Source organism: Streptomyces rishiriensis, assembly GCF_003112535.1.
Taxonomy (GTDB): Bacteria; Actinomycetota; Actinomycetes; order Streptomycetales; family Streptomycetaceae; genus Streptomyces; species Streptomyces rishiriensis.
Genome location: NZ_BEWA01000027.1, coordinates 1 through 57495, shown reverse-complemented (window position 1 = coordinate 57495; position 57495 = coordinate 1). Strand labels below are relative to the sequence as shown.

General features: G+C 67.8%; 44 protein-coding genes and 6 pseudogenes. 16 read left to right on the top strand and 34 right to left on the bottom strand.

The genetic code is table 11. From position 1 onward, the window contains the following. Positions 1-934 precede the first annotated feature (934 nt). Complete coding sequence (locus tag Sri02f_RS36115) at positions 935-1804, top strand: helix-turn-helix domain-containing protein (protein WP_109005535.1); 870 nt, start codon at positions 935-937, stop codon at positions 1802-1804. 53 nt (positions 1805-1857) lie between these two features. Here Sri02f_RS36115 and Sri02f_RS36110 read toward each other — a convergent pair whose 3' ends face one another. The 22 genes and pseudogenes from Sri02f_RS36110 to Sri02f_RS35990 form a co-directional block, all read right to left on the bottom strand. Beyond that, entirely contained in the window at positions 1858-3006 is a 1149-nt protein-coding gene (locus Sri02f_RS36110) for an XdhC family protein (protein ID WP_109005534.1), read from the bottom strand. 191 nt (positions 3007-3197) lie between these two features. Beyond that, positions 3198-5393 carry a xanthine dehydrogenase family protein molybdopterin-binding subunit gene (locus Sri02f_RS36105; protein ID WP_109005533.1) on the bottom strand — a complete coding sequence of 732 codons (2196 nt, stop codon included), beginning with the start codon at positions 5391-5393 and terminating at the stop codon, positions 3198-3200. Further along, the gene (locus Sri02f_RS36100; protein ID WP_109005532.1) at positions 5390-6370 is read right to left on the bottom strand and encodes an FAD binding domain-containing protein; all 981 of its coding nucleotides are present in this window, start codon (positions 6368-6370) and stop codon (positions 5390-5392) included. The genes Sri02f_RS36105 and Sri02f_RS36100 overlap by 4 nt, the downstream gene beginning before the upstream one ends. A gap of 12 nt (positions 6371-6382) precedes the next feature. Further along, positions 6383-7021, bottom strand: a complete 639-nt coding sequence (locus Sri02f_RS36095; protein WP_109005531.1) for a (2Fe-2S)-binding protein — start codon at positions 7019-7021, stop codon at positions 6383-6385. 753 nt (positions 7022-7774) lie between these two features. Then, positions 7775-9730, bottom strand: a complete 1956-nt coding sequence (locus Sri02f_RS36085) for a DUF3732 domain-containing protein (RefSeq protein ID WP_109005530.1) — start codon at positions 9728-9730, stop codon at positions 7775-7777. Next, positions 9727-10218: a three component ABC system middle component gene (locus Sri02f_RS36080; RefSeq protein ID WP_109005529.1), complete on the bottom strand. Its 492-nt coding sequence runs from the start codon at positions 10216-10218 to the stop codon at positions 9727-9729. Before Sri02f_RS36080 ends, Sri02f_RS36085 begins: the two co-directional genes overlap by 4 nt. After that, a complete protein-coding gene (locus Sri02f_RS36075) occupies positions 10215-11426 on the bottom strand; it encodes an ABC-three component system protein (protein WP_109005528.1) in 1212 nt (403 codons plus the stop codon). Before Sri02f_RS36075 ends, Sri02f_RS36080 begins: the two co-directional genes overlap by 4 nt. Positions 11427-12215: 789 nt before the next feature. Further along, on the bottom strand, positions 12216-13850 hold the full coding sequence (locus tag Sri02f_RS36065; protein WP_109005527.1) for a UvrD-helicase domain-containing protein: 1635 nt from the start codon (positions 13848-13850) through the stop codon (positions 12216-12218). Further along, on the bottom strand, positions 13838-15841 hold the full coding sequence (locus Sri02f_RS36060) for an ATP-dependent nuclease (protein ID WP_109005526.1): 2004 nt from the start codon (positions 15839-15841) through the stop codon (positions 13838-13840). The genes Sri02f_RS36065 and Sri02f_RS36060 overlap by 13 nt, the downstream gene beginning before the upstream one ends. Before the next feature lie 1485 nt (positions 15842-17326). Then, positions 17327-18060 (bottom strand): annotated as a pseudogene (locus Sri02f_RS44370) (IS701 family transposase); the annotation flags it as partial. A gap of 581 nt (positions 18061-18641) precedes the next feature. Further along, positions 18642-19682: a LacI family DNA-binding transcriptional regulator gene (locus Sri02f_RS36045; protein ID WP_109005525.1), complete on the bottom strand. Its 1041-nt coding sequence runs from the start codon at positions 19680-19682 to the stop codon at positions 18642-18644. 172 nt (positions 19683-19854) lie between these two features. Beyond that, positions 19855-20898 (bottom strand): Gfo/Idh/MocA family oxidoreductase, encoded by a 1044-nt coding sequence (locus Sri02f_RS36040; RefSeq protein ID WP_109005524.1) that lies wholly within the window; start codon positions 20896-20898, stop codon positions 19855-19857. A 96-nt stretch (positions 20899-20994) separates the two neighbouring features. Then, complete coding sequence (locus Sri02f_RS36035; RefSeq protein WP_109005523.1) at positions 20995-21777, bottom strand: TIM barrel protein; 783 nt, start codon at positions 21775-21777, stop codon at positions 20995-20997. 225 nt (positions 21778-22002) lie between these two features. Then, on the bottom strand, positions 22003-22986 hold the full coding sequence (locus Sri02f_RS36030; RefSeq protein WP_109005522.1) for a TIM barrel protein: 984 nt from the start codon (positions 22984-22986) through the stop codon (positions 22003-22005). Between the two features lie 31 nt (positions 22987-23017). After that, complete coding sequence (locus tag Sri02f_RS36025; RefSeq protein ID WP_109005521.1) at positions 23018-24520, bottom strand: CoA-acylating methylmalonate-semialdehyde dehydrogenase; 1503 nt, start codon at positions 24518-24520, stop codon at positions 23018-23020. A gap of 29 nt (positions 24521-24549) precedes the next feature. Continuing rightward, positions 24550-26433: a 3D-(3,5/4)-trihydroxycyclohexane-1,2-dione acylhydrolase (decyclizing) gene (iolD, locus tag Sri02f_RS36020; RefSeq protein WP_109005520.1), complete on the bottom strand. Its 1884-nt coding sequence runs from the start codon at positions 26431-26433 to the stop codon at positions 24550-24552. Then, a pseudogene (iolB, locus tag Sri02f_RS36015) lies at positions 26433-27306 on the bottom strand (5-deoxy-glucuronate isomerase). The gene iolD and the pseudogene iolB overlap by 1 nt, the downstream one beginning before the upstream one ends. Beyond that, positions 27303-28175 (bottom strand): Cgl0159 family (beta/alpha)8-fold protein, encoded by an 873-nt coding sequence (locus Sri02f_RS36010; RefSeq protein ID WP_109005519.1) that lies wholly within the window; start codon positions 28173-28175, stop codon positions 27303-27305. The pseudogene iolB and the gene Sri02f_RS36010 overlap by 4 nt, the downstream one beginning before the upstream one ends. Before the next feature lie 4 nt (positions 28176-28179). Further along, positions 28180-29157 (bottom strand): annotated as a pseudogene (gene iolC, locus Sri02f_RS36005) (5-dehydro-2-deoxygluconokinase). A gap of 116 nt (positions 29158-29273) precedes the next feature. After that, on the bottom strand, positions 29274-30185 hold the full coding sequence (locus tag Sri02f_RS36000) for an ATP-binding cassette domain-containing protein (protein WP_109005518.1): 912 nt from the start codon (positions 30183-30185) through the stop codon (positions 29274-29276). A gap of 5 nt (positions 30186-30190) precedes the next feature. Further along, positions 30191-31261: an ABC transporter permease gene (locus tag Sri02f_RS35995; protein WP_167467689.1), complete on the bottom strand. Its 1071-nt coding sequence runs from the start codon at positions 31259-31261 to the stop codon at positions 30191-30193. Between the two features lie 5 nt (positions 31262-31266). Then, the gene (locus Sri02f_RS35990; protein WP_055705497.1) at positions 31267-32271 is read right to left on the bottom strand and encodes a substrate-binding domain-containing protein; all 1005 of its coding nucleotides are present in this window, start codon (positions 32269-32271) and stop codon (positions 31267-31269) included. A gap of 1769 nt (positions 32272-34040) precedes the next feature. Here Sri02f_RS35990 and Sri02f_RS35980 point away from each other — a divergent pair. The 3 genes and pseudogenes from Sri02f_RS35980 (at position 34041) to Sri02f_RS43915 (ending at position 35341) form a co-directional block, all read left to right on the top strand. Beyond that, positions 34041-34310: a helix-turn-helix transcriptional regulator gene (locus Sri02f_RS35980; protein ID WP_067259018.1), complete on the top strand. Its 270-nt coding sequence runs from the start codon at positions 34041-34043 to the stop codon at positions 34308-34310. A gap of 152 nt (positions 34311-34462) precedes the next feature. Further along, a pseudogene (locus tag Sri02f_RS43920) lies at positions 34463-34843 on the top strand (DUF6083 domain-containing protein); the annotation flags it as partial. Positions 34844-35116: 273 nt separating this feature from the next. Then, a complete protein-coding gene (locus Sri02f_RS43915; RefSeq protein WP_307721066.1) occupies positions 35117-35341 on the top strand; it encodes a hypothetical protein in 225 nt (74 codons plus the stop codon). A gap of 155 nt (positions 35342-35496) precedes the next feature. Here the strand turns inward: Sri02f_RS43915 and Sri02f_RS41500 are convergent, their stop codons facing one another. Continuing rightward, positions 35497-35955, bottom strand: coding sequence for a hypothetical protein (locus tag Sri02f_RS41500; protein WP_167467688.1), 459 nt, complete (start codon positions 35953-35955; stop codon positions 35497-35499). On the opposite strand from Sri02f_RS41500, the gene Sri02f_RS35965 reads away from it, so the two are divergent. Together Sri02f_RS35965 and Sri02f_RS44245 are read left to right on the top strand one after the other, a co-directional pair. Further along, positions 35899-37374, top strand: a complete 1476-nt coding sequence (locus tag Sri02f_RS35965) for a UvrD-helicase domain-containing protein (RefSeq protein WP_109005516.1) — start codon at positions 35899-35901, stop codon at positions 37372-37374. The genes Sri02f_RS41500 and Sri02f_RS35965 overlap by 57 nt on opposite strands. Before the next feature lie 134 nt (positions 37375-37508). Next, positions 37509-38117: pseudogene (locus tag Sri02f_RS44245) on the top strand (amidohydrolase family protein); the annotation flags it as partial. A gap of 69 nt (positions 38118-38186) precedes the next feature. Here the strand turns inward: Sri02f_RS44245 and Sri02f_RS35955 are convergent. Then, a complete protein-coding gene (locus tag Sri02f_RS35955) occupies positions 38187-39059 on the bottom strand; it encodes an alpha/beta fold hydrolase (protein WP_055705495.1) in 873 nt (290 codons plus the stop codon). Positions 39060-39485: 426 nt separating this feature from the next. Here Sri02f_RS35955 and Sri02f_RS35950 point away from each other — a divergent pair, with 426 nt between their 5' ends. Continuing rightward, positions 39486-40091: a TetR family transcriptional regulator gene (locus tag Sri02f_RS35950; protein ID WP_109005514.1), complete on the top strand. Its 606-nt coding sequence runs from the start codon at positions 39486-39488 to the stop codon at positions 40089-40091. A gap of 273 nt (positions 40092-40364) precedes the next feature. Here the strand turns inward: Sri02f_RS35950 and Sri02f_RS35940 are convergent, their stop codons facing one another. Beyond that, positions 40365-40937: a TetR/AcrR family transcriptional regulator gene (locus Sri02f_RS35940; protein ID WP_109005513.1), complete on the bottom strand. Its 573-nt coding sequence runs from the start codon at positions 40935-40937 to the stop codon at positions 40365-40367. Positions 40938-41039: 102 nt separating this feature from the next. Continuing rightward, entirely contained in the window at positions 41040-41507 is a 468-nt protein-coding gene (locus Sri02f_RS35935) for a winged helix-turn-helix transcriptional regulator (protein WP_109005512.1), read from the bottom strand. A 92-nt stretch (positions 41508-41599) separates the two neighbouring features. Here Sri02f_RS35935 and Sri02f_RS35930 point away from each other — a divergent pair, with 92 nt between their 5' ends. Further along, complete coding sequence (locus Sri02f_RS35930) at positions 41600-42100, top strand: PaaI family thioesterase (protein ID WP_109005511.1); 501 nt, start codon at positions 41600-41602, stop codon at positions 42098-42100. Between the two features lie 201 nt (positions 42101-42301). On the opposite strand, the gene Sri02f_RS35925 is transcribed toward Sri02f_RS35930, so the two are convergent. Next, a complete protein-coding gene (locus Sri02f_RS35925) occupies positions 42302-43369 on the bottom strand; it encodes an alkene reductase (RefSeq protein ID WP_109005510.1) in 1068 nt (355 codons plus the stop codon). Positions 43370-44017: 648 nt separating this feature from the next. After that, positions 44018-44287 carry a hypothetical protein gene (locus tag Sri02f_RS35920; RefSeq protein ID WP_174855780.1) on the bottom strand — a complete coding sequence of 90 codons (270 nt, stop codon included), beginning with the start codon at positions 44285-44287 and terminating at the stop codon, positions 44018-44020. A gap of 364 nt (positions 44288-44651) precedes the next feature. On the opposite strand from Sri02f_RS35920, the gene Sri02f_RS35915 reads away from it, so the two are divergent. Beyond that, positions 44652-45080 (top strand): ester cyclase, encoded by a 429-nt coding sequence (locus Sri02f_RS35915; protein ID WP_159106840.1) that lies wholly within the window; start codon positions 44652-44654, stop codon positions 45078-45080. A gap of 73 nt (positions 45081-45153) precedes the next feature. On the opposite strand, the gene Sri02f_RS35910 is transcribed toward Sri02f_RS35915, so the two are convergent. The 4 genes and pseudogenes from Sri02f_RS35910 to Sri02f_RS35895 form a co-directional block, all read right to left on the bottom strand. Beyond that, positions 45154-45573, bottom strand: coding sequence for a hypothetical protein (locus Sri02f_RS35910; RefSeq protein WP_109005557.1), 420 nt, complete (start codon positions 45571-45573; stop codon positions 45154-45156). Further along, positions 45570-45905, bottom strand: a pseudogene (locus Sri02f_RS44240) (transposase); the annotation flags it as partial. The pseudogene Sri02f_RS44240 and the gene Sri02f_RS35910, both read right to left, overlap by 4 nt. 36 nt (positions 45906-45941) lie before the next feature. Beyond that, entirely contained in the window at positions 45942-47831 is a 1890-nt protein-coding gene (locus tag Sri02f_RS35900) for a propionyl-CoA synthetase (RefSeq protein ID WP_109005508.1), read from the bottom strand. Between the two features lie 185 nt (positions 47832-48016). Continuing rightward, on the bottom strand, positions 48017-48928 hold the full coding sequence (locus tag Sri02f_RS35895; RefSeq protein WP_055705486.1) for an alpha/beta hydrolase: 912 nt from the start codon (positions 48926-48928) through the stop codon (positions 48017-48019). Between the two features lie 618 nt (positions 48929-49546). Here Sri02f_RS35895 and Sri02f_RS42325 point away from each other — a divergent pair. Then, a complete protein-coding gene (locus Sri02f_RS42325; protein WP_218029924.1) occupies positions 49547-49771 on the top strand; it encodes an iron-containing alcohol dehydrogenase in 225 nt (74 codons plus the stop codon). Positions 49772-49926: 155 nt separating this feature from the next. Continuing rightward, positions 49927-50946, top strand: a complete 1020-nt coding sequence (locus tag Sri02f_RS35885; protein ID WP_245970949.1) for an enoyl-CoA hydratase/isomerase family protein — start codon at positions 49927-49929, stop codon at positions 50944-50946. Between the two features lie 191 nt (positions 50947-51137). On the opposite strand, the gene Sri02f_RS35880 is transcribed toward Sri02f_RS35885, so the two are convergent. Continuing rightward, positions 51138-51761 carry a TetR/AcrR family transcriptional regulator gene (locus Sri02f_RS35880; RefSeq protein WP_109005506.1) on the bottom strand — a complete coding sequence of 208 codons (624 nt, stop codon included), beginning with the start codon at positions 51759-51761 and terminating at the stop codon, positions 51138-51140. A 158-nt stretch (positions 51762-51919) separates the two neighbouring features. Between Sri02f_RS35880 and Sri02f_RS35875 the strand changes: the two genes are divergently transcribed. The 4 genes from Sri02f_RS35875 (at position 51920) to Sri02f_RS35860 (ending at position 55639) form a co-directional block, all read left to right on the top strand. Beyond that, positions 51920-52915 carry an NADP-dependent oxidoreductase gene (locus tag Sri02f_RS35875; protein ID WP_109005505.1) on the top strand — a complete coding sequence of 332 codons (996 nt, stop codon included), beginning with the start codon at positions 51920-51922 and terminating at the stop codon, positions 52913-52915. A gap of 66 nt (positions 52916-52981) precedes the next feature. After that, entirely contained in the window at positions 52982-53848 is an 867-nt protein-coding gene (locus tag Sri02f_RS35870) for an alpha/beta fold hydrolase (RefSeq protein WP_109005504.1), read from the top strand. Between the two features lie 31 nt (positions 53849-53879). Beyond that, complete coding sequence (locus Sri02f_RS35865) at positions 53880-54686, top strand: strictosidine synthase (RefSeq protein ID WP_109005503.1); 807 nt, start codon at positions 53880-53882, stop codon at positions 54684-54686. 119 nt (positions 54687-54805) lie between these two features. After that, positions 54806-55639, top strand: coding sequence for an enoyl-CoA hydratase/isomerase family protein (locus tag Sri02f_RS35860; RefSeq protein ID WP_109005502.1), 834 nt, complete (start codon positions 54806-54808; stop codon positions 55637-55639). A 251-nt stretch (positions 55640-55890) separates the two neighbouring features. On the opposite strand, the gene Sri02f_RS35855 is transcribed toward Sri02f_RS35860, so the two are convergent. After that, on the bottom strand, positions 55891-56604 hold the full coding sequence (locus tag Sri02f_RS35855; protein WP_109005501.1) for an SDR family oxidoreductase: 714 nt from the start codon (positions 56602-56604) through the stop codon (positions 55891-55893). Between the two features lie 165 nt (positions 56605-56769). Here Sri02f_RS35855 and Sri02f_RS35850 point away from each other — a divergent pair, with 165 nt between their 5' ends. Beyond that, entirely contained in the window at positions 56770-57357 is a 588-nt protein-coding gene (locus Sri02f_RS35850; protein ID WP_109005500.1) for a TetR/AcrR family transcriptional regulator, read from the top strand. Positions 57358-57495 lie beyond the last annotated feature (138 nt).

The window sequence follows — 57495 nt, the reverse complement described above, 5'->3', positions numbered from 1 at the left end:
TGTTTGCGTCGAGCGTGCTCATTCGTCGACCGTCTGCCCGATCTGTCGATGGCACGGTTACGACCGTGCCATCGATTCCCCGACGCGACCATGGGAGGAATCGTTCCGGGTATAAAACTCTGCCCCCCAACGAGTTGCTGGAGGAGGAACGCCTGGCCGTCGTGAGCGCGGCTGCGAATCTCGATTGAGCGGCTGTGATTTTCCGCACCTGCTGGCTGGTGCACAAACTGTAGTCGACTTCACATGAATCAGCATCGGCTCAGGGGGTAGGGGATAGATTTTCTGCCCGTACGCCCGCCGCCCTACTGCGGGAATGCGGAATGTGCGGATGTGAGAACGAGTGGCCATATGTGATTGGTCGTGTCGGGAATTTCGTCGCGGCCCGCATGAAGGTCACAGGGGAATGCGTAAGTTCACACCTCAGAAGAACGAAAGGGAATTCATGAAGAACGTTGTGCTGGGGTATCTGGAGGTCTCCCGTATTGGCCCTCAGCGCAGGTCTATGGGCCTGCCTCAATGAGGAGTTGGTCGGGCGGGCCCTCATGGACCGGCATGACCGGGCCGTGGTCGCGACGAAGTTCGGTTTCGTCGCGCACACGGGAGCGCGAGGGCGTGCCGCGACAGCAGCCTGGCGACCGCCCGGGCGGCGTTTGAGGGCTCCCTCCATCGGCGCGGCACCGGCCACGTCGATCTGCTTTACCGGCACCGGGTCGACCCGGAGGTGCCCTCCCCTCAGAAGTGGGCCACGGAACCGTTGGCGCCCTGGCCGAGCTGGTCAAAGGAGGTTCTCGGTTTATCGCTGTGAGAAAACTGGGCGCCGATTGTGGAGATGAAGTGGACGATCTGCTTCTTACCGGGAATGCATGTTCCGGGTACAGATCTCTACCCCCCAGCTGAGCTGTGCCGGAGCGGCTTCCGCAGTAGCGTGTCCAGTATGAGCAGGGACGCACACCTCAGTGAGCTGGGTGGATTCCTCAAGGCCCGGCGCGCCGAGCTGAGCCCGCGTGCCATGGGTCTGCCCGAGAGCGGGGCCATGCGGCGGGTCCCGGGCCTGCGCCGGGAGGAGGTGGCGCAGCTGGCTGCGATCAGTACGGTGTACTACACCCGCCTGGAGCAGGGGCGCATCGAAGCCTCGAGTCCGGTCCTGAGCGTCCTCGCACGGGTATTGCGTTTGGACGACGACCAGTGTGACTACATGTTCGAACTGGCAGGGAAGGAAAACGCGCGGCGGTCACATCGGCACCCGGCGCAGATGGTCCGGCCGCCGACGCGGCGGCTCCTCGACAATCTCGCCGACACCCCGGCTTTCGTCCTCGGCCGCTGCATGGACATCCTCGCCTGGAATCACCTTGCCGCCGCCTTGTTCGCGGATTTCTCTCAGATTCCGGAAGAGCAGAGAAATTCTGTGCGGCTAGTCTTCACTGATCCCGCAATGAGGGAATTGTATGTGGACTGGGAAACCGTAGCACGTACCGCCGTGGCATTCTTGAGGATGGAAGCAGCGGTTAACCCGGACGATCCCAGCATGACTGCACTCGTCGAGGAGCTGTCCGAAAAGGATCCTCAGTTCCGGGAGTGGTGGGCCGCCCACCACGTGGCCCACCACTCCATGGGGACGAAGTCGTTGCGCCATCCCGTCGTGGGCGACCTCACCCTCGACTGGCAGACTCTCGTCTGCCCCACCGATCCCGACCAGCATCTCGTCACCTGGACCGCGGAGCCCGGCAGTCCCTCCGAGGAGAGGCTGCGTTTCCTCGCCGGCTGGACTGCCGGCCGTCAGCCGAGGGCTGACGCCGCCGGCTGACCTCCTTCTGTGCGGTACGCATTTCCTGTGCCGTGCCGCGGGCAGGTCGCTCGTCATGCGGCTGTGCGTGTGGCCGATGAAAGAGCGTCAGGCACGGTCCGGTGAATAGGGCCGGTGCCGCGGGTCAGGGGCAGGCCGGTGCCGTGGTGGATGTGGGCGATGATCTCGGCTGTGATGGAGATGGCTGTTTCCTCGGGGGTGTGGGCACCGAGGTCAAGCCCGATCGGGGAGTGCAGGTGCGCGAGCCGGCCCTCGGATACGCCGGCTTCCCGCAGCGCCTTCAGGCGGTGATCGTGGGTGCGGCGGGAGCCCATGGCGCCGATGTAGCCGACGGGGAGGTCGAGGGCGAGACGGAGCAGGGGGATGTCGAACTTGGCGTCGTGGGTGAGCACGCAGACCGCGGTGCGGGAATCCACTTCCGTGCGCTCCAGGTAGCGGTGCGGCCAGTCGACGACGACCTCGTCGGCGTGCGGGAACCGGGCTGGGGTCGCGAAGACCGGACGGGCGTCGCAGACGGTGACGTGGTAGCCGAGGAAGCGTCCGACCTCGCTCAGCGCATCCGCGAAGTCGACGGCGCCGAAGATGAGCATGCGGGGGCGGGGCGCGTGCGTGTGGACGAGGACGGAAAGCTTCTCGGGGCAGGTGTCGGCTTCGCCGCCGACCTCGGTGCGGGCGGTTCGCCCCGCCCGCAACAGCGCGCGGGCCTGGGCCGCTACCGCGCGGTCTTCTCGGGCGCCGCCCAGGGTTCCCTCGTACGCGCTGCCGTCGCCGAGGAGGGAGAGGGTGCGGCCGAGGAGTCCTTCGGGGCCGTCGATGATCTGGGCGAGGGCGGTGGGCCGGCCTTGGGCGACGGCTTCGAGGGCTGTGGTGAGGTGGGGCTCGGTGACGGGGTCCACGAGCTGTACGAGGACGTCGATCTCGCCGCCGCAGGTCAGGCCGACGGCGAAGGCGTCGTCGTCGGAGTAGCCGAACCGGGCCCGGGCGGGGGTGCCACCGTCAGCCAGTACTTGTCTGCACAGTTCGTAGACGGCTCCTTCCACGCAGCCGCCGGAGATGCTGCCGACCGCCGTGCCGTCGGCGTTCACGGCGAGCGCGGTGCCGGGCGGCAGGGGTGCGCTGCCGGTGACCTGAATGACGGTGGCGAGGGCGAAGGGGCGGGCTTCGCGGCACCAGTCGTACAGCGTGTCCGCGATGTTCAGCATGGGCGGGTCTCCGGGTGGGACGACGTGGGACGTCGTTGAGGTGACGGCTTGGGAGGAGGAGGGCCGCCGCTGTGTCGTCCGGGGGAGGAGAGACACGGCGGCGGCCCTGTCGGTCCGGCGGCAGGGCATGGTCTGCCGCCGGACGGTCGGGCGGGCGCCGGGAGCTCGGACCGGGCGAGCACCCGGGTGGCTCAGAGCAGGGCTTCCACGGTGATGGGCAGTTCGCGGACGCGGCGGCCGGTGGCGTGGAAGACCGCGTTGGCGATGGCGGGTGCCACGCCGATGTGGACCACTTCCCCCAGGCCCTTGACGCCGATGGGGTCGGCTTTCCGGTCATCGCCACCGTCGAGGAAGATTGCCCGCAGGTCGGGGATGTCGGCGTTGACCGGGACCATGTAGTTGGCGAGGTCGGCGTTGACGATCCGGCCGTCGCGGTGGTCGGTGACCGTGTGCTCCAGCAGCGCCGCGCCGATGCCGCCGACCTGGCCGCCGAGGGCCTGGCTGTCGGCGAGCTTGGGGCTGATGATGCGGCCCGCGTCGTAGACGCCGAGCATCCGCCGCACCCTTACCAGCCCCAGGCGGGCGTCGACGGCGACTTCGGCGAACGTCACGCTGTAGCTGTACATGGAGAACCGGGTCTCGCCGGGGGTGTAGGACCCGAGGACTTCGAGGTGGGTGCGGTTGTTGCGGGTCAGTAGCTGCCCGTAGGTCTCGCCGCGTGCCGGGTTGTCCTTCACGTGCAGTCGTCCGCCGCGGACTACGACGTTGCCGGCGTCGGCGCCGTACAGCGGCGAGCGCTCGTCCTCGACGGCGAGCTTGATCGCCTGCTTCCGTACGGTGTCGCAGCCGTCCTGGACGGCGGATCCGACCATGGCCATGGTCATCGAGCCGCCGTGGGGCGGGGTCGGCGGCATGGTGGAGTCGCCGAGCCGGAAGGTCACATTTCGCATCGTCAGGCCGAGCGCGTCCGCGGCGACCTGGGCCTGGGAGGTGTAGGTACCCGGCCCCATGTCGCTGGTCGCGGCCTCGACCAGGGCGGTGCCGTCGGCATCCAGCCTGACCCGGGCCTGGGCCGGCATCCGCGGGACGTCCATGATGCCGATGGCCATGCCGGTGCCGATCAGCCAGTCGCCGTCGCGGGTGGAGCGTGGCTTGGGGTTGCGCCGGCTCCAGCCGAACTCGCGGGCACCGGTGGCGAGGCACTCGCGCAGCCGCCGGGTGGAGAACGGCAGCCCGTTGGACGGGTCCTCCTCCGGTTCGTTGCGCAGGCGCAACTCGATGGGGTCGATGCCCAGCTTGTGGGCGAGTTCGTCCATCGCCGACTCGACGGCGAAGGCGGCGGTGGCGAAGCCTGGACCGCGCATCCACACCGGGGTGTTCACGTCCAGCGGCACCGTCCGGTAGTCCTGGCGGACGTTGGGCGCGTTGTAGACCATCTGCCCGGCGTGCAGGACGCCCTCGGTGAAGTTCTCGTACGTCGAGGTTTCGGACTTCAGGTGTTGGACCATGGCGCTCACCCGTCCGCGCCGGTCGCTGCCCAGGCGCACCCGGTACTCGTACGCGGGCCGGTAACCCGTCCCGAAGTACATCTGCTTGCGGGACAGCACGAGCTTGACCGGGCGGCCGGTCTCACGGGCGGCGATCGCCGCGGTGGCGATGTGGGGCCAGGCACGAATGGCACTGCCGAACCCGCCGCCGACGAACGGCGCGATGATGCGCACCGAGTCGTTCGGGATGCCGAACTGGGCGGCGACGTCCTTCTGCGTACCGACGGGCCACTGGGTCTTGTCCCACAGGGTGAGTTTGTCGCCGTCCCAGCGGGCGATGGTGGCATGCGGCTCCATCGCGTTGTGATGGGCGCGGGGCTGCTGGTAGGTGACGTCCAGCCGGACGGCGGCGGATGCGAACGCCTTGTCCGCGTCGCCGCGCGCATAGTTCACGGGTTCGCCGGCCGGCGCGGAGGCCATGTCGGTCGACGACTTCGTGGCGTCATAGCGGACCTTCACCAGGCTCGCCGCGTGTTGCGCCGTCTCCAGGGTGGTGGCCACCACGACGGCGACCGGCTGACCGTGGAAGAGGACCTTGTCGTCCTGGAATATCCGCAGCTGTTTGTTGCCCGGCGGATCAATCGACTCCGGGTTGCCGCGGTAGACCAGCCTGGGCGCGTTGAGGTGACTGATGACCTTGATGACGCCGGGCTGGGCCAGGGCCGCGCGGGTGTCGATGCCGGTGATGCGTCCGCGACCTATGGTGCTGTCGACGATGACGGCGTGGACGACGCCTTCGATGTCGTGTTCGGCGGCGTACGTCGCCTTCCCTGTCACCTTCAGCCGGCCGTCCACCCGGGTCAGCGGCGCTCCGACGGCTGCCTGCGGCTGCGGGCTCACTTGGTACCTCCTACGATGCGCAGCTGGCGCTCGACGGTGCGTTTCAGGAGTTCGACCTTGAAGCGGTTGTGCTCCAGCGGCCGGGCCCCGTCCGCCGCATGCTTCGCTGCTTCAGCCCACAGCGCCTGCGAGGGCCGCTCGCCGATGAGGTGTTTCTCGACGGCGGGCAGCTTCCAGGGCACGGTGCCCACACCACCGGCGGCCACCTTCGCCTCGCGGATCACTCCGCCGCGCACGTGCAGCGCGACCGCCGCCGAGGTCAGGGCGAACTCGTACGACTGCCGGTCACGCACCTTCAGATAGCCGGACTTCAGCGGGCGCGGAAAGGCCGGGATCTCCACTGCGGTAATCAACTCACCCTTCTGCAGGGCCTGTTCACGCTCTGGAGTGCTGCCGGGCCGCAGCAGGAAGTCGGCGAAGGGGATGCTGCGCGCGCCGTCCGGCCCCACCACGTGCACGGTCGCTTGCAGCGCCGCGAACGCCACGGCGACATCGGACGGGTGGGTGGCCACGCAGGCGTCGGAGGTGCCGAGGATCGCGTGGGTGCGGTTGAAGCCGTCCCGTGCGGCGCAGCCCGAGCCGGGCTCGCGCTTGTTGCAGCCGGCGGTCACGTCACGGAAGTATGTACAGCGGGTGCGCTGCATGATGTTCCCGCCGATGGTGGCCATGTTCCGCAACTGCGCCGAGGCGCTCAGCTCCAGCGCCTCGGAGATGACCGGGTAGGTGGTGCGGACCTTGGCATGGGCTGCGGCCTCCGCCATCCGCACCAACGCGCCGATACGCAGGCCTCCGCGCTCGGTGACCGTGACCCCGCGCAGTGGCAGCGCGCTGATGTCGACCAGCGTCTCGGGACGTTCGACCGTCTCACGCATCAGATCGACCAGAGTGGTGCCCCCGGCGATGTAACGCCCGCCGCGATGACCGGCGTTGAGTGCTTCGGCCGTGTCGGAGACCTTGGTGAAGGTGAAGGGATACATGGGAGGCGGGTCTCATTTCCCGTGGGCGGTCTGCTCGACCGCGCGCACGATCTTCACGTAGCAGCCGCAGCGGCAGATGTTGCCGCTCATCCACTCCCGGATCTCGTCCGCCGATCCGGTGTGGCCCTCCTGGATGCAGCCGACGCCGGACATGATCTGACCAGGCGTGCAGTAGCCGCACTGGAAGGCGTCCTGCTCGATGAACGCCTGCTGCAGCGGGTGCAGTCCGTCGCCGTCGGCCAGGCCCTCGACGGTGGTGACCTCGGCGCCCTCCAAGCGCACCGCCAGCGTCAGGCAGGAGTTGACCCGTCGCCCGTCGACGAGGACCGTGCAGGCGCCGCAGGCACCGGCGTTGCAGCCCTTCTTCGAACCGGGCAGGTCCAGGTGTTCGCGCAGGAGGTCCAGCAGCGAGGTCCGGTTGTCGACCGTGAGGGCGTGGCGCTTCCCGTTGACCGTCAGCGAGACACGACTGCTCGGCGGCGCCTCGGCGGCTCCGGTCTCGGCGGCAAGGGCGGCCGGACCCGTCATCAGGCCGCCCGCCACCACGGCACCACCGACCGCGGTGGTCGTCGCGATGAACGTGCGCCGAGACGGCGCGGCGGAGTGCTCGGTGGGGGGAGGAACAGCTGACTCGGTGAGTTCAGTTGACATGCGTACGCTTTCCGATCGGCGGAATGTCGATGGCCTGGTTCGTCGGCGTGCCTGGAGGCGGAACCCGCGTCGTCGGCATCGCCGGTTTGCATCCGGCCGGATCGTCAGATGCGATGCAGGACGCGGTCCATGGCCTCGGGAAAAGCGCCCAGCTCACTGAGAGCGGGGCTGGTCATGACCGTCAGTTTGCCATCACTTGGCAGTCTCGTGGGGGGTAGAGTTCTCTGCCTGGATGACCGCCTACCAGGATGGAAAGCTTCACCTTCTGCGGAAGGCGTCCGCCGAACAGGCTGGTTTTTAGCTGACTTCTCCAGCGTCTGGTCATGTTCCGCGTGATGGTGTATTCACGCCAACTGTTTCGGTTCCGGTCGCGGGGTGATCTACGGTTCGGGTCCGGTTGGCTTGGTGGTGAAGAGCTTGGCCATGGACGCTTCCGAGAGGTAGCCGCGGTCGAAGACCTGGCCCCCGTCGGGGGAGTTCGGCCAACGCGGCGGCCAGCCGGCCCAGCCGGTCACAGTCGGACCGCGTTCCTGTCCCGCCGCTCGGCTGGAGCAAGCCCGTTTCGCTCGCGCAGACACGATCCTGGTGAGGAAGCCTTTCCTCCAGAACTTCCTGATGGAGCACGACCTTGAGCTGATTGTGTGGCACTGATACGAACGAATGCAGCTACGAGAGGTGACGGCCCATGGTCAGCAGTCGGAAGCGCACTTTGGCAGGTGGGACTGAGCACAGCGTGCAGAGGGCGCGGAAGTGTCAGTCGTCATCGATCTCTTCGGTGATCCAATCCTGGGGTACGAGAGCCTGGCCGTTGCTGCGCCGCCAACGTGCTTCGACCGAGCTGCGGAAGGGCTCGTCGTCCAGGTCCGCGTGCTCCATCACGATCACCTGGAAGTCGCCGTCAAGGGCGTCGACCGTGTTCTGGATGGTCCTGTAGAGGTTGAGCAAGGCGGTTCTGTCGGGTCCGGCCAAGGCGGTGCCGTCCGGGGCGTCTTCGGGGAAGTAAACCTGGGACGGCTGGTCGAGGATGAGGAAGCGGGGCACGGGATTGCGTTGTTCGGAGAACCACTCGTGCATGCTGAGGAGGGTGGCGACGTGGTAGCCGAGCCAGTTCTCGCCGCCGCCCATGTCGGCCAGGCGGACCGGTCCGCGGGTGGTGTCCGCGACGACGGTCAGCCCTCGCGGGTCAAGGCGGATGGGTGACTCCTTGTGTTCGAGATCCAGGGCGACGGCCTTGTCCTTGATCTTCGTGTTGATCCGGGAGACGAAGCTGTTGAGCCGGTCGTCTCGTGCTCCGGCTCCGATAGCCTCCTCAAATTCTGCGATCTTCGCTCTGATCTCTTCGCGCCGGTCCACGACTTGAGGGCCTTGGACGTGGCGTCCGGCCGTCTCCAGGAAAAGACTGATGCGGCCTTGGACAAGCACCGCTCGTCGCGCGGCGTCCGCCTGGCCTTGCGCAGCGCGCTGTCCGGCGGTCAGCGTATCGAGCTGCTCCTGATTGCGGCCCAGAGCACTGCGGATCTCCTGCAGCGTGCCTTCTTCCGCTGCGATGAGGGCGTTGATTTCGGGGGTGTCGCTGCCGATGACGGTCATGTCGGCGTCGAGGCGGCCGAGGTCGCGGTTGATGACCTCCGCGATCTGGCTCAACTGAGACTGGTGGCTGTCGCACACCGGGCAACGAGCCTCCCGGTCCGGGGCGTTGGCAGGTGTGAAGAGGTTGAGCGTGGCCAGGCGGGCATGCTGCTCTGCCGCTTGCTCGAGAAATTCACCATTCTCCCGAGCTGCTCGCTTCAGGTTGGCGATGCGGGCGCGAGCCCGTCCGTGCTGCTCACGCAGCTCTCGGCGCTGCTCAACGAGGGCGGCGACCGGATCCTCTCCGGCATCAGGCGTCTGCGTGGGGGCGGTCTCGGCGATGGCATCGCGCAGATGTTCCACCGCCCTCTCTGCCGTCATGTCCTCCCGAGGCAGCGGTTCCAGCAGACCTGCCTCGACGGCTTCGGTCACCAGGGCCAGTGCCTGCCCGGACGCCGGCGACAGGCTGCGGGCAGCAGCCACCGCTGCCTCCATCTGCGCGAGGTCCTGACGCAGAAGACGCAGCCGGTTTTCCAGCAGCGCCTGTTCGGGATCGACGGCACCGAGGAAGTAGGGGATCATCGCCCGGATCGTCGCCGGCAGGAACTCCTCGCCCTGCGAGTGGAACAGCAGGTCCGGATTGGCGACCTCGTTCTGCTTCTGCAGACAGAAGAAGAGCGCATGGCGCACCGACGGCGGGATCGGGGTAGCGCTGCGCACGGCCGGGATCCGCACCGTGCGGTCGATACCGGCGAACTCCGACAGGACATCCTTGGCGATGTCGAGCGGGGTGGAGAAGGTCAGCTCGGAGCGCTGCGGCGGCGGTGCGTCAAGGGCTTGGGAGACGACGCACATCGTGGTCGCGGTGGCAGCCTTGCCCGCTGGAGCCGGGCGTGCGACGAACAGCTGCTGTTGGTCCTTGACCAGGGTGACGGCGAAGACCTGGACGAAGTTGCGCAGGGCCGCGCCCTTGATGACGTAGTCCTTGCTGGCCAGGCAGTAGTCGACGATGTTGAGCAGGGCGCTCTTCCCGCGTCGCGAGTCGCCGGTGATGATGTTGAGCTTGCCGGTCTTGAAGGGGACGGTGCGGATGCGGCCGTCTTCGTTGTAGATCGAGATGGCGCTGATCTGGAACGTCACGGCCGGACTCCTAGCAGTGTCATGACGGTACTGAGGCTGCCCGTGCTGGGGAGCCAGCGCCCCAGCAGGAGGGCCGCTTTCTGGATGGCCTGGACTTCGTCCGTGGCGCCGTTGATCGTCTTCGTGAGCCGTCCCCGCGCCACGGTGAGCTGGCCCTCTTCATCGACGTGCAGGGCGTCACTCTGCAGGGCCAGGAGCAGGCCGGGGCGGACCACGGCGGCCAGGGCGGTGGCGTTCTGTGACATGGTCACTTTGACGCCCTTGTTCTCCTCCAGCCATCGGGTCAGCCCGCTGTTGAGGGTTTTCGGCAGCGTGCGACGCACGGCCGGCTGCAGGGCCATTACGGCGGACAGGACGGCAACCGCGATCGGGCATGGACGGCTGTACTGGACTTCGTGGCCCTGGACGGCGCGGCAGGTGACCAGTGCGGTGAACGCCGGGTTGTACAGGGCGCGTTCTTCCCGGCTGAATTGAGTGAGGGTGTTCACGCCTGCGTTGCTCCCGCCGGCTCCAGGACGGCCATGAGCCGCGTCATGAAATCGATGTGCCAGCCCACCTGTAGATCGTTGGCGAGGATGTGGAAGGAGCCCTTGGAGACGAACGGCTCGTCGCATCCGATGCGGATGCGTGGCCGTGCCTCGCGCGTGGCCCACCGGTAGATCTCCTTGGCGGCCGTCAGCTTCTCCGCTTCCGTTGCCGCGGCTCCCAGGTTGTCTTCCATCTCCGCGAAGAGGTCCTGCCATTCCTCGATGAGCCTGCGCTCGTACTTGCTGATCTCTCCGGGCAGCAGCAGATTGTCATCCGACCACCGGGAGCGTTGGGTGAAGGCGCGGATGTAGTCGCGCACCGCGATGCCGACCCTGGTCTTGCCGATGTCGATGAGATCCAGTTGGCGGACGAAGGTCATGTTCGCGTAGTCCGACGGATCGGGTTCGAGGACGGCGATGTCCTCGTCAATGGGCAGGTTCTCCGGGCGGAACTGATTGCGGAGATCGGTGAAGATCTGGTCGAACTCGTCGCCCGTGATCGCATCCATCTCGTCCGTGCGCAGCTGCCGGATCGTGCGCTGGTAGAACCAGCCCTCCAGACGCTGCAGGAATGGCTTGGCGTAGGCATGCCCCACAGCGGAGACCACGCGCTCCAACAACAGGTTCTCCACCTCGTCAACATCCGGAGCATTGCCGATGACCTGTATTCGGGCCAGCATGTCCCGCCGCTCGTCAGCTGAGAGCTTGTCGAAGGCCTCGTACGCCTTCTTGTTGTCCTTGCTGGTGGAAGCCTTCCGAGCCGCCTCCAGCGCCTTGAGTGCTCGGCTCTCGTCCCTGACACCGGAGGCGACAGGCTGCAGGAGATAGCCGGCGGAATCGGCCGTCAGGTCGGCGGTGGTCAGGAGGAAGAGGTCTGTCTCGTCCAGGTCCAGCTGCTTGTTGGTGATCCCGTGCGCCCAGATCCGCAGTGTCTTCCACAGGTCCGTGCTGTAATCCGACATGGTGACACCGGCGGCCCGGTGCTTGAGCTGGTACAGGACCCTGCCGCCTTCGACGACTTCCTCGACGTCGTCGCCGGCTTCGATGGCGATGCACCAGTCGAGCCCGCGGCCGTGCTGGTCGACGCAGGAATGAAGGGCTTTGCGGAGCTGGTATACGTAGCCAACCGCGGACGCCGATGCCTCGAACGGAGCGGTCGTGTCCGCCATCTCTTCTCCCAGGTCTCACCGGACTCATGCACGTGGCACTGATCCTTACACGGTGCACATATCGCCCGACACCCCTCTGACAAGCACCGGTGACCTGTTGCGCATCGCACCGTCGACGCGACGGATGTCACCAGAGGGTGAGTGGGAGCCCTGCTTCCTCAGCGGAGCTGATGCGCTTCTCGATCGCCTCGGGGGATTCACCGGATCGCGGCCGGCACGAATGACGTGTGCAACAGCGCGCGTACGGCGGCCGCCCCGCGCGTATCCGCGAGCGGACCGTGGGGATCGCCTCGTCGAAGCCTCCACTCGGCTCGGTTCTCGGCGCGTGGGGCCGAGCCTAAGGTGGGCGGGGTTGGCGCAGCCATGGAAGTCGCAGGTATGGCACGGGACGGGGTCTTTGGCGGATGATCAGCCGGATCGGGCTATCACCCCATAAGCGAGCTGGTAGGCAAAAAAGGTGCGCCGGAACGGTGCCGCGGCCAGACGGATTAGGCAGGCTCGCGGCGCGAAAGGATGCATGGCGTTGAGCTGACGGCCCCCAGCCACGGCCAGTACAGGGTCGGGGGCCGGATGTAGCGCTTGTCCTCAACCTCGCGAGGACGTCCCCGTCGTTCAACCAGGACAGCCGATGCTCGGCTGAAAGCCGGATCGGTGTCGGCTCTCCGAGGAGCGAGACTGCTCTGCGGCCCGAACGCGGCTGCGCGGTGACGCTGCCGGGGGGAAGGTCAGAGCGAGCTGAACGCAGTATGCCAGCGGCATGCGAGGGGCGGTTCCTGGTCTGGGTACGGCTCATGGATGGACGTTGCCCGAAGCGAACCAGTCGCGAGCTGTTGTTTCTGCCCCGTCCGGGAGGTCGTTAGTGAAGACCACGGCCAGGCCACGGCGGGCTCGCGAACAGCAGACGTAGAAGAGGTTGCGTGACCGTTGGGTACGGTCGGGTTTGTCGGTGCCGGCCAGCATCTTGCCGATGCTGTACATGGTCCAGGCGGAGTCGTCGATCACAACGACGACGTTCTCGAACTCATCTCCCTTGACGCCGTGTTGGGTGGAGAAGGGGGTGAGTTCGTCGATGAATTGGGTGACGCTGATGACTTCCCTGTAGGGGACGCCGCGGAGGCTGTTGGAGAAGTCTGCTTGCCGCTGCTGTCGCTCGTCGAGACCGGTGGCGGTTCTGCGGCGTTCGCGGTCTCTCACCTTTCCTGGCACGGTGAGCAGAGGACTGCCGGCCATAAGGTCCAGAACGTCGCCGACGGTCCCGGTCGTGCGCACCGCGTCGAGCTTGCGGATGGCTTCGCTGACGATCCGCTTGTCGGCGTGCTGGGTGATCCGTCTCTTTCCCTGGGCCAACAGGCTGGTCAGTTCCACGAAGTCCCTGGCGTGGTACGCCGTGGACAGTGCCTCGATCTGCGTCAGGTACTGGATGTAGGGCTCGTTGCGAGCCATGAGGTCGTCCGGGCCGTGACTGCCGAGCTGCCGGTACTGATCCAGCAGGTTGGCGTATTCCAGTGTGCCTGCGATGCCTCGGTGGGTGAGCAGGAGGTACTTGGAGTTCTCGGGTGACCAGCCCTTGCTCGCGAGGGTGGCTCTTGCGGCAGCCAACCGAGGTGGGCCGGGTGGCGCGTCGGTGTTGAGGAAGAGGTGCACTTCGCCCTCCTGCTGCTCGCCGCAGGCCTCCTGGCGGAGTTCGGGCCGCATCTTGTTGAGAACGTCGACTACGGGGCGCGAACACCGGTAGTTCTGGAGTTTGGTGATGGGCGTGAGCCTGTCATGGCGGACTGCGCCGACGCCGGATCGGTAGATCTTCTGCATCGAGTCGCCGAAGAGGCCGATCACGCAGGGCTCTTTGCCCGCTCCCGCCAAGTAATCCAGCAGAAGTTCGATTGTCTTGGGCGAGGTGTCCTGGTACTCGTCGACGAAGATGACGGGGTACTTGCTGGTGATGATGCGTATGAGCTTGGGGTGGGCGGCGACGAGCCGCAGGGACAGAGCGATGACATCGTCGTGGGAAATGCGGCCCTCGCTCAGTTTCCGCCCGCGGTCGGAGTACTCGATCACCGGGGGAGTGGTCACCTCATCGAGGTCTTCTGGATTGCGCAGGTCCTTGTTGTAGTCGAGGATCTGCTGCCAGAGCTCACGCGGGTAGTCCTGGACGACGCTCCAGAGGAACTCGTGGATGGTGCCGACAGTGACGAGTGGATCCGCCGAGATGCGTTCGAGAATCTTCTTCTTGGCGACGTTCGTGTACGTGATGCAGGCGATCCGCCGGCCCTTCGCTTCCAGCTCCGTGCGCCGGTTGCTGAGGAGGTGCTGAAGAGCGCGGACGAGGTCGGTCGTCTTGCCGGCGCCTGCCCCTGCTTCGACGAGAAAACTGCGCCGGGCGTCTAGTTCTTCGATCACGGCTTCGAGGGTGTTCAGGCGAGCCACTGAAGTCCTTCGGCGATGTAGCGGGGGACTGCCCAGTCCTCCAGGAGCATGACGTCGAAGGCGAAGTCGGTCTTGTGCTTGGAGAGCCGTTTGGCGATGGCGAACGCGGCGGCTTCGATGTCCTCAGCGGTGGGGTCGGCCCCGACTTCCGACACGAAGGCTCTCTTCAGCTCCAGATGTCTGAGGTCTTGGGCGAGGACGGCTGAGTTGGCGATGATGAAGGCGTCCTCGAAACTCCGCGCGCAGACGCCCGCCTCCTTCTCCGGGACCTGATAGGCCACGCGCACGTGGCCATGCTCCTTGTCAGCCGGAGCGGCGGCGAGGAGCTTCGTGATGCTGGATTGACCCGGGAGCCAGTTCTTGAGCGTGGAGTTCGAGGTGACCGCCAGATCGGTGCTCGGCGGGCACGCCTTCTGATCCTGGGGACTGACGGAGTCGATGTCGGTGATGACCAGGGTCTTCACGTTGAGGAACTCCAGCAGCGCCTGGAACCGGACCGCGTAGGCGTCACCGACCTCGATGACCGACACGTACTGGTGTAGGAGCCCATCGGCACACCGGCGGACCATCTCGGGCAGCAGCAGCCGCTCCGCGGTGCCTTCGATCAGGATTACCTTGTCGGCGAAGAACATGTCGCACCGGTGCAGGACCATGCACTGGCGCAGGAATCGCAGTGTCTCGTCGCCGTGCGGGGTTGCCTTGACTTTCGCCTGGAAGGTGGAGAGGTCCTTGACCTTGCCGTCGGGCTCGGAGCGATCGAAGTACCGCACCGTGTGGAATCCGCCGCTTGCGACGATGTGGGACGAGTGCGTGGTGATGACCACCTGCACCTTCCACGGCGCCTTGCGCTTGATGAAGTCCTGGATGTTCTTGATGAAGACCTCCTGCATCTGGGGATGCAAGTGGGCTTCCGGCTCCTCGATGAACAGCACTTGCAGCGCCGGCTTCGGAGCAGCACGTTCGTAAGCCTGGTGAAAGCTGATGACCTGCAGGATGGTGAAGATCAGCTTGCTGTAGCCGAGCCCGTTGTGGCCCTCGGGAAGGTGGAAGCCGTCATCTCCGGACGGGTACTGGAGCCGTGTACTGCCTCTGAGGATGCCCGACCCCTCCATGAGGGACACGATGCGGGGCTTTTCGACCGGCGTGATGGTTCCTACCCCGAAACTGCGCAGATCTTCGAAGACCGGGTCGAACAGCGATTCGTAGCTGGTGTCGAGTTCCAGCGATGCGGCCGTCAGGGCGTCCTCGATCTGCTCGATACTCTGGTGACGGCCCTCGGCTCCGCTCTTGACCTTGTAATAGGTCTCGAACGTCTTGGACAGCGTGCGGGCCTTGTCGCCAGGGGTGTCGTCGACCTTAGTCTGCGCGTAGACGAACTTGACGGAGACGATCGCCTGTGCGGCAGTGCGCGTGATCCCCTTCGTCACCTTCTCGTCGACCGGGCTTACCGCTCGATAAATGGGGGCGAAGTGCTCCGTGAAATTCTTGCGTAGCCACTTGATGGGGTCGAACTTCTGCCTCTGGCTCGCTGTCCAGAAGTCCTTGAGGAAGTCGTGCGGCCGTGCCGCCTCCAGGGCGGCTTCGATCTGGACCGTGAAGCAGGAGTCGTCGAGGTCCAGGATCACGTCCGTCAACGGGGCGAGGTCATCGTCCTCGTCATACTCGATCGTGAGTCCCAGCCGGATGGACGGCACGAGCTCGTATGCCTTGGCCAGCAGGCTCTCACGCGTCTCCTGATCGCCCTGCGCCGCGTGCCCGTTCGCCTCGCCGAAGATCTGAAGCGCCTGCTCGATGTCGGCGATGCGGCAGGTGGAGAAATCCTCCAGCATGAACTGAGTGTCGTCGTCGCCGAAGAACTTCTCGAAAAGGTTGACGAACGATGTCTTGCCGCTGTTGTTGCGTCCCACGATGAGCGTGGTCTTCTGATCAATCCGCACATCCGCCTTGTCCAGAGCGCGGAAATTGATCACCTTGGCATGGGTCAGCTGCATCGCACTCCCGACATCGGTCCCACCCCCGGCTCACGAAGCGGCACATGCCTTAGGCCACCGTGAGTCAATGCAGTATCTGGCACCGAAGGGACGGGGGCGGCTACTTGGCTCAAAGTGGTCAATGGTGCGTCAGATTGCGTCTGTTTCGGTCGGGTTCGGTCGATGTTCTGGGTGGGTCAACTGCTGCTTGGACCGCAGGCGCAGCCCTGTGCGACGCGTTGCCGTGGAGACCGGCCCCAGGTCACCCACAATCGACAGCAGCGAGGGAGACTTGCCCCACTCGCAAGCAGTAGCAGGTGGCCCGGTCGGAGCTGTGACGTGGCATGCGCAGGGTGTCCCGCCGGCTTTGTAATACAGGGCAGTGTGGACATTCCAGGCTCTGGTGGCCTCGTCCTGCAGAGGCCGGACGGCTTGCCCGCTGCTCCTGGCCGGGATCCCGGTCCACGTCTCCTTGCGCATCAGTTGCAGTGGCGCTGACAGCGTGAGCGCGGCTCCTTTGAGCAGATCATGAAAGTCCCCTCTGCCGTTGCGCTCAATTTGCTCTTCGTCGTGTTCGGCCGGGCTTTCCGATGACGGTGGGTGGTCTTCACGGTCGTTGAGTTCCTCGGGGCGGGCACAGATCACGACCCGGCAGCGCCCCGTCTCGGCCAGCGACCGGGCGGCGTCGGCGTAGATATTGACCGCCTCGGTTGTGGCGGAGGCGATGTCGGCGCGTGCCAGGCGGCGCAGTTGGTGTTCGGAGATCTCGCGGACGAGAGCGTCGTCGAAGACGAGTTCCCTGCTGAAGGGGGAGTCGGTATTGAAACCGGAGAAAGGGCTCGTCCTTGGTGACGCCGCACCACCGCTCAGGCTTCGGAGGCACGTCGAGGTAGACCGGGCTGCTGCGGGGATGCCGGTCCAAGAGGTCTGTGATGCCGGTGCGGTCCACGACGATGCAGGCGAAAGAGCGGCGGGAGAGCAGGACGCACAGGCGGCCGGTCTCCAGATGGAAGGCGGAGGCGGCCTGGCGGCCGGAGAGCGGGTGCCAGACGAGGGCGATGTCGAACTCACGGCCCTGGAGACGGTTGGCAGTGTCCACGGGGATATCCGTGAGGCGCCACTTCTCCGGCTGCGCGCGTACGCGTCCCCTTGGACTGTGCGGGCGGCGCCGATCACGATGCGGGACTCGGCGAGCGGCTTCCCCTTCACCAGCGCCCCTCACTCCAACAGCCGGGCCGCTGTCGCCGCCGAAGATCTCTGGCCCCGCTATGGGCACAAACGCCTCATAACCTGTGCTGTACCAAAGTGCCAACTATTTCGCTGATTCTGCGACTCCGGCCACTGAAGCTACTTGGCATCAGTGCAGGTCGTGAACGTGACCTGGTGCCAACTAGCGAGCCCGGTCACACTTCTGTGTGCCCGTGGGCGTACACCATCGGCAGCGGCCGTTCTGGCGGGGATCTTGGAGATGCCGTTCGCGGACTCGAGGGCGGTGGATGACTGAGCCCTGCTGCCCTTTTGCCAGGTGACGTCCTCGAAGCGGGTGTGCGCATCGATCCGTTGGTGCAGGGGGCGGGCCGGCTCGCGATAGCGCGGCAACGTGGGCGGGCCCCGTCCCTGGTAGGGCGGCAGCTCCGGCTTGGCACCGGCCGGGCGGGCGATCTCCTTGGGCTCGACAGCGACGATGTAGGACCAGCCGCGTTCCTCCAGGACCAGGCGGAAGCAGACATGCGGCCGTATCCGCAGTCGGCCACAATCACCGGCACCGACGGAAGCCAACCCGCCAGCCTCTCCAGCAGCCCCAGGGTCAGGCGGGGCTTGGGCACATGCCCCACCTCATCGGGCACGCCCGCAGCCGTGCGACGACGGGTGTCGTGCGCCCGTTCCTCGGGTAGGAACAATTCCCATTCCAGTGGGCAGGAGGCGGTATCCGTGGCCGCATGCACACTGACGGCGACCTGGCAGGTGGCCCGCTTCCCCAGTGCCCCGCAGTACTGCCGGGCCACCCCCACCGACGCCTGCCCGCACTTGGGAAACGCGACGTCGTCGATGACCCACACCTCGGGCTTGACGACCTGGACCAGCCGCTCGGCGATCCGCCGCCGCACCGGCGTCCACTGCCACGGCGACTGGTTGACGAACTGCTGCAGGGCCTGCATGTTCCCGTCCGGCAGCCGCTGCGCCATCGGCTGGATCGACTTGCGCCGGCCGTCCAGCATCAGCCCCCGCAGATAGCAATCGCTCTACATCGCAGGCATCTTTCTTTGGTCCGCACGATGATCCAAACGAAAGTCCCTAGGTGCGACTGGGCCAGCCGGAAGGCGACGTGGGGAGTGTCTGCGATGACTGTGTAGGGCACTTCTTGCTCCGTGCCGCGTCCGCCGAGCACGCACCTGGTCACCGGGAATGCCTCGAAGCGCGGTGAACTCCAGCCTCTGGCGGGCCGCGGACCGGGTCCGCTCCGCTCGGGGCGTGCGTCGGCGCTACGGGGCGGTGGGACGCGGGGCGGGTGAGGGCGAAGAGGTAGCCGCGTTCGTCGTCGAGACGCAGGGCGTGGGGGACGGAGGGACGGCTTCGGAGAGGTGCGGGTGGCGGCCCTGCTCCAGGCGGGTGTAGCGGGTGGTGACACACGCCAGGGGCGCGACCTCCTCACGGCTTGGGCACCCGGCGCGCCCCGCGCCCGGTGGCAGTCCGGCGGTGTTCGGGGTGAGGAGGGGGCGACGGGAGCGGAGAAAGTCGCCGAGTTCGCCGTTGTACCCCATTCCTCAGGTATTGGAGGCGCGTGGGACTGTGTGCGGTGCGAGGATGACCCAGACGACGCTCAGGTGGCCGGTGCGGTAGAGGGCGGGGCCGTCGTCCCCCGGACCACGAGGTGTGGAGCGACCACCTGTTCCCCGGTACCGGTGTCGCGACCGTCCAGGCGTGCGATGGCCCGGTCCACGGCGAGGTGGGCGAGGCGGGGGATGTCCTGCCCGACGGTGGTGAGGTCGATATGGGCCAGGCGGGCCAGATGGCTGTCGTCGAAGCCGACGACGGAGATGGCGCCGGGGACGGGAATGCCGCTGCGGAGGAAGACATCGAGGACACCGGTCGCGCAGCGGTCGTTGAAGGCGAGGACCGCGGTGGGGCGCGGTTGGGAAGCGGCGAGAACCTGGGCGGCCTCGGCGCCCTCTGCCTCGGTGAGGCCCCCGGGCACGACGCGGATGTGCTCGGTGAGACCGTGGCGGCTCATGGCGGTGCGGTAGCCGCGTCGCCGGTCGGCTGCGCCGGGTGCCTTGCCGCCGTCGATGTGGGCGATGGCACGGTGGCCCAGCGCCACGAGGTGGTCGACTGCCTGGCGGGCGCCCTTGTCGTCGGCGGTCCGTACGACCTCCAGGCCGGGGACGGGTGGCCGCAGGTGGCGGGCCACAGAGACGACCGGCAATTGCCCGGCGAGCTCCGTCAGCCGTGAGGCGGGGGCCTGTGGGCCGAGCAGGATCAGCGCCTCGCAGCGGTCGTCGAGCAGGGTTTCGACGGCGCGCTGCTCACCCCGTTCGGCGGTCACGGCGCTCAGCGCGATCTGGTATCCGGCTGGTTCGGCGGTGGCGTAGATGCCCTCCACCAGGTCGGCGTGGAAGGGATGTTGGAGGCCGAACTGCACGCCGAGCAGGTGGGAGCGGTGGCTGCGCAGCAGTCTCGCCCGGGCGTCCGGGCGGTAGCCGATCTCCCGCGCGGCCTCCAGGACACGCTCGCGGGTGGCGGCGCTGGCCCCCTTCGCCCCGCGCATCACGATGGAGGCCAGCGCGGTGGACACGCCTGCCCGCGTCGCCAGGTCGGCGAGCGTCGGCCGCTTCCCGTCCGGGACCGCCGGGGTCGCAGGCATCCTGTCCTCTCCTGGTCGGTCTCGTCTGCTGGGGACCGATTGTAGAACGTTCCATGTGGGCGTTGCTTCAGGAGGGGGCTCGGCAACGGCACGGTGACGTGAGAGGTACGACCCTGGCGGCGGCCGCTCGGGCTGGAGAAGGCGCCGCCGAGTCGGCGTCGTGTGCTCGGTGCTACGGCCGCACTGTCACCGGGCTCTCCCTGACGTCACCCACGCTGACCGCACCGCCCGTGGCGATCGAACCGATCGAGGCGAGGGCGATGCCCAGCGCGGCCCGAGCGTCCTCGCCGGTCACCGACGGAGCACGCTTGTCCCGGACGCTGTCGGTGAACTCGGCCAGTTCGGCAACGTAGGCCGCGTGGAAGAGATCCTGGTCGTAGCTGACGCACTCGGCGGCAGCGCCGGCCACACCGTAGGACGTGAGGTGGCTGCTGCGCAGGTCACCCAGGGTGAGCATGCCGGTCGAGCCCTTGACCTCACCGCGGACGTCATAGCCGTACACCGCCTGGAAGTTGGCCTCCGCCGTGGCGATGGCGCCGTTGTCGAAGCGGATCGTCACCACGGCCGTGTCGAGCAGTCCGTGTTCCTTGAAGTCGGGCCGGACCAGGGCGTCGGCCATGGCGAAGACCTCGACGGGCTCTGAGCCGGGGTTGAGGTAGCGCAGGACGTCGAAGTCGTGGATGAGCGTCTCCAGGAAGATCGTCCATGGCGGGATGCGCGACGGGTCGTGCAGGTTGGGGTCCCGGGTGAGGGAACGCAGCAGCTGCGGGGTACCGATGTCACCGGCGGTGATCTTCTCGTGGGCGGCGCGGAAGCCGACGTCGAAGCGGCGGTTGAAGCCCACCTGGAGCACCACGCCCGCCTCATGTGCGGCGTTGATGGCGCGGTCGGCTTCGTCGAGGGTGACGGCCATCGGCTTCTCGCAGAAGACCGACTTGCCGGCGCGTGCTGCGGCCTCGATGAGTCCGGCGTGGGTACGGGCGGGCGTGACGATCACGACCGCCTCGATCTCGGGGTCGTCGAGCAGGTCACCGATCTCCGTGTACGTCTTGGGGCAGCCGAGACGATCGGCCAGAGCCTTCGCGGCCCCGGGTGCGGGATCGGCAATGGCGGCCAGCCGTACCCCGGGGAGGCGGCGGGCCAGGGTCTCGGCGTGGAAGGAGCCCATGCGTCCGGCGCCGATGAGGCCGACCGCGAGGGACTGGGGGGAGGTCATGGCACATACTCCGTGATCTACGTCGTGGCTTCGGTGGTGGCGGCTGCCGTGGTGCGCGGACGCGAGGGCGGGGCAGATGTCCCGCGGTCGCTCCTGTCAGACGGTGAAGGCGGCCCGGAAGCGTTCCAGAGCGGCCTCGCTGTCGCTGGATGCCCATGCCTCCATGGCGACGGTGCCGTCGTAGCCGATGTCTGCGAGGGCCCGGGCGACGGCCGGGTAGTTGATCTCTCCCGTGCCGGGTTCGCAGCGGCCCGGCACGTCCGCCACCTGGATCTCACCGATGAGTCCCGCGCCGTGGGCGCGGCGCACCAGCTCGATCAGATTTCCCTCGCCGATCTGGGCGTGGTACAGGTCCAGGTTCATGCGCAGACCGGGCCGGTTCACGGCGGCAACCAGCGCCAGGGTGTCGGCAGCCTTCGCGAAGGGCACCCCGGGGTGATCGACGGCGGTGTTGAGATTCTCCAGGGTGAAAATGACCCCGGCGTTCTCGCCGAGCTCGGCGATCCGGGTGAGTGTGCGGTGCGCGGCCATCCACATCGCGCCGGTGGGCTCCCCGGGTACCGGCACCACGGGCAGCCCCTGGCTGTCCAGACCGGTTCCGTGGAGGTTCAGGCGAGTGCAGCCCAGGTGCTCGGCCGCCTTGAGTGACTCCTCGGCCGTGCGCAGCAGTTCGGCGGCGCCGTCGTCCTCGGTGAGGCTGCCGCTCACGTACCCCGTCATCGAGACGATCTCGGCGGACGAGCGGGCGAGGGCATCGAGATCGTGGTTCGTCCAGTCCCAGATCTCGACCTGGAAACCGGCCTCGTGGATACGCCGTGCCCGCTCCTCGATCGGAAGGTCGCGGAAGACCATCTCCGCACAGACCGCCAGTGCGTACATCGTGGTTCTCCTCATCTCCGGACGACCGGAAACTAGAACGTTCTATATACTCTGACCAGTACGCCAGTCACCATGAGCCGCTGTCAAGTGTCCGGTGGCCATGAAGCCTGTAACGTTCTAGCAATCTCGCGCGGAAGCCGTCGGCACCGCGTAGAAGCCCGCCACGGCGCGTCAACTGCGCCGGGGGTCCCCATGGGCCGGCCACCGCGCGAGCCGGTGGCTTGGTTACTCGGGGGCTCTGCTCGGCTGCTCGTCGGCAGGGAGCGTCAGTCTCGGGCGTCGGGTGCCGGTCAGGCCGCAGCCGGCCAGGTGCTCGCGCGTGCTGACGGCGATGGGCAGCGGCACCTCGGGTGCGCAGGGGTAGAGGTCTTGTTCGACGATCACGAACAGCTCGGCGTCGAGGGTGGCGAGTGCGGTGACGATGTCGGCGGGGTTGGGCACGCCGGCGGGCGGGGAGACGCACACCCCGCGCTTGACGGCCTCGCCGAAGGAGAGGTTTTCGGCGGCGACCTGGGCCAGGACGGCGGGGTCCATCTGCTTGATGTGGACGTAGCCGACGCGTTCGCCGAAGCGGCGGATGAGGTCGAGGTTGTCGCCGCCGCCGTAGGCGACGTGGCCGGTGTCCAGGCAGAGGTTGGTGTAGCGGGGGTCGGACTCGTTCAGCAGCCGTTCGATCTCGGGCTGGGTCTGGATGTGGCTGTCGGCGTGCGGATGGATGACGAGGCGTACGTCGTACTCGTCGAGCAGCAGCTTGCCGAGCCGGTCGGCGGCCCTGCCGAAGCCCGCCCACTGTTCGGCGGTCAGCTCGGGCGACTCGGTGAACGCGCCCGTCTTCTCGTCCCGGAACATGGGCGGGATGAAGACGAGGTGGTGGGCGCCGGCGGCGGCGGTCAGGCCGGCGATCTGCCGGACGTGGGCGAGCATGTCGTCCCAGGCCTCGGGGCGGTGCAGCGCACCGAAGACGGTGCCGCCGGAGACCTGCAGGCCGCGGGCGTCGAGTTCGTCCTTGAGGCGCTGCGGGTCGGTGGGGAGGTAGCCGTAGGGGCCGAGCTCCAGCCACTCGTAGCCGGCCTGGGCGAGTTCGTCGAGGAAGCGGGTGTACGGCACCTGGTGCTCGTCCTCGGGGAACCAGACGCCCCACGAGTCGGGGGCCGAGCCCAGGCAGAGGTTGCCCGCAGTGGTGCGGAAGGGAGGTGGCGCCGTTGCCATGGTGTGTCCTTCGGAGAGCGGCACGGAAAACTCAGTTGGAGGTGGGGAAGGTGAAGCCCGCGCTGACCTGCTGCTTGGGCTGGGGCCAGCGAGTGGTGACGACCTTGGGGCGGGTGTAGAAGCGGATGCCTTCGGGGCCGTGGATGGGGGAGTCGCCGATGAGGGAGTCCTTCCAGCCGCCGAAGGAGTAGTAGGACATCGGGACGGGCACCGGTACGTTGATGCCGATCATGCCGACCTTGATGTGGCGCTGGAAGCGGCGGGCTGCTTCGCCGGAGGCGGTGAACAGGGCGGTGCCGTTGCCGTAGGGGTTGGCGTTGATGACGTCGATCGCCTCGTCCAGGGTCTCGACTCGGAGGATCGCCAGCACCGGGCCGAAGAGTTCCTCCTTGTACGCCGCCATCTCGGTGGTGACGTGGTCCAGGAGGGAGGGGCCGGTGAAGAAGCCCTCGGCGTAGGCGGGGTCGTCGAGCTTGAGACCGCGGCCGTCGACGACGACGGTGGCGCCCTGGGTGGCGGCGACGCCGACCGAGCTCTCGACGCGCTCCTGGGCGGCCTTGGTGACCAGCGGCCCCATCTCGGTGCCGGGCTGGTCACCGGGGCCGACCTTCACCTCGCGGGCCTTGCGCTCCAGCACCTGCACGAGTCCGTCGGCGGCGTCGCCGACGGCGACGGCGACGGAGACGGCCATGCAGCGCTCGCCGGCGGAGCCGTAGGCGCCGGCGGTGATGTGGTTGGCGGCGAATTCGAGGTCGGCGTCGGGCAGGACGACGGCGTGGTTCTTGGCGCCGCCGAGGGCCTGGACGCGCTTGCCGTGCGCGGTGGCCTGTTCGTGCACGTACTTGGCGATCGGCGTCGACCCGACGAAGGAGACGGCCTCGATGCCGGGGTGGGTGAGGATCGCGTCGACCGCGTCCTTGCCACCGTGCACCACGTTGAAGACACCGTCGGGCAGTGCGGCCTTCTTATACAGCTCGGCGACGAAGTTCGCGGCCGACGGGTCGCGCTCACTCGGCTTCAGGATGAAGGTGTTGCCGGTGGCGATGGCCATGGGGTGCATCCACAGCGGCACCATCGCGGGGAAGTTGAACGGGGTGATGCCGGCGACGACGCCGAGGGGCTGGCGGAAGTTGTGCACATCCACGCCACGCGAGACCTGGTCGGAGAAGGAGCCCTTGAGGATGTCGCCGAGGCCGCAGGCGAACTCGACGACCTCGCGGCCCCGGGTGATCTCGCCGCGGGCGTCGTCGACGGTCTTGCCGTGCTCGGCGGAGATGATCCTGCCCAGCTCCTCCTCGTGCTCGAGGAGCAGCTGGCGGAAGGCGAACATCACCTGCGTGCGCTGGGTGAGCGACGATTCCGACCAGGTCTCGAAGGCGGCAGAGGCAGCCTGGACGGCCGCGTCCACGTCGGCCGCGCCGCCGAGGACGACCTGGGCCTGCTCGGCGCCGGTGGCCGGATTGAAGACCGGCTGGGTGGCCGTGGCGGTGCCCTGGACGGGAGCGCCGTTGATCCAGTGCTGGATGGTGGTCACGGTGCGGGTTTCCTTTTCGGGGACGGGACTTACAGGTAGTGGCGCTGGTTCTGCTTCTGAGCGGCGTACGTCTCGTAAGCGGAGCGCGTGGTGTCGAGAGCGGAGGTCTGGCTGACGGGGACGTCCCACCAGCCGTGGCCAGGCGGGTTGGGGCCGTAGAGGTCGGTCTCGACGTGGACGACGGTCGTGCGGGTGGCGGCCTTGGCCTTCTCCATCGCCGCCCGGAACTCCTCCACCGACGTGGCGTGCAGGACGTCCGCGCCGAGGGAGGAGGCGTTGGCGGCGAGGTCGACCGGGAGGACGTCGCCATCCAGTAGGCCCGAATCACCGTCGCGGAAGCGGTACTTGGTGCCGAAGCGCTGGCTGCCGAGTGACTCGGACAGCGAACCGATCGACGCGAAGCCGTGGTTCTGGACAAGCACGATGATGACCTTCAGTCCCTCGGAGACCATGGTGACGATCTCCTGGGCCATCATCAGGTACGAGCCGTCGCCGACCAGCACGACGACCTCGCGGGTCGGGTCGGCCATCTTGGCACCGGCACCGGCGGCGACCTCATATCCCATGCAGGAATAGGCGTATTCGACGTGGTAAGCCTTCGGGTCTCTGGCGCGCCACAGCTGCTGCAGGTCGCCGGGCATGGAGCCGGCAGCGTTGATGACCACGTCACGGTCGCCGAGGACCTCGTTCAGGGCGCCGAGGATCTGCGTCTGGGCGGGCAGATCACTGGTGTTCCGCTCGGGAGCAAAGCACTCGTCCTCGATCTGCCGCGTCCGGGCGATCAGCCGGCGGATGTGACGGCGGTAGGTCTCCTCGACCTCCCAGCCGTCCAGCGCTCCGGAGAGGGCCTGGATGCCGAGCCGGGCGTCGGCGACCAACGGCTCCGCCGAGTGCTTGACGGCGTCCAGGCGGGCCACGTTGAGATTGACGAAGGTGACGTCCGGATTGCCGAAGCCGGTGTGGCTGGCGGTGGTGAAGTCCGAGTACCGCGTGCCGATACCCACGACGACGTCAGCCTCACGCGCCAGCTCGTTCGCCGCGTACGACCCCGTCGATCCGATGCCGCCGACCGCGTACGGGTGGTCCCAGGGGACGGCGCCCTTGCCGGCGTGGGTATCAGCGACCGGGATCCCGGTGGCTTCGGCAAACGCGCGCAGCACGGTCTCCGCACCGGAGTACACGGCACCGCCGCCCGCCACGATCAGCGGCTTGCGGGCATTGCGCAGCAGACGGGCGGCCCGCTCGACGGCGGCCGCCTCCGGCACCGGGCGGCCCACGTGCCACACCCGCCGCCGGAAGAACGACACCGGCCAGTCGTACGCCTCGGCCTGCACGTCCTGCGGCAACGCGAGGGTGACGGCACCTGTCTCGACCGGGTCGGTCAGCACCCGCATGGCCGCAAGGGCGGCCGGGATGAGCTGCTCGGGCCGCGAGATGCGGTCGAAGTACTTCGATACGGCGCGGAAGGCGTCGTTGACGGTGACGTCCCCGCCGCGGGTGTCCTCCAGTTGCTGCAGCACCGGGTCGGCGGCGCGGGTGGCGAACATGTCAGAGGGCAGCAGCAGGACCGGCAGCCGGTTCGTGGTGGCCAGCGCCGCGCCGGTGATCATGTTCGTCGAACCCGGCCCGGTGGAGGCGGTGCAGGCGAAGGTGGCCAGTCGGTCGCGCATCTTGGCGTAGGCCACCGAGGCGTGGACCATGCCCTGTTCGTTGCGGGCGAGGTAGTAGGGCAGGTCGGCCTCGCCGGTCGTGGCCGCCTGCAGCAGCGCCTGGCCGATGCCGGCCACGTTGCCGTGCCCGAAGATCCCCCACACCCCGGGGATGAGGCGCTGCTCCCGTCCGTCGCGCTCGCTGTACTGGTTCGCCAGGAAACGCACCAGGGCCTGAGCCGTGGTCAGTCTGATCGTGTTCATCAGTGGTTCTCCTCGGCCGCGAACGGCAGCCGGTCATCGATGTCCTGGGCGTCCCAGGTCGAACGCACGCAGCCTTGGGCGGGGTCGTCGCAGATCAGCCAGGCACGGTCTGGGCCGGGACCGGCCATGACGTTGAGGTAGTAGAGGTCGTAGCCGGGCGCGGCGACGGACGGACCGTGCCAGCCGTGCGGGATCAGCACCGCGTCCCCGGAACGCGCCTCGGCCAGCACGTCGATCGGCCGCTCGTTGGTCCCGTACACCCGCTGATAGCCGAAGCCGCTCTCGCCGCCGGAGACCTCGAAGTAATAGATCTCCTCCAGCTCCGACTGCTGGCTGGGCCGGGCCTGGTCGTGCTTGTGCGGCGGATACGACGACCAGTTGCCGCCGGGTGTGAGGACCTCGCAGACCAGCAGTTGCTCGGCCTCGAAGGTACCCGGCAGGCAGTAGTTGTTCACCTGCCTTGAGCAGGCCCCGGCACCGCGCAGGTTCCACGGGCACGTTCTCTTTGGACCCGTACCGGGCGGAGAGTGAGCTCCGCCCGGTACGGGCGCTGGGCAGTGCGAACCGGCCGCCGGCCGCACTGCTGATCAGAGCCTCCGACTCGCGGGGGAGGTAGGCGAAGTCGGTGACCGAGGCGAACACGCCTGTCCGACCGGTGAGTTCGAAGACGCTGCCGGCCGTGCTGACGGTGCAGGAGCCCGTCAGCGGCAGGACCAGGAACTCGGAGTCGCCGGTGGACACGGCGTGTGCCTCGCCAGGCCTGAGGGTCAGGATCCTCAGGCCGGAGTATCCCCAGCCCGCCGACTCCGGCGTGACCAGGAGGTCATAGGGGCCATCGGAAGAAGCCCCCGACGGCAGGTGGTACTTGCTCACAGCAGGCTCACCGCCTTGTCCACCGCACCGGCGACGTCACCGTTCGAGGGGTAGAGCAGAGACCGGCCCACGACGAGCCCCTGCGCGGTCGGCTGCTTGAGCGCCTTGCCCCATGAGGCGAAGGCCGCGTCCGCGTCCTTGACCTCGCCGCCCAGCAGCAGCGCCGGGAGGGTGGAAGAGGCCAGCACCCGTCCCATGTCCTCCACCACCGGAAGCTTGAGCCAGGTGTAGGCGGTACGCCGGCCGAGCCCCGAGGCGATGGTGACGGACTTGACGACGGCATCGGTGGACAGATCGTTGCGGATCTTCCCGTCCTGCCAGGCGGACAGGAACGGCTCGACCATCGCGATGAGCTGACGGTCATTGAGCTCGTCGATCGCTCGGGCGCTGTTCTCCAGGGCGGCCGGTGTGGCGGGGTCGCCCAGCGCGATGCGGGTGAGCATCTTGCCGCCGTCGAAGCCCATCGCGGCGATCGTGGCGGCGTCGTAGCCGGTGAACCGGTCATCGATCTCGAACACCGACCCGGCCAGGCCCGCCCGGTTCATGGAGCCGAAGACGCTCTTACCGTCCAGCACGCCGAGCAGCAGCAGGTCCTCGAGGATGTCCGCGGTTCCCAGGACACCGGTCACGCCGGGCCGTTCCAGCGCGATGCACAGGCGCTCCAGCAGTTCGAACCGGTCCGCCATCGCATTCGGGTCCCCGCCGACGCCGTTGGCGCCGCGGGCAGGGTGGTCGGCGGCGATGATCATCGCCTTGCCGTGCTCGCCGAGCAGGGAGGGAGCCTTCACCCGGCGCGCTGCGGCGGCCGCGACGGCGCCGGGGTCGCCCACCCGGGCGTTCACGATCCGGCTCACATTCTCGGACAGCACGTCGTCACACCTCTTGCTGGGAGTCGTTGGTGGATGTTCCGGCCGCCTCGCCGAGCTTGGCGTCGACCTCGGCCTCGGTCGGCATCGCGTCGGAGCAGGAAAGTCGGCTCGCGACAATGGCGCCGGCGGCGTTGGCGAAGATCACGGTGCGGCGGGTGTCCCAGCCCGACAGCAGGCCGTGGCACAGCGCGCCGCCGAAGGCGTCTCCGGCGCCGAGCCCGTTGACGACCTCCACCGGAACCGGCGGGATCTCGGCGGTAGCACCGTCCCGGTCTATGGCCAGGACCCCCTTGGGGCCCTGCTTGACTATGGCCAGCTCCACTCCGGCGGCCAGTAGCGCCTTCGCCGCCGCATACGGCTCACGCTCACCGGTGGCCACCTCGCACTCGTCAAGGTTGCCCACAGCAACCGTCGTGTGCCGCAGGGCCTGCGCGTAGAACCCGCGCGCCTGGTTCGGGTCGGCCTAGAACATCGGCCGCCAGTCCAGGTCGAAGACCGTCGTCCCCGCCTTGCCCCGGTGAGCGAGGGCGGCCAACGTGGCCGAGCGGCTCGGTTCCTCGCTGAGCCCGGTACCTGTCACCCAGAGGACCGCCGCGTCCCGTACTGCCCCCAGGTCCAGCTCACCAGCGGTGATGTCCAGGTCGGGGGCCTTCGGGAGCCGGTAGAAGTACAGCGGGAAGTCATCCGGTGGGAAGATCTCGCAGAAGGTCACCGGCGTCGGTGCGATGTCCGACGTACCGACGAACCGGCTGTCGACGCCGTAGCTCTCCAGTGCCTGTCGGACGAAGTCCCCGAACGGGTCCCTGCCCGTCTTTGTGATCACAGCCGAGGAGTGCCCGTACCGGGACGCGGCCACCGCCACATTGGTCGGGCTACCCCCGAGATACTTGCCGAACGAGGTGACCTCCGCCAGCCCCACGCCGGTCTGAAGTGGATAGACATCCACTCCCACGCGGCCAATGGTCAGCACTTCGAACGGCATGACACTGATTTCCCTTCGCTCCGGAGACTCCGGGGGTGGAGAGGTGGACTTGGCGTCTGAGCCGGTTGCGCCCGTCGGTGGCGGAGACGTGTGGGCCGGGCTGGCCGCCACGGTTGTCAGGAGGCGGCTTCCTTGGTGACTGCCACGGGTGCGGTGAGGTCGGCCTCTTCGGGGAGTTCCTCGACGTCGACGCCGCGGACCTGGGACAACTCGTGCTTGAGCGCGGCGAGTTCGGCGCCGCCCGCCATGTGGTTGGTCAGCTCCTCGAGCGTGATCTGGCTGCGCTCGGCGGAGAGTTCCATCGTGCCCAGGCGCAGCACGCTGAAGTGGTCGCCGACCATGTAGGCGTGGTGCGGGTTGTGGGTGATGAAGATGACCCCGAGTCCGCGGTCGCGGGCGGCGGCCACGTACTTGAGGACGACACCGGACTGCTTGACGCCCAGGGCGGCGGTGGGTTCGTCCAGGATCAGGACGCGGGCGCCGAAGTAGACGGCGCGGGCGATGGCCACGCACTGGCGCTGACCGCCGGAGAGGGTGCCGATGGGCTGTTCGAGGTCGTCCAGGACGATGCCCATCTCGCGCAGTTCGTGGTCGGCGGTCTTCTTCATCCTCTCGATGTCCAGGCGGCGCAACGGCCAGGGGCCCTTGGTCATCTCGGAGCCCAGGAAGAAGTTGCGCCACACCGGCATCAGCGGGACCACGGCGAGGTCCTGGTAGACGGTCGCGATGCCCTTGTCCAACGCCTCGCGCGGGGTGGAGAAGCGCACCGGTTCGCCGTCGACGAGGAACTCGCCCTCGGTGTGCTGGTGCAGTCCGGAGATGATCTTGATGAGAGTGGACTTGCCGGCGCCGTTGTCGCCGAGCACACAGGTCACCTGGCCGGGATGCACCGTCAGGCTCACCCCGTGCAGGGCACGTATGTTGCCGTACGCCTTGCCCGCGTTGCGCAGTTCGACGACCGGGGAGTCCTTCTCGGGGGCCCTGTCCGCGAGGACAGCGCCGTGGGTGCCGGTTTCGTTGGTTGTCATTCGGGTCACCTCCGGGTCGCTGTGCGCTGGACCCACAGATTGATCAGGACGGCGCCAAGGAGCATGACGCCGAGGAAGGCCTTGAACCAGTCGGGATTCCAGCCGGCGTAGACGATGCCCTGCTGCACCATGCCGAACATGAACGCGCCGAAGACCGGGCCGATCGCCGAGCCGGCGCCGCCGGTCAGCAGGCAGCCGCCGATCACCGCGCCGGAGATGTAGATCAGCTCGATGCCGACGCCCTCGCCGGACTGCACGGTGTTGAACGAGAACAGTTGGTGCATGCCGACGAACCAGGCGCCGACGCCGACCAGCATGAACAGCGAGATCTTCGTGAAGGCGACCGGAACGCCGACCGCGCGGGCCGACTCCCTGTTGCCGCCGACCGCGAAGATCCAGTTGCCGTACTTGGTGCGCAGCAGCACCCAGGTGGCGATCGCCGCGAACAACAGCCACCAGAAGACGGTGATCTTCACCTGGACGCCGCCGATGTCGAAGCTGGAGGCGAAGACCTTCTTGGCCTGGTCGAAGCCGTCCATGGTGCTGATGTCGTCGGTGGCGACGTTGCCGGTGACCAGCTTGGTCACCGCGAGGTTGACCCCTTGCAGGATCAGAAAGCTGCCCAGGGTGACCAGGAAGCTCGGCAGTCCGGTCTTGACGACCATCCAGCCGTTGAAGAAGCCGATCGCCAGCGACGCGATCAGGGCGGCGATGACGCCGACCCAGACGTTCATGCTCAGCTGGTAGGCGGTCATGCTCGCGGTCAGCGCCGAGGTGATCACCCCGACGCCGGCCGACAGGTCGAACTCGCCGCCGATCATCAGCAGTGCCACCGGGACGGTCACGATGCCCAGGGTGGAGGACTGGTAGAGGATGTTCGCCATCGAGCTGGCGTCGCGCACCGGCGGCGCCGCGATCAGGAAGAACACGTAGACGGCCACGGCACCGAGGAAGACGCCCACGTCGGGGCGGGCCAACAGCCTTACGATCATGGACCGTTCGGCGCTGCGCCCGTCGGTGTCCTTGAGGCCGGGGGCCGGCGGTGAGGTCACCGCCGGCTCGGCATGCTGGGTCATGCTCGTCACCGGGTTCCCTTTGCGGCGAAGGCGGCGACCTTGTCGACGTTGGACTTGTCGACGAAGGCAGGGCCGGTCAGCACGGGCTGTTCACCGCCGCCGCTGTAGTTGCCGTTGTTCTTGTAGAGCCACAGCGCGTCGACGGCCAGGTAGCCCTGGAGGTAGGGCTGTTGGTCGACGGCGAACTGGATGGAGTTCTCCTGGATGGCCTTGATGAGGTCCTTGTTGAGGTCGAAGGTGGCGACCTTCGCCTTGCTGCCGGCGTCCGAGACCGACTGCGTGGCGGTCAGCGCGATCGGCGCGGCAAGCGTGACCACCTCGTCGATGGACTTGTCTGCCGAGAGCTTGGCGGTGATCGTCGACTTCACCGACGGCATGTCGGTTCCGTTGACGTAGAGGACGTCGGTCTTGCCGGAGAAGGTCTTCTTCACGCCGTCGCAGCGCTGGGTCAGGGCGATGTTGCCCTGTTCCTGGACGACGCAGACGGCGTGCTTGGCGCCGATGTCATTGAGCTTCTTGCCGAACGCCTCGCCCGCCACGGTCTCGTCCTGGCCGAAGTACTCCAGGAGGCCCAGACTCTTCCACTGGCTCAGGCCGGCGTTGAGGCCGGTCACGGGTATGCCGGCCTGCTCCGCCTTGGCCAGGACGGACTTCATGGCGTCCGGCTTGGCCAGCGTGACGGCAATGCCGTCGACCTTCTGGTCGATCGCGTTCTGCACCAGGTTGGCCTGGTTGCCGGCGTTGGGGTCGGCGGAGTAGATGAGCTTGATGTTGTCCTTGGCCGCGGCGGCCTCGGCGCCCTTGCGGACGGTGTCCCAGAAGGTGTCGCCGGGGGCCTGGTGGGTGACCAGCGCGACGGTCATGCGGGGAGTGGTGGCCTTGCCCGCCGACGCGCCGTTCGCGGTCTCCTCGGACTTCTTGCCGCCTGAGCTGCTGGAGCAGCCGGTGGCGAGAAGAGCGCCGGTGAGAACGGTGGCGGCCAGTGCGGCGGCTCTGTGGTGTCTGTGCATGTCCCTTGCACCTCGCTGTGCTGATCAGGGTGGGAATGGGGTTCCGGCCTCGGGAGGGCCGCGCCCGGCCGAGTGACGCGGGCGAGCGGTTGATGAGAACGCCGTGTGCGGCGGAACGTGTCGTCTGCGGCAGCCATCGGGTGTGTGCGGCTCGGCAGCCTCTAGAACGTGCTACTAGTACGTTCTAGATGCCCGTACTATCGAATGCCCTGTCGGCGGTGTCAAGAGGTTTGTCAGGACGTATCGACAACATGGACTGCCTGGCCGCCGACGTGATCTCGAGGATGTCGGGCGTGCGCTCCTCTTCATGCCGCTCGATCCGGCGTCCGGAAAGGACCGCGCTGACGGACGAAGCGTCAGTGGTGAACCTGATCGGCCATCTCGTCGAGCGCCGGCTGAGGCTGTCCCCCACTCTGACCCGGGATGTCGTGGTCCAGCGGAGCTACGGGTGCCGATGCCCAACGGGGTCGACCTGTCGGCCGATCGCCCGGCACCGCGATGCCTCCGATGACAACGGTGTCGGCGTGTGACGGACCGTCGACGTCTGCCAGTCACCGACGAGTCGTTCCTTCGCATCCACGCTCGCCGGGCTCTGTCAGTGTCCAGTACAGATCTCCCGACGCCGGCTGCACGCTCCAGGAGCTGATGTGTCCTGCGGCCGTCAATTGGTCAAGTGCATCCGTGAAATCCGTTGCGGCCAGCCCGCACTCGCGTGCCAGCTGATCCACTTCAGCTGTTCCATGGGTGCTCTCGGGAGCGGTATGGGCCTTGATACACATGGCAATGAGCTGGGAAAACGGGGCGCAGTCCATGCGGATGCCGCAAGCGGCTCGCAGCGCCCAGTCTGCGGCAGCGAGCCGGTCGGGACGGGCCGGGCATTGGGCGAAGAGCCCGACGTCGAGGAGCTGGATGACTACAGCGCGTGCGCTGGAGCGCGACGTGGGCAGGGTTGCGCATAGCCATCGTGCCTGGTGGAGATCCCGCCAGGATCCGTGGCAGGTTCCAATCGAAGGCTGCGCAGTCCCCCGAGCGGCAAGCGGACTTGAGCCGAGTCGTTCATGCGTAAGGCGCATTGCAGGGCGATCAGTCGGGCGGCAGGTCGGGTCTCAGTCGGCAGCGCGGAGGCGAGGTAGTTGAGCATCTCCCGCACCCGGGTCTGCCTGTCCGGGCCTCTGGGGCTTCGGTGCTTTCGACGGATGTCCGCATGCGCCGGCGGCGCCGTCGCAGCGTTGATGAACGTGTCGGGAACGACGGCCGCTTGTGACGTGGCGGCGGCGCAGGCCGTGCACGCGTCCGCGAGGCGCCACAGCCGTCCGCCTCGCTCGCGTGCGAGCACGAGCCGGATGGGCCCACCACAGCCTCGATGGCGCGGGTGCCAGCTGCAGCCGCGCTCGTGGCACTGGCAGGTACGAAGGTGAGCAGGGAGGAGATCGCGGCGAGCGTGTCGTGCCAGGTGGGCCAGGAGCTCCGACCGAGCGGACGTGCCACTGAGCAGTCGGTCGCTGCGGGAGCACTGCTGGCATACGAGGATCGGTCCGCCGGGCTGCGGGCGCAGTTCCACGGTCCAGGCGCGCCGGACGCCGGGTCGCGTCGTGCAAAGCCTCATGGGGGGCGTGTTCCTCCCGTCATGTCTGCGCTGTACCCGCGGAGGGTGGGGTGGCCCGCACACGGTAGTGCAGACCTCTGCCCTTCACTTGATGGCGTCACCTGCAGAAATAGGGCAGAGGTCTGCACTGACAGGGCAGTGGTCTGCACCGTCGGATTGTCGGGTGACGATCCTCCCGCCCGACCCGGATTTCGAGGCGCTGCGTCTGGAGCTTGCGCGGCTGCGGGCGGCGCGCGGCTGGACCTATGACGAGCTCGCTGATCGAAGCGGCCTGGCCAGAAGGACCCTCATCGAGATCGAGCAGGGACGCACCATCGGCACTCTCAAGACCTGGCACGCCCTCGCCCATGCCTTGAGCACTCCGCTCGACGAGCTCTTCGGAGCCGTGTGTGAGGGGCACGAGCCCCCGGGGCCGACCGGCGCTGACCGTTGACTGGGAGGGCTCGCGCCAATCACCCGGACCGGCGAAGCGACACGAATCTCTGATCGACAACTCGAACGTGCGTTTCATGGAATGGGGCTGTTCGAGGGACCCTCCAGCCTCGGCGCTGTGGATGCGGCGTGTTGCCTGGCACCTTCGCACGCATGCGTTCTTCATCCACACCGCGGCACTGGGACGGCAGCCCCGCTGTCGCCTACCCCCGCCGCTCACTGCGTATCGAGCACGACAGCCCCAGTCGGCTCCTCCGCTGCGCTCAGCGTGATCGCTGCCGAGAGTGCGGCAACCCGGTCGAGTGGTACCACCGCAGCTTTGCGCGGCCCGTCCGCCTGCACCCCCGGGAAGTGCCCGCGGCCGAGGTGCCCACCGCCTACCGTTGGCACGTAAGCTCTGGTGTCGCCCATCCGGCTGGCGATGGCAGAGCCTGGTGCCGCCTGGCTCACGCCCCAGTCTGTCCCGCTCGCGACGCTGCGCCCGAAGCCTCCGCGCTGGACGGGCTGCGCCGGGATCTGGCCCTGCACACACGCCGCCTGATTGACACCGGCGTGTTCACTCCAATGCCCCCTTCGAGCCGGCCAATGGCTCAACCGGACGGCTGCCGACCCGCCAGACCCGTAGTGCAGTTCCTGTATGTCCGCTACCTCGCTGCGCAACCTGTGGACGAAATCCAGTGCGTGGCGCAGACGCGGCGTCGCGACCGCTGCTCGCAGAGGCTGCTCACTGCGGACGGCCCCGTGGGCGTCTGGAGGCTGGTACCCGCTACGGCCACACGGGGGCAACTGGCCTTGCCCTGTGAGCTCATGGCTGTATATGACCTCACCGCCCTGCCTTACGCCGAGCAGCTGCGCTGGCGCACGCAGCGCTGTTCCACCCACACCGCAACCCAGTCAGCAGCGGACCTCGCGCTGGCCGACTGGGAGCCCTTCGACCCCATGCTCCACCGCGCGCACATCCACAACCGCCTGCCGAACCACGTCCGTCGTCCGCGCCCGACGCACCACGAGTATGGAAGGGCTGGGTCGTGACCTCGCACGATGGCATTGAAATCCTGCTGACCAGGCCAGCCACCAATGGCGAGCTCCACCGAGCTCGTCGTACGGTGTCGCTCGCAGCGAACGCCGACCGCACCCGGTAGATGGCCGTTCAGCCGGCCAGGACGCCAGGCCGCGCGCTGCGGTCACTACGGCGACGGCTGCACCACCTTCTGCCCATCGATGCCCTGACCACCCCCTACCCCGACCAGCACGGGCAGGTCCTTCTTAATCTCGAGTTCAGCCGTACCGCGCGAGCGGCGATCCGCCAGGCCGCGACCGCCAGAGGACAGCGGCCCGGAGACTTCGTCGCCCGGAGCGTGACCGCAGCCCTCGATCGGAACGAGAGAGAACGCTCCCTGCAACTGACGGCGCAACTCGAAGGCCTGCTCGCCCTCCACTCCTCCGAGGACGTACTGGCTTGCACAGCCGACATCCTGCTCCGTCGTCGTGATCCGGCCGTATCTGACGCGTACGCCGCTGGCCGCGCTGGACGGAGCCAGTCTCACGCGCACCCGAACCCTTAGCCCTTCTCCTCCGTGGAGCCCTTGTTGCACACGCCCACAGACGAACAGGCTCATGCTGTCGAAGCATTCCGAGATGGCCATCACCTCGTGCTGCAGGCCGGCGCCGGCACAGGAAAGACCAGCACGCTGAGCCTGCTCGCCGCGAGTACCAAACGCCGAGGGCGCTACCTCGCCTTCAACAAAGACATCGCACACGACGCCTCCGCACGCTTCCCGCGATCCGTGATGTGCAAGACCGCCCACGCCACGGCCTACGCAGCCCTTGGCCACCGCTTCGCTCGCAGACTCAACAGCCCCCGCCAACCTGCGTGGAAGATCGGGCAGGCCCTCGGCATCACCTCTCCGGTCCGAATCGGAGATCACGAGATCAGCCACAGGACGTTGTCACACAGCGTCCTGCGCACGGTGACCCGCTTCTGCCACTCGGCTGATCGCACGCTGGCTTCTCACCACGTACCCGCGCTGCGCGGCCTGAGTGCGCCGGACGAACACGCCCGCCTCGCCGAGGTCGTGACGTCGTTCGCGGACAAGGCGTGGGGAGACCTGCAGAATCCCGAGCAGGGCGTGGTCCGTTTCGAGCATGACCACTACCTGAAGATGTGGGCTCTCACCGAACCAAAGATCGACGCCGACTTCCTCTTCCTCGACGAAGCACAGGACACCAACCCTGTCCTGGAACAGGTCTTCGCGGCTCAACGCGCCCGCACCCAGCTGGTCATGGTCGGCGACTCCGCGCAGGCGATCTACGGCTGGCGCGGAGCCCGGGACATCATGACAAGCTTCGACGCCACCAACCTCACCCTGACTCGATCCTTCCGCTTCGGCCCCCTCCTTGCCGAACAAGCCAACCGGTGGCTCGCGTTCACCGACGCGCCCATCCGACTGACAGGTACCGAGGCGGTCCCGACGAAGGTCGGTCTCGTCGCCTCTCCGGACGCGGTGCTGTGCCGCACCAACATCGGGGCCATGACCGAGGTCATGCGACTGCTGGCCGCCGGCCACCGCGTCGCGCTGACGCGGGGAGGGCATACGCTCGTCGCGCTGGCGCTGGCTGCACGGGACCTCAAAAACGGCCGTCGCACCGCCCACCCAGAACTCGTTCTCTTCGCCTCCTGGGGTGAGCTGCAGGAGTACGCGGATCACGATCCGGCCGGCCGTGATCTGCAGCCTTTCGTAGAACTTGTCGACCAGCACGGACCCGAGGCCATCATCACCGCGGTCCACGCACTGACCGACGAGGACAAGGCCGACGTCACGGTCTCCACGGCCCACAAGGCCAAAGGCCGGGAATGGCCCACGGTCAAGATCGCCGATGACTTCCCCCCGCCCCCGGACAGCGATCAACACGACGACCGTGGTCGCCCGATCTCGGAACCCGTGAGTGAAACGGACGCCCGCCTCGCCTACGTTGCCGTGACACGTGCCCGCAGTCGGCTCGATCTCGGTGGTCTTGCATGGATCGACCTCATTCCAGCCGCCTCGGACGGAGTGGTTCAGTGAGCGGAGGCGACCGGCGGGGCGGTAGCTTCGGCCGCGGGGAGTGCGGGGGTATCGAGTTTCCTGTGCGAGGGTCTCGGGGAGCACAGCGACGACGGCGATGCCGTTGGCGCTTCCCGTGAACATGCCTCGGCACGGACAACTCCTACCTGCTCCAGGCCCTCGGCAAGGCGTCGGGGCCCTCTCTGCGGCGTGGCCGTCGTAGACCCCGGACGTCGGGGGAGCTCGACCGGCTCGTGGAGACGGGTGCGTGCGGGATCCGCCTCAACCTGATCAGCGGCCCGGTGCCCCCGCTGGAAGATCGGCTCTGGCAGCGACTGGTGCACGAAATCGCCGCCCCTGGACTCCACTTGGAAGTCCAGGGACAGCAACGCCAGTGGGAGGAGCTGGAACCCTGGCTGCTCGGCTGGCCCGGCGTGGTGGTTGTCGATCATCGGGGGCTGCCGGCGGCCCTGTCTCTGCCCTACCCCGGATGCGCTGCGCTCTCCCGCCTGCTGGCCGGACAGTATGTGTGGGCGAAGGCGGCCGTGCCTTGTCGTGCAAATGGCCGTGCCTACAGCACCCCGACCTGGCTCACGGCGGAACTCAACCCCACCGAAGCCCTGCGGATACTGTGCGCCAACCCAGCGCGACTGTTTGCTTGGACGCCCTTTCGTCGCGCGGGCCGACCGATGACGTACAGGGCCGCACTCAGGCACGGCCGAGCAGGGGGGCCGCCTTCCACGGCCAGGGCCGGCGAACGGTGACGGCCGAGCTGACGTTTCCGAGGGCGTTGTGCGAGCGTGAAGGTGCGGGCAGCGCGGCTTGGCTCGGGCTCAGGATCCAAGGAACTCGAGTGCCCTTGCCACGAATTCATCGTGGTACTGGAAGATCCCCCCGTGTCCGGCATCCGGGTAGAGGGGCACGAGTTCACTCCTGGGCAGGCGGGCGGCCAGGTCGAGTGTGTTGTGGCTGGGCACCATGCGGTCGTTCTCGCCGTTTGCCACGAGCACCGGTTGACGAATCTCCGACAGGTCCGACGGTGCCTGGCGGCCCCATTGTCTGATGGCCTTCAGCTGGGCTCGGAACGCCGGCAATGAGATGTCCTTGTCGCGGTGGTGCGTGCGCTCCTTCAGCCGTTCCAGCAAGGCCCGTCCCGCCCGCCGACCGCCCTCGGTTTCGGTGAAGAAGAGGGAGAGCTTGGGATCCTGGCGGGTCAGGGCGCCCTTGAGCGTGGCCTGGAGGGTGAGCGCCGGGACCTTGTCGATGCCGGGGCCACCGGCGGGGCCTGTGCCCGCCAGGATGACCTTGCGGATGAGGTGAGGTTCTTGTTCCGCGATGACCTGTGCGATGAAGCCGCCCATCGACAGGCCGAGCAGATCGACCTGGTCGAACCCGAGGGCTCGGATGAACAGCACCGCGTCGCGGGCCATCGCCTCGATCGTGTCCGGCGTGGAGCCGCTCGATCCGCCCACCCCGCGGTTGTCGAAGGCGATGACCCGGCGTCGTGCGGCGAGTCCGTCGACGACGCGCGGGTCCCAGTTGTCCAGGACCCCGGCCAGGTGAATCAGGAGGATCAGCGGTACGCCGTCCTCAGGGCCGAGTTCCCGGTAGGCGAAGTCCTCGCCGCGGACGGACACGGAGCGGGTCGGCGCGTTCTGGTACGACGACGAGGGCGAGGAGGACGGTGAATTCCGCGGTGTGTTCATGTCCAGGTCCTTCTGTAGCGAGTTTCAAGGACGGAGTTCTCTTCGCCGGCGCCCGATGCACTGCACCGACACTGTCGACCAGGCCACACAGTGGTGGGTACCGACCCATGTCATCCGGCTCGTTCTGATCACCCCCGGCATCCGCCTCGCCGAGCGCTGAGGCGGCGCCAACCGAGGGACATTGGATTACACTCATAATACTGTGCATGAAGACGATGGATGGCAAGCGGGCCCCCGCAGTCGACCGCACTCCATGGTGCGCAAATGAACGCCCCCGAGTGAGGGGATACCGCTCCACCTGGCACGACACCTCGCCGCCGAACGGGCGGCCGTCGGAGCCTCGAATCCATTGAAGTACGATCGAAATGTAAAATGATAAGAGTGCCCGCCAAGAGCAAGCAGCCTCTCCGACGAGCAAAGGAGCGCGTGGTGCGCTACGGGAAAGAGCACAAGCAGGCGACCCGGCAGCGGATCATCGAGGCGGCCGGTCGCCGGTTCAAGCGGGACGGCATCGACGGCTCGGGCATCTCAACCCTCATGACGGACGCGGGGCTGACCAACGGCGCCTTCTACACCCATTTCACGTCGAAAGACGACCTCGTGGCCACCGCGGTCTCCGACCAATTGCAGGCGCAGAACGCGAGGATCGTCGCGCAGGCGGCACCCGGTCGCGCAGGACTTGAGCAGATCGTGCGCCGGTACCTGTCCGCCCAGCATCGCGACAGCTCCGACGACGGCTGCCCCTCCGCCGCCCTGCTCGACGAAATCCGGCGCTGCACAGACCCGACCAAGCAGGCTTACACCGACGGCGTACTGATGGTCATCGACGGCATCGCCGCCCGCCTGGCACCCGACGATCCCCTCTCGGTCCGCACCAAGGCGCTCGGCGCCTACGCCATGATGGCCGGGACGCTCCAGCTCTCCCGAGCCCTCACCGACCGGCAGCTTGCGGACGAACTGCTCGAACAGGGCATTCACAACGCCCTCGCCCTGCTGGGCGTGGAGCACGGGCATTCCAGCCCCGCGATGTGACACACCCGCACCCCTTGGATGGTTCCGACCCGGAACTCGGTCGACCTGGCGCGCGAGTGCCGAACGGCGAGTTGGTCCTCTACCCCGACGCCGGCCATGGCGGCATCTTCCAGTTCCACGGGCAGTTCGTGGAGACGGTTCTCGAGTTCCTCGAGCGGCAAAAGGCGTGCGGTGCGGTCGTAGTCTGGGCCGAGGGTGGTGCCTCAGGGGCGTGGCGCCCTTTGGGCGAGCGGCTCGAGGCGCCCGTTCACTGACGCGACCTCGCCTTCCGCCTCACCCCATGAACGCGAGAGCGTTCTCGATCCCCAGCTCAAGGACCTCATCGGCGCGCTTCTGGTCGGACAGGGCGCGGGACAGCTGCATCGTCCCCACCAGCATGGTGAACAGCCCGATGGCCTTGGCCTGAGCGGACCGCGGGTCCTCGGGTGTCAGGCGGGCGGAGATCTCCTCCAGGATGGCCCGCGCGCCGTCGCTGTAGGCCTGCCTGGTCCCGTCCTCGCAGCGGCCGATCTCGTCGAGAAGGGCGGCGGAGGGGCATCCGAGGCCGGGGTGGTCCCGGTGCTCGGGAGACAGGTACTCGCGGATGAGGTCCTCGAGTCCCGGGCGGCCGGGCCGCAGGGTGCTGTAACTCGCGACCTGCGTGTGCAGTTCTTCGGCCACCACATGGGCGACGAGGTCGTCCTTGGACGCGAAGTGGGCGTAGAAGGCTCCGTTGGTGAGCCCCGCGTCCGCCATCAGCGTGGAGATACCCGAGCCGTCGATGCCGTCCTGCTTGAACCGGTGGCCGGCCTTTTCGATGATGCGTCGCCGCGTCACCTGCTTGTGCTCCTTGGCGTAGCGCACCACGAGCTTTCTCCGTTCGCTCCGTAAGGCCATGCTTCGCACTCAAGGGTAATCCATGGCCTGACGCACGTAATATCATGACCGGCGACCCCATGACCGGCGTGCTCACGACCGGATGCGGGCACCGGGTCCGAGTCGGGCGGTGACTTCCGCGGGGCTGAGGGTGGAGTGCTCCGCGGAACACTCGACGACGACGCGGACCGGGGCGTCGCAGTCGGTGTGACGGATGTCCAGTACAGGCCCCTCGGGGCCGAGGGCGTACGCCTCGCCCCACTGGCTCAGCGCCATCAGGACAGGCCACAGATCCCAGCCCTTGCGGGTCAGGCGGTACTCGTTGCGGGAGCGGCTGCCCGGCTCCTGGTAGGGGACGGTCTTCAGGATGCCGGCCGCGATCAGCTTCCGGAGGCGGTCGCTGAGGACGGCTTCCGACAGGCCGATGTGGCGGTGGAAGTCGTCGAAGCGGCGGACTCCGTTGACGGCGTCACGCAAGATCAGCAACGTCCATTTCTCTCCGACCACGTCGAGCGTGCGCTGGACGGGGCAGTTCTCCGTGCTCGCCTCAAGCCACTCCATCCCGCCAGCGTAAGGGTCTGGCTTCGTCATTGACAGTCAGGCGAGCGGGAAACTAGCTTCGTTTTCAAAAGTCAGATGGAGGGTGCCCGGCCGTGGGACGAACGCGTACGTATCAATGGGAAGATCCCGCGATCCTGGCGGAAGCCGCCGGACGCATGGCCGGCATCGACTTCCTGCGTGAGTTGCAGGCGGGGCGACTGCCGGCGCCGCCCATCAATTACTCCATCGACTTCACTCTGAGCGAGGTGGAGCCCGGCAGGGCGGTCTTCTCCCTGACACCGGGTGAGGAGCACTACAACCCGATCGGCAGCGTGCACGGCGGCATCTTCGCCACCCTGCTCGACTCGGCGGCCGGCTGCGCGGTCCAGTCGACCCTTCCGCAGGGTGTTGCGTACACCTCGCTCGACCTCACGGTGAAGTTCCTGCGACGGATCACCGCGGACACGGGCACGGTACGCGCCATCGGCACGGTGGTCAGCAAGGGCCGTAAAACCGCCCTGGCCCAGGCGCAGTTGGTCGACGACACGGACCGTCTGCTCGCCCACGCCACCAGCAGCTGCATGCTCTTCCCGGTGTCACCCTCGCAGGTGTGAGCCTCGGCGGCGACCGGTATCGGTCCGGGCCGTGACGTCGCACTGCCTCGATCGCGGCGCAGAGCGCCGGGGTGTGAGGTGAAACCGCTGCGGCGCAGGTCGGTCGCGGCCCGTAACTCCTCGGGTCGCCGGCCTCCGTGCGCCGCAGCTGTGTCGAGGCGGCGAAGGTGGTGGTTCCCTCGGTCGCCGGGCTGCTCTTCGTCAGGCGGCGTGGGTGGGGTAGTCGGTGTAGCCGGCCGCGCCGCCGCCGTAGAAGGTGGCGGGGTCGGGGGTGTTCAGGGGGGCGCCGGCGCGTACGCGCTCGACGAGGTCGGGATTGGCGAGGGCCATGGTGCCGACGGTGACGACGTCGGCCAAACCCTCTTCGACGTCCTTGGCGCGGGCGGCGATGTCGGCACCGGCCCGGTTGAGGATCAGCGTGGTCGGCCACACCTTGCGGAGGGTGGAGAGGAGTTCCTCGTCGCCGCCGTGACCGATGTGCAGGTAGGCGAGGTTGAGGGGGGCGAGGGCGCGCAGGAGGTGCGGGTAGAGCTCGTGCGGGTCGCTCTCCGCGAGGTCGTTGAGCTTGAAGGGGTTGCCGGGAGAGATCCGGATGCCGGTGCGGCCGGCGCCGATCTCGTCGGCAACGGCCGTGGCGACCTCCACCGCGAAACGGATGCGGTTGTCGAGGGAGCCCCCGTACTGATCCGTGCGCTGGTTGGCGCTGGGGAAGAGGAACTGGTTGACCAGGTAGCCGTTGGCCCCGTGGATCTCGACGCCGTCGGCGCCGGCCGCGATGGCGGCCGCGGCGGCGCGCCGGAAGTCGTCGACCGTCGCGGCGACCTCCTCGGTGGACAGTTCGCGCGGCTCCGGCATCTCCTGGAGTCCGGACGGGGTGAACGTCTGGCCGGCCGGCTTGATCGCGGAGGGTGCCACCGGCTGCCGGTGGTGGGGGGTGTTGTCCGGGTGGGAGATGCGCCCGACGTGCATGAGCTGGATGACGATGCGTCCGCCGGCCTTGTGTACGGCGTCGGTGACCTTGCGCCAGCCGGCGATGTGATCCTCGGTGTAGATGCCCGGGGTCACCGGGTAGCCCTGGCCGTCGGCGGAGGGCTGGGTGCCCTCGGTGATGATGAGCGCGTGCGAGGCGCGCTGGGCGTAGTACTCGGCGTTCAGCTCGGTCGGCACGCCGTCCGGGGTGGCCCTGCTGCGGGTCAGGGGGGCCATGGCCAGCCGGTGCGGCAGGGCGATCTCTCCGACGACGGTCGGGTTCCACAGGGCGTTGAGCATGGGTGATTCCTCAGGTGGTGTGTGGTGGTGCCGAAAGGGGCGGGGGCGGACACCGCGTGGACGTGGACACCTGGCTCTTCTGCCTCCGGGTCCGAAGACGCACCCGCCCTGCGCCCGCCGGTCGAGTCGCAGCCGGCAGTGGCCTATCAAATTACGAACGTAATACTAAGCGGTTCGGGTGAGCTGCGGCAAGTGGGGCCCGGCAGGGGGTGCGAAGCCGTGCGGCGCAGCTCGCGCAAGGACCTCACGCCAGAGCGGTGGGAGTTCCGCAACGGCAGCTGGAACCGCCTGCTCCGCCTGGATGACCTTGTCCTTGCGGTTGTGCCGTGTGCTCCAGTATTCGGTGGGGTGAGCGACGAGGCAGGCCGCGGCCGCCGTCGTCGAGACCTGGGCGCGGCGCAGGTGCGGGGCGGTGCTGCTGGCGTCGGAGATTCGCTCGTCAGGGCGGACTGAAGGATCATCCGCAGTTTGACAGGGCTCTTGCCGTAGCGGATGGCGGTCGTCACCAGTTCGGTGACCACGAGTTCACTGACCGCGAGTTCGGGGGGTGAAGACCAGTTCCTCCAGCTCTCGGAGGGCGGTTCGTGAGGTGTTGTCTGTTTGCAGGTGAGGTTGGGGCAGGGCTGCTGGCCGCGGGGGCTTGGTCGGCTACGCCTTTCTGGTGAAGCTGCCGGCGTCGGCCTCGGTGAGGACGTCGAGCCTGGCGAGGCGTTTCAGCTCGGCGCGGGTGCCATCGATGTTCTTCGGCAGCGGTTCGTGGTCGAGGGCTTCGCATGCATCACGGGCCCGGAGGGGGCCGGTGACCTCGTTGAAGACGGGGATGCGGGGGTAGTTCGGGTGCTCGGGCAGGTCGGGCGCGGCGGTCTGGGCCGGGAGACGGTCAGCGAGAGCAGTGCTGGTCTTCCGGTTGATCGTCAAGTGTTCGTCATTACCGACGGGGCGCTTTCTGCCGCACACGCTGCGCCCCGTTCTCCGCCGTGACGTTCACGGCTGACGGCGTGCCCCCGTGCTCGACCGGTAGGCCGCCACACGATCCCACTCACCTCGGAGCTTGCTTGCGGCCTCTCGGTCGCTCCGATAGAATTACGATCGTAAGGTAATGAGTGGTCGTCCTCCCCGTGATGACGCTCGTGACCGGTGGGTCCCGGGCTCGGAAGGGGCGGTCGCACTCGCGCAAGTCGGAAACGTGCCAGACCCTGCTCGTCCAACCCGCCTGTTCGATCCGATTCCCCTGTCCGTCACCGGGGCGGAGCCGCTCCGTCCATCCACATTGGAGAAGCGCATGTCTTCCTCGAACGCCGAGCCCCGAACGTCCGCCGCCGACTTGCACCGGCTTGCCGATGAGTACGTCAGGCGCGTCAACCTGCGCGACCTCGACGCCCTGTTCGCCCTGTACGCGCCGGACTTCCGCAACCACGCCGCCGATGGCACCACCACCGGCCTCGAGGAGGCCCGCGCGGTGCTTGCGTCGTTCCTTGACGCGGTCCCCGACTTCGCCGCCACGCCGGTCCGTGTCGTCGCCGAGGACGATTGGTTCGCGATCAGCTTCATCCTCACCGGCACGAACACCGGGTCCTTCAACGGCACTCCCGCCACCGGCCGATCGATCAAGGTGCTGGAGGTCCGCATGTTCAAGGTGGCCGACGGGAAGCTCACCGACCACTGGGGCCTCATCGACCTGGCGACGCTCTTCGCCCAGTTGCAATCCTGAGAGGGTTACGTGAGTTGATGCCTGTTTCCCCCTTTGGGGAGGGGCAGGCGGGCCGGCCGCAGCCGCCGGGCGGCTACGGCTGCGGCTGGGTGAACGAACCCTGCCCGGTCTCGACCAGGATTCCGCGCTCGGTCAGCCGCTTGAGCTTCAGGCGGGTGTTGTTGAAGGTGTTGGCGATCTCCATGTCCATCGCCTCGCACACCTGCCGCGCCCGCAGCGGAGCGTCGGCCGCGGTGAATACTGCCAGGATCTGCCGGTAGGCCGGATGGTCGGGCAGCTTCGGCGCCGGCGGTGCGGGTGGCTGCGGATCGGGCAGCTCCAGCAGTGTCTTGCGGGTGATCCGGATCTCCTCAGCGGCCCTGCCGAGCTCGTCCAGCCGTGCGGTCAGCTGCTCGATCTGCTCTCCGGTCGTCTCGGCCAGCGCGGCGATCTCCCGTTCCCGCTCCTCCAGCCGGGCCGGCACCGCCCCGAGGGTCAGCTCCCCGCCGGTCATGTGCTGCGCCAGGCCGCGCTTGCGGACCGGTACTTTTTTGCCGCATCACACCCCGTCGACTCCGCGGGCACCCGGCCGCCGCATGCATGCTCTGGGTGTCGAGCACCACCAGGCTCGGGTCCGATTTCCGCCGCGCCATCTCCCGCACCTGCCAGCGCAGCAGGTCGTGGATGGTCTGGTCGGTGCCGTCGTCGCGCCACTTGGCGAAGTTGGTACATCACCGCGCCGCCCGGCGGCAGGTCGTGCGGAAGCAGGTCCCACTGGCAGCCGGTGCGGCCCTGGTAGAGGAGCGCGTTGGCGATCTCCCGCATCTCGTACCGTCCCTGGTGGCCGCTGACCGAACGGTGCGCGGCCTTCCACGCGACCGATCACGGGGTGTGACCGGCGCGGCGGAGAACAGGGCGCAGGGTCTCGATGACACCGGGGTCGTCCACGGTGGAGGGGATGGGTTCGTCGTGGCCGTCGGCGATGCCGCGCATCGTCTTGCGGAGGATCTTCCCCGAGCGAGTCTTGGGCAGGGCGGCCACGACCGTGACGTCCTTGAGGGAGGCGACGGCGCCGATGCGCTCGCGTACGAGCTGGACGAGTTCGGCCTCGACCTCGCCCGGTTCGCGGTCGCTGCCGGCTTTCAGGACGACGAAGCCGCGCGGGATCTGTCCCTTGAGTTCGTCGGCGACGCCGATGACGGCGCATTCGGCGACGTCGGGGTGGGCGGCCAGGGCCTCTTCCATGCTGCCGGTGGACAGCCGGTGTCCGGCGACATTGATGACATCGTCGGTGCGGCCCATGACGAAGACGTAGCCGTCGTCGTCGATGTGTCCGCTGTCGCCGGTGAGGTAGTACCCGTCGTAGGCGGAGAGGTAGGAGGCGACGTAGCGGTCGTCGTCCTGCCAGAGAGTGGGGAGCGCGCCGGGCGGCAGGGGAAGCCTCACGACGATCGCGCCGTCGACGCCCGCGGGCACCGGTTTGCCCGAAGCGTCGAGGACGCGGACGTCCCAGCCCGGCAGCGGGCGGGTCGGGGAGCCGGGCTTGAGGGGGGCGGCTTCGATGCCCACCGGGTTGGCGACGATGGGCCAGCCGGTCTCGGTCTGCCACCAGTGGTCGATCACCGGGACGCCCAGCAGGTCGCTCGCCCAGTGATAGGTCTCCGGGTCGAGGCGCTCACCGGCCAGGAAGAGATAGCGCAGGTGGGAGAGGTCGTAGCCGGCGGTGAGCGTCCCCTTCGGGTCCTCCTTCCTGATCGCTCGGAAGGCGGTGGGCGCCGTGAACATGGTCTTGACCCGGTACTCGGCGGCCACCCGCCAGAACTGGCCCGCGTCCGGGGTGCCGACCGGCTTGCCCTCGTACAGCACCGTGGTCGCGCCGACCAGCAAGGGCGCGTAGACGATGTACGAGTGGCCGACGACCCAGCCGACATCGGAGCCGGTGAACATGGTCTCGCCCGGGCCCACGTCGTACACGGCCCCCATCGACCAGTGGAGGGCGACCGCGTAGCCGCCGCAGTCACGCACGACTCCCTTGGGCTTTCCGGTGGTTCCGGAGGTGTAGAGGATGTAGAGGGGGTCGGTTGCGGGGACGGGAACACAGTCGGCCGGTGGCGCGGTAGCCACCAGGTCGGCCCAGTCGAGATCGTGAGGCCCCAACTCGGCCGTCTCCTGTGGGCGTTGCAGGATCACGCTCTTCTCCGGCTTGTGGCCCGCGAGCTCGATCGCCTGGTCGAGCAGGGGCTTGTACGCGATGACCCGCTTGCCCTCGATGCCGCAGGAGGCGGAGACGACCACCTTGGGGGCGGCGTCGTCGATGCGAAGCGCGAGTTCACGAGGGGCGAACCCGCCGAAGACGACCGAGTGGACCGCGCCGATGCGTGCGCAGGCCAGCATCGCGACAACGGCCTCGGGGACCATCGGCATGTAGACGACCACGCGGTCGCCGTGTCCCACGCCGAGCTGTGCGAGCGCTCCGGCGAAGGCCGCCACCTCGTCCCTCAGCTGTTCGTAGGTGTAGGTGCGCCGGGTGCCGGTCACAGGGGAGTCGTGGACGAGCGCGGGTTGCTCGCCCCGGCCGGCTTCGATGTGCCGGTCGAGCGCGTTGAAGCAGACGTTGAGCCGTCCGTCGGGAAACCAGCGGTAGAAGGGTGCGCCCGAGGATTCCAGAGCGCGTCGCGGAGTGACATCCCAGTCGATGCCCTCCGCCGCCTTCAGCCAGAAGCTCTCCGGGTCCTCGGTACTGGCGCGGAAGACATCTTCGTATGTTCCCATCGCGCACTCCTTTGTGGCATCAAGGGACGGTGATGTGGCTGGGTGGGGAACCGTGTCGGACACAGGCACCGCATGCCGGCCGACATGGTCTGGCAGGATGCCGGCGACCGGCGGGAACCGGTCACCGGCATCGCGGTGGTGCGGCGGTCCGGCCGAAGGGCCGCTCCGCCCAGTGTGCCTTCAGCTCACGCGCCGAGGTGCTTGCGCAGCCATTGGCCCATCTGCTGGATCGCCTGGTCCACCTCGGGTACGCGCCCGGCGCCCAGGATGAACGAGTGCTGCCCTTCGGGCATCGGGTGGACCTCTGAGGTGACCTTGAAGTCCGCGAGGCGCCGGCCGAGTTCGGCGCCGTCGTCGGCGAGGGTCTCGTACTCGCCGTAGTGGACGGTCGTGGGCGGCAGGCCGGTCAGATCGGCGTTCGCGATGCTGATCGCGGGGTCGGTGAAGTCCACGGCGGGATCCTGCAGCCAGGCTCCTCGGAAGAGTTCGAGGGTGCTCCTGCTGAGCATCTTGTCGTTGTCCTCGTTCTCGTCCACCGACGCGTTCTGGATGGTGAGGTCGGTCCACGGCGAGACGCTGACGATCGCGCCCGGCGTCGCCTCGCCCTTCGCGAGCAGGCGCAGCGGGAGCATCACCGCGAGGGTGCCGCCGATCGAGTGGCCCGTGCTGCCGATGTTCCGCGGCTCGTAGCCCTGCGAGAGCAGCCACCGGTACGCCGTCTCGGCGTCGTCGAGCTGCGCCGGGTAGGGGTGTTCGGGCGCCAGGCGGAAGTCCACGACGAGGGAGCGGGCTCCGGCTGCCTTCGCGATGTGGCCGGCGGCCTTGCGGTCCGAGTGCATGGAGGCGGTGACGGATCCGCCGAAGTGGAAGTGGAGCAGTGCCTTGTCGGGGTCGGCGCCCTCGGGGATGGCCCAGAGGGCGGGAACGCCGCCCGCGTCCACCTCGGCGTACGTGACGCCTTCCGGCTCGGTCGATGCCTTGTGGTTCGAGTCCACGATGTCGCGGATGACGGCCAGGTCGAGACCGGGTGTCGACGACTTCGCGCTCACGCTCGCGAGGAACTCCGCGAACTCGTGTGCCTCTCGGCTTACGCCCATGGTGGTGCTCCTTCGCAGGTTGCTGCCACGCCCACGTCCCGCGTGCAGCCAGGTTGATGTGCTGGTCGTGACGCTACTGGCTGAGTATAAAAAAGTAAACCTAGGAGGGTGGGGGTCGCCTCTGGCTGCGGGCGCGGCGGCGCAGTGCGGGCGACCGAGGGTGATCAACGCTCCAGAATCTCTGCCGTTGCGGATCAGTGGTCTGAGGTCCGACTGTCCAGGAGGGAGTAGTCCCCCCGTCGCCTGGGCCGGTGCGGCGGAACGCCTGATGGTGATGCGTGAGGACGCCGGAATGCGGCCGTGTCTGTCTGCCGGTACCGTCCCGGATCCGACGACCGATTCGCTTGGCGCCGGCCTGCCTGTGGGGCGTACAGGGCGGCCGGATGCGGGCCTACGAGGCTCCGCACGAACCTCAGCATCACGACAGCGATGCGGACGAGAAGACAACTCTGTTCGGGACCGGCGTTCCTGCCGGTCGCCGCCGTTGTCGACGCGCTCACTCATGCCGTCGAGGCGGTACGTGAGCCGCAAGGCCAATCCGTTCTCCGACGGCCTTGCGTTGAACGCTCTCGTCCGTGCCGGGGCAGATGGCGTGGGGCGAGTCGACCATGGCACGGCATGGGCCGCCCGATCGGCGTGCCCTTCCACGTCGCTCATGGTCTGTCGAACGCGATGCTCTTCCCCGCGGTGACGGCGTTCTCCGTACCGGACGCCGAGAGCCGGTACGCCGACTGCGCCCGCGCGTTCGGAGTTGCCGCCGACACCGACGGCGATGCCCTGGCGGCCGGGAGGTTCGTGGAGGCGCTCCGCGACCTGTGCGAGGATCTTGACCTTCAGCCGTAGATCTGCGGGTAGAGGTCCTGGATCTCGTCCACGGTGGGCACAACGGGGTTGTTGGCGGGGGATCCGGACACGAGCGCCTGCTCAGCCATGAGGGGCGACAGTCGGCGACGGAGGAACGGTGATGGCACAACAGCCAGGTCCGCGCGGAGTACGAGATGAGACGCATGACTGACATTGCTGAGGGCGAGGTTCTCACCGATGTGCACCGGGGCGTCGGCCGGATCCTTCTGAACCGACCCAAGGCGCTCAACGCCCTGACGACAGGCATGGTCGCGGCCATTGACGGTGCGCTCGCCGCATGGGAGCACACACCGCTGTCCGCTGTGGTGATCGCCAGCACCAGTGTGAAGGCCTTCTGCGCAGGCGGCGACATCCGCACGATCCGTGAGCACAGCCTCGCTGGGGATGCCGAGGCCAGTGAGCGGTTCTTCGCCTCCGAGTACCGGCTCAACGCCCGGATCGCTGAGTATCCCGTGCCGGTCGTGTCGCTCATCGACGGCATGTGCATGGGCGGTGGTCTCGGTCTGTCGGTCCACGGCACCTTCCGCGTCGTCACCGAGCGTGCGGTGCTTGCCATGCCCGAGACCGGGATCGGTTTCTTCCCCGACATCGGGGCCAGCTACTTTCTGCCGCGGCTGCCCGGCGCGATGGGCATGTACCTGGGACTGACCGGGCACCGTCTCGACGCTGCCGACGCCCTGTACACGGGGCTGGCCACGCACTTCGTCCCCACGGACAGGCTCGGTGCGGTCACAGACGCCCTGGCGGACAGCCCAGGCGCCCCGGTGGACGTCGTCCTGAACCGCCTTGCCGACCGTTCTCCGGTGGGGGAGAGCAGGCTGGCGGAGGTACGCGGGGAGATGGACTGGGCGTTCGGCGCGCCGACCCTAGGCGAGATCGAGAAACGCCTGCGTCACCTCGACACCGCCTGGGCGTCAGACGCGTTGATCGCCTTGGAGTCCGCCTCGCCGCAGAGCTTGGAGATCACTCACAACCTGCTGGCCCGGGGCAGACAGCAGACGTTGCGCGAGTGCCTTGACGCCGAACTCACTCTCACGCGCACGACCATCCGCACGCCGGACTTCCTGGAGGGCGTCCGAGCGGCCTTGGTCGACAAGGACCGCAGTCCCATCTGGGAACGTGAGGCGCAGGGCGGACAGACGCCGCCGGCCTGACCGGGAGTGCAGGGTGAGCGGCTGCCCGTTGTCCGCACTGCCGCACTGCCGGACAGGTTGTTCTTGCCGAGTTGCGCGGCGCGGATCGCGGTGACGTGCCCGCGGTTCCGCCGCCGACGGTGACCACGCCGTAGCGCGTGCTCACGAAGTGCCCCCGTTCCGGGGACATGGTCGGCTCGTGGAGCGAGCGGTCACGCGGCGCGGATGTGCTGCGCCAGGGTGGCGTGGATCTGGTCGCGGATGTCGGCGAGCACGGCCTCGTCGCTGCGGTGCGGGCACACGGTGGCGGTGGTGCTGATGTGGATGATCGCGGTGATCACCCGCGCCAGCGTTGCCGCGTCGGCGGCGCCGATGTCCTCGTTGCGCGTGAGCAGGCCGGTGATGCCGTCCTCGACGCGGCCGGCAAGGGTCAGACCCACTTGCCGGTATGGCTCGGCCGGGTCGCCGAAGACAAGTTCGCGCAGATAGGTGCGGCCGTTCTCGATGTGCTCCCGCACGCACTCCACCAGGGGGCGGATGAGAGCGATGACCCGCTCCAGCGCGCCCTGTCCGACGGCGGCGTTCGCGGCGGCGAGGCCGGAATCGACGGCGGCGGCGAACTTCTCGTTCTGCACCATGATCAGCAGCTCGGCCTTCGTGGACGCGTACAGGTACAGCGTCCCGATGGCGACATCGGCCCGGCGGGCGACCTGCTGCGTCGTGACCCTGTCGACGCCGTGTTCGGCGAACAGCTCGCGGGCGGCGGTCATGATGCGCTCGCGCTTGTCCTGTTTGGCCCTCTCGCGGCGCCCGATCGGCATGTGATCGCTTCCCATGGGGACCCCCCTTGACAATAATTATGAGTGGACTCATAGTTGAGTGTACTCGGATTGACCGGATGGGGCGAGGTTGTGAGGCCCCCGGATGTCGCGCCGGGTTTGCCGATCCAGTCTCAGACCTGGATAAATAGGACAAGTATTAGGAGTGGCGCCCCATGCGAGCGTTCGTCGTCACCAAGTACAAGGAGCCGCTGCAAGAGGCGGAGGTCCCCGAGCCCACCGTGGGGGAGCACGACGTGCTTGTTCGAGTGGAGGCCGCCGGGCTGAACCCGCTGGATGAGAAGATCCGCGCCGGTGAGTTCAAGCAGATCCTGCCCTACAAGCTGCCGCTGATCCTGGGCAACGACGTCGCGGGCACCGTCGTCCGCGTCGGGACGGCGGTTCGCGGCTTCCAGCCCGGAGACGAGGTCTACGGTCGGCCCGACCAGGACCGCATCGGCACGTTCGCCGAGCGCATCGCCGTAGCGGAGGGCGACCTGGCGCTCAAGCCCGCTTCGATCAGCATGGAAGAGGCCGGCTCGCTGCCGCTGGCGGCGCTCACGGCGTGGCAGGCGCTGGTGGAGCGCGGGAAGCTGCGGCCCGGGCAGAAGGTGCTCATCCACGCCGGCGCCGGCGGGGTCGGTTCGATCGCGATCCAGCTCGCCGCGCACCTCGGCGCGAGCGTCGCCACCACCGCCAGCGGTTCCAACGCGGACTATGTACGCGCGCTCGGCGCGGACACGGTGATCGACTACCGCACCCAGGACTTCGAGCAGCTCCTGACCGGCTACGACCTGGTGCTGGACAGCCTCGGTGGGGAGACCCTCGAGAAGTCCCTGCGGGTGCTCAAGCCCGGCGGCAAGGCCATCGGGATCGCCGGTCCCCCAGACCCCGCGTTCGCCCGCCAGGCCGGCCTGAATCCGCTGCTGCGCCTGGCGGTCACAGCCCTGAGCCGCAAGATCCGCAAGCAGGCCAAGAAACTCGGCGTGACGTACGAGTTCCTGTTCATGCACGCCAGCGGCGACCAGCTCCGCCGGATCACCACCCTCATCGACCAGGGCGCGGTGCGCCCGGTGGTGGGAAAGGTGTTCCCCTTCGACCAGACCCCGCACGCGCTGCAGTCCCTGTCCCAGGGCGGCATCCGCGGCAAGGCCGTCATCGGCAACAGCTGACCCGCCGCAACCGCGACGGGCGACACGAAACACACAGCGACACAGAACACGCAAGGAGAATCGGTCATGAGCAGCACAGACGCCCCGAACGAACCCGTCATCACCTCCTACGCGAAGGCCCCGGCCCGCACCGTCCGCGCAGGCGGCGTCACCTACGCCTACCGCGAGCTGGGACCGAAGGGCGGCATCCCCGTCGTCTTCTTCGTCCACCTCGCCGCGACGCTGGACAACTGGGACCCCCGCATCATCGACCCCATCGCGAAGGGACGTCACGTCATCGCCTTCGACAACCGCGGTGTCGGGGCGTCCACCGGCCAGGTGCCGGACAGTGTCGAGGCGATGGCCGACGACGCCTACACCTTCATCAGGGCCCTCGGGTACGACAAGATCGACGTCTTCTCGTTCTCCCTCGGTGGCATGGTCGCCCAGGCCCTGGTGGTGAAGCACCCCGAGCTCGTCCGCAAGCTGGTCCTCACCGGCACCGGGCCCAAGGGCGGCAAGGACATGGACAAGGTCGCCAGAGTCACCTACTGGGACATCCTGCGTGCCACGTTGACCCGTTCGGACCCCAAGGAGTTCCTGTTCTTCAACCGCAATGCCACCGGCAAGCCCGCCGCACGCGCGTTCGTCAACCGGCTCAAGGAGCGCACCGTCGACCGCGACGCGGACATCAAGACCAAGGCGTTCCAGACGCAGCTGAAGGCGATCAAGAAGTGGGGGCGCTCCGCCCCCGACGACCTGTCGTCGATCACGCAGCCCACCCTGATCGCCAACGGCGACAACGACCGCATGGTGCCGTCGGTCCTGTCGGAGGACCTGCACCGGCGCATCAAGGGCAGTGAGCTGATCATCTACCCCGACTCCGGGCACGGCGGCATCTTCCAGTATCACGACCGGTTCGCCCCCGTCGCGGTCGAGTTCCTGGCTCGATGACCACCACCTGACCAGGAAAAAGGGCAACATCATGAGCACGTCACCGGTCGCCGCGCCCCCGGAAGTGAAGAAGCCTCTCACCTCCTCGATCCTGCTGTGGGTGCGCACCGACCAGCCCCGCCAGACCGGCATGGACCACTGGAAGGGCCCGCACTCAGGGATCATCTCCGCCACCCCGGGGCTGGAGGAGTACCGGCAGATCCACCTCGCCGAGCACAACACGGGCCTGTGGCCGGCCATCGACGGGGTCCAGACCGCGATCCCAGCAGACCGGAAGATCGACGGCGTCGCGGAAGTCACCTTCCAATCGGTGCTCGCACCCCTGAAAGGGCGCGAGCAGACGAAGCTGGCCTACGCCGACGAGATCAACGTGTTCCGCCGCACCCTGCTCTACGCCGGCCCGCCGAACTCCTCCCGGTGGTACGACGTCGCGGGCCCCGGAGAGACGGTCGGTGCCCGCGCGCTGATCTACCTTCGCCGCAGGGACGGGGTCGGCGCCGGCGCCTTCCGGAAGTTCGTCAACGAGGAGCTCGCCCCCGCGCTCGCCGGCACCGGAGTGCTGAAGGAACTGCGCACGCAGACGTTCCTGCCCTGGACGAAAAAGCTCTGGGACACCCCGGACGTCGCCCACGACAACCCCCGCGACCAGCGCTTCCACGCCTCGGTCAGCCTCGGGTTCGCCGACACCGCGGCACGGGACGCCTTCTTCAGCGGCAACGCGATCGAGGACCTGTCCGACCGGCTGGCACCGCAGGTCTCCGCGATCCACGCCTACGACGTCGCCGCCGCCCTCACCTACGTCAAGAACGGCGAGATCCTCCCGCGCTACCAGGAGTGAGCAGCGCAGACGGGAAGCGGGACCGCCGGATCTGCTCGGCACATCCATCCGCCCCGGCTTCCTTGCCCTCCTCGCACCCCAATCGCCGTCTGATACCCCTCACGCATCCGGAGCCAGCCATGAGCGAGCAGCAGAGCACCCTCCACTACGAGCGCACCTCACCGCAGATCGCGAAGATCACCTTCGCCAACCCGCCCGTCAACCTCATCGTCGGCGAGACGGTCCTGCGCCTCATCGAGATCGTCACCGAACTGGCCACCGACCCGGACATCCAGGTCGTGCTGTTCGACAGCGCCACCCCCGACTTCTTCTACAACCACTTCGACCTGGCCGCCGCCGCCGACTTCCCCGCCCCCGAGGACCCGGACGCGGTGCCGGCCTGGACGAATCTGGTCCTGGAACTCTCCAAAGCGCCGTACATCACGATCGCGGTCATCCGTGGACGCACCCGCGGCGGCGGGAACGAGCTCGCCCTCGCCCTCGATCTGCGCTACGCCAGTCGTGAGAAGGCGATCTTCGGACAACCCGAGGTCGGCAGCGGACTGCTGCCCGGCGGTGGCGGCAGCGAACGCCTGCCCCGGGCCATCGGACGCGACCGCGCCCTGGAAGCCATCCTCACCAGCGACGACTACGACGCCGACACCGCCGAACGCTGGGGCTGGATCACCCGCGCCCTCCCCGACAGCGAACTCGACGACTTCGTCGGCACCGTCGCCGCCCGACTCGCCTCCTTCGACCGCACCTCACTCGCCTCGGCCAAGGCCCAGATCAACCGGGCAACCCTGCCCCCGGACGGGGACCTGGTCGCCGCGTACGGCGAGTTCAGCCACTCCCTCACCCTCCCCGGTTTCCTCACCCGGGCCGCAGGCACGCAGGCCGTCGTCGACCAGGCCGGCATCGACTTCGAGTACCGTCTCGGGCACTACATCGGCATCGCCAACCAGCAAAGCTGACACCCATCAGAAAATGAGCACGGACGCAGCCGATGCCGCGTCCGTGCTCATTTGCCGCGGGGCCCACCTGATTTGCGACGTCTTCGGCACGGTGGTCGGATCGGGCTGCTGCCGGATCGACCGCCGATGTCATCCACGGCTCGACGGCCGCGACGGTGCACCGCTTCTGGACACCCGTCGGCCAACCGTTCGCACGCCATGGATCGCTGGGTCCCGACGTGAAGAGATCACGTCGGGACCGAACAACAAGCTCAGGCCTTCGTGCTGTGCAGGTCCGGGTAAAGCGCCTCGACCGGGCCGCTCAGAGCCGCCTTGACCCCCTTGGTCAAGTCGTCGGCCAGGACCTCGTATTCTCCGGCCTCGACGGCGTCGTAGACCGTCGTCACCAGCTGTGTCGGCAGCATCTTGGGTCCGTCGGCGTGCGCGGCCATATCGGTGTCGACGTAGCCCATGTGCACACCCGTCACGTGGACGCCCATGGGTGCGAACTCGATGCGCAGCGAGTTGGTGGCCGACCACAGTGCGGCCTTGGAGGCGCTGTAGGCGCCGCCGAAGGCATACCAGCTGGCAACGGAGTGCACGTCGATGAGGACTGACCCCTTGTTGGCGGCGAGGATCGGTGCGAAGGCGCGGGCGAGGAAGACCGGTCCGAAGAAGTTCGTCTCCATGTTCGCCCGGATGTCTGCCTCGGTGACGTCCAGCAGGCTCGCGCTCGGCGGGGTGGCGCCCGCGTTGTTGACGAGCACGGTGACGTCCGCCGCGGCGGCCACGGCTGCGTCGATCGACGTGCGGTCGGTCACGTCAAGGGTCAGGGGGACGATGCGTTCGTCGTCCCAGGCGCGGGGGGAGCGGGCGGTGGCGTAGACCTTGGCGGCGCCGCGCGCCAGGGCGTCGTGGACGAAGTGGGTGCCGATACCGCCATTGGCGCCGGTGACGAGGACGACTGCTCCATCGAGGGAGGGCATGGGTTCCTTCTTTCCGAGGGGGATGTGAAGTACGTGGCTGCGCACGGATGGGCAAGGACACATCCACAGCGATGGGAGAATGAGTGGAGCCACATTCGAGCCCACATGACATTGAGTACAATCATATCTGATTACAGTCAGAATCTATTCCTGGAGGACACCGCCATGCCTCTCGGACGGCGCGAGCGGAACAAGCAGGAAAAGCTCGACCGCATTGTCGCTGCCGCCAGTGATCTGTTCGCCGAGCACGGCGTCGATGAGGTCACGACCCAGCAGATCGCGGACAAGGCCGACATCGGCACCGGGACCCTGTTCCTCTATGCCAAGACCAAGGGCGAACTCCTCCTCCTTGTCCAGAACGCCAAGTACGTCGAAGCACTTGAGCAGGGCCGGGCGGACGCCGAAAGCGTCCCAGGCGTGCTGGACGCGGTGCTGGCGATCGTCCGGCCGATCGTGGAGTGCAACCGCATCCAGATCGACAACGGACGCACCTACCTGCGAGAGATGGTCTTCGGCGACCCCGAGGAGCCCCGGCACGGCGCGGCACTCGCCATCGTCGCGCAGACCGAGGAGGCCGTCGCCGCCGTGCTGCGCCGAGACGAGCGGGTCGCCGAGGGCGACGCCGCGACGCTGGCACACATCGTGTCCGCCGTGATGTTCCTCAGCATGGCGGTGAGCGTGAACATCGCCTTGAGCGTCGAGGAGATCATGCAGGACATCCGCAGGCAGGTCGAGGTCCTGCTGCCTCGCTGAAGCGCGGCCCGGACCCGGTCCAGGTGACCATCCGGGTAGTCCTTGGCTGTGGCATCGCCCGCATCCCCACATGGCAGGGTCATCCGGCCGTTGCCGCCCATACCGGCATGACTGGACGGCTAGGGCCAACGCCGTTCC

What these genes read in the sequence shown, in the direction of transcription:
- Sri02f_RS36115 (WP_109005535.1), top strand. Translation starts at nt 935, where the DNA reads ATGAGCAGGGACGCACACCTCAGTGAGCTGGGTGGATTCCTCAAGGCC.
- Sri02f_RS36110 (WP_109005534.1), bottom strand. Translation starts at nt 3,006, where the DNA reads ATGCTGAACATCGCGGACACGCTGTACGACTGGTGCCGCGAAGCCCGC.
- Sri02f_RS36100 (WP_109005532.1), bottom strand. Translation starts at nt 6,370, where the DNA reads ATGTATCCCTTCACCTTCACCAAGGTCTCCGACACGGCCGAAGCACTC.
- Sri02f_RS36095 (WP_109005531.1), bottom strand. Translation starts at nt 7,021, where the DNA reads ATGTCAACTGAACTCACCGAGTCAGCTGTTCCTCCCCCCACCGAGCAC.
- Sri02f_RS36075 (WP_109005528.1), bottom strand. Translation starts at nt 11,426, where the DNA reads ATGGCGGACACGACCGCTCCGTTCGAGGCATCGGCGTCCGCGGTTGGC.
- Sri02f_RS36060 (WP_109005526.1), bottom strand. Translation starts at nt 15,841, where the DNA reads ATGCAGCTGACCCATGCCAAGGTGATCAATTTCCGCGCTCTGGACAAG.
- Sri02f_RS36045 (WP_109005525.1), bottom strand. Translation starts at nt 19,682, where the DNA reads ATGCCTGCGACCCCGGCGGTCCCGGACGGGAAGCGGCCGACGCTCGCC.
- Sri02f_RS36040 (WP_109005524.1), bottom strand. Translation starts at nt 20,898, where the DNA reads ATGACCTCCCCCCAGTCCCTCGCGGTCGGCCTCATCGGCGCCGGACGC.
- Sri02f_RS36035 (WP_109005523.1), bottom strand. Translation starts at nt 21,777, where the DNA reads ATGTACGCACTGGCGGTCTGTGCGGAGATGGTCTTCCGCGACCTTCCG.
- Sri02f_RS36030 (WP_109005522.1), bottom strand. Translation starts at nt 22,986, where the DNA reads ATGGCAACGGCGCCACCTCCCTTCCGCACCACTGCGGGCAACCTCTGC.
- iolD (WP_109005520.1), bottom strand. Translation starts at nt 26,433, where the DNA reads ATGAACACGATCAGACTGACCACGGCTCAGGCCCTGGTGCGTTTCCTG.
- Sri02f_RS36000 (WP_109005518.1), bottom strand. Translation starts at nt 30,185, where the DNA reads ATGACAACCAACGAAACCGGCACCCACGGCGCTGTCCTCGCGGACAGG.
- Sri02f_RS35995 (WP_167467689.1), bottom strand. Translation starts at nt 31,261, where the DNA reads ATGACCCAGCATGCCGAGCCGGCGGTGACCTCACCGCCGGCCCCCGGC.
- Sri02f_RS35990 (WP_055705497.1), bottom strand. Translation starts at nt 32,271, where the DNA reads ATGCACAGACACCACAGAGCCGCCGCACTGGCCGCCACCGTTCTCACC.
- Sri02f_RS43915 (WP_307721066.1), top strand. Translation starts at nt 35,117, where the DNA reads ATGGCTGTATATGACCTCACCGCCCTGCCTTACGCCGAGCAGCTGCGC.
- Sri02f_RS41500 (WP_167467688.1), bottom strand. Translation starts at nt 35,955, where the DNA reads ATGGCCATCTCGGAATGCTTCGACAGCATGAGCCTGTTCGTCTGTGGG.
- Sri02f_RS35955 (WP_055705495.1), bottom strand. Translation starts at nt 39,059, where the DNA reads ATGAACACACCGCGGAATTCACCGTCCTCCTCGCCCTCGTCGTCGTAC.
- Sri02f_RS35935 (WP_109005512.1), bottom strand. Translation starts at nt 41,507, where the DNA reads ATGGAGTGGCTTGAGGCGAGCACGGAGAACTGCCCCGTCCAGCGCACG.
- Sri02f_RS35925 (WP_109005510.1), bottom strand. Translation starts at nt 43,369, where the DNA reads ATGCTCAACGCCCTGTGGAACCCGACCGTCGTCGGAGAGATCGCCCTG.
- Sri02f_RS35915 (WP_159106840.1), top strand. Translation starts at nt 44,652, where the DNA reads ATGTCTTCCTCGAACGCCGAGCCCCGAACGTCCGCCGCCGACTTGCAC.
- Sri02f_RS35910 (WP_109005557.1), bottom strand. Translation starts at nt 45,573, where the DNA reads ATGACCGGCGGGGAGCTGACCCTCGGGGCGGTGCCGGCCCGGCTGGAG.
- Sri02f_RS35900 (WP_109005508.1), bottom strand. Translation starts at nt 47,831, where the DNA reads ATGGGAACATACGAAGATGTCTTCCGCGCCAGTACCGAGGACCCGGAG.
- Sri02f_RS35895 (WP_055705486.1), bottom strand. Translation starts at nt 48,928, where the DNA reads ATGGGCGTAAGCCGAGAGGCACACGAGTTCGCGGAGTTCCTCGCGAGC.
- Sri02f_RS42325 (WP_218029924.1), top strand. Translation starts at nt 49,547, where the DNA reads ATGGGCCGCCCGATCGGCGTGCCCTTCCACGTCGCTCATGGTCTGTCG.
- Sri02f_RS35885 (WP_245970949.1), top strand. Translation starts at nt 49,927, where the DNA reads ATGAGACGCATGACTGACATTGCTGAGGGCGAGGTTCTCACCGATGTG.
- Sri02f_RS35880 (WP_109005506.1), bottom strand. Translation starts at nt 51,761, where the DNA reads ATGGGAAGCGATCACATGCCGATCGGGCGCCGCGAGAGGGCCAAACAG.
- Sri02f_RS35875 (WP_109005505.1), top strand. Translation starts at nt 51,920, where the DNA reads ATGCGAGCGTTCGTCGTCACCAAGTACAAGGAGCCGCTGCAAGAGGCG.
- Sri02f_RS35870 (WP_109005504.1), top strand. Translation starts at nt 52,982, where the DNA reads ATGAGCAGCACAGACGCCCCGAACGAACCCGTCATCACCTCCTACGCG.
- Sri02f_RS35865 (WP_109005503.1), top strand. Translation starts at nt 53,880, where the DNA reads ATGAGCACGTCACCGGTCGCCGCGCCCCCGGAAGTGAAGAAGCCTCTC.
- Sri02f_RS35860 (WP_109005502.1), top strand. Translation starts at nt 54,806, where the DNA reads ATGAGCGAGCAGCAGAGCACCCTCCACTACGAGCGCACCTCACCGCAG.
- Sri02f_RS35855 (WP_109005501.1), bottom strand. Translation starts at nt 56,604, where the DNA reads ATGCCCTCCCTCGATGGAGCAGTCGTCCTCGTCACCGGCGCCAATGGC.
- Sri02f_RS35850 (WP_109005500.1), top strand. Translation starts at nt 56,770, where the DNA reads ATGCCTCTCGGACGGCGCGAGCGGAACAAGCAGGAAAAGCTCGACCGC.